At 37.6% G+C, this 57,671-nt stretch carries 55 protein-coding genes, 2 tRNA genes, 1 other RNA gene and 1 pseudogene (1 of these 59 running past the window's edge); 33 read left to right on the top strand and 26 right to left on the bottom strand.

Annotation, left to right across the window (positions count from 1 at the left end):
- The 4 genes from J678_RS19485 to lon form a co-directional block, all read right to left on the bottom strand.
- Nucleotides 1-1,041: the 5' portion of an META and DUF4377 domain-containing protein gene (locus tag J678_RS19485; RefSeq protein WP_025466087.1), read on the bottom strand. It extends 69 nt beyond the left edge of the window; 1,041 of the gene's 1,110 nt are visible here — the first part of the coding sequence; its start codon is at nt 1,039-1,041; its stop codon lies off the left edge, out of view.
- 170 nt (nt 1,042-1,211) lie between these two features.
- Nucleotides 1,212-1,988, bottom strand: coding sequence for a dioxygenase (locus tag J678_RS19480; protein WP_004888192.1), 777 nt, complete (start codon nt 1,986-1,988; stop codon nt 1,212-1,214).
- A gap of 112 nt (nt 1,989-2,100) precedes the next feature.
- A complete protein-coding gene (rlmH, locus tag J678_RS19475; protein WP_002054393.1) occupies nt 2,101-2,580 on the bottom strand; it encodes a 23S rRNA (pseudouridine(1915)-N(3))-methyltransferase RlmH in 480 nt (159 codons plus the stop codon).
- Nucleotides 2,581-2,880: 300 nt separating this feature from the next.
- The gene (gene lon, locus J678_RS19470; RefSeq protein WP_004710036.1) at nt 2,881-5,310 is read right to left on the bottom strand and encodes an endopeptidase La; all 2,430 of its coding nucleotides are present in this window, start codon (nt 5,308-5,310) and stop codon (nt 2,881-2,883) included.
- Between the two features lie 1,181 nt (nt 5,311-6,491).
- Here lon and J678_RS19465 point away from each other — a divergent pair.
- From J678_RS19465 to tpgA, 4 genes and pseudogenes are all read left to right on the top strand, one after another.
- Complete coding sequence (locus J678_RS19465; RefSeq protein WP_017392685.1) at nt 6,492-7,187, top strand: ESPR-type extended signal peptide-containing protein; 696 nt, start codon at nt 6,492-6,494, stop codon at nt 7,185-7,187.
- A gap of 567 nt (nt 7,188-7,754) precedes the next feature.
- Nucleotides 7,755-9,143 carry an ESPR domain-containing protein gene (locus J678_RS19460; protein ID WP_017392684.1) on the top strand — a complete coding sequence of 463 codons (1,389 nt, stop codon included), beginning with the start codon at nt 7,755-7,757 and terminating at the stop codon, nt 9,141-9,143.
- Nucleotides 9,119-9,253 (top strand): annotated as a pseudogene (locus tag J678_RS23715) (YadA-like family protein); the annotation flags it as partial. The gene J678_RS19460 and the pseudogene J678_RS23715, both read left to right, overlap by 25 nt.
- A 57-nt stretch (nt 9,254-9,310) precedes the next feature.
- Entirely contained in the window at nt 9,311-10,093 is a 783-nt protein-coding gene (gene tpgA / locus J678_RS19455; RefSeq protein WP_017392683.1) for a trimeric autotransporter adhesin/peptidogylcan-associated protein TpgA, read from the top strand.
- A 117-nt stretch (nt 10,094-10,210) separates the two neighbouring features.
- Here tpgA and J678_RS19450 read toward each other — a convergent pair whose 3' ends face one another.
- Nucleotides 10,211-10,795 (bottom strand): 5-formyltetrahydrofolate cyclo-ligase, encoded by a 585-nt coding sequence (locus J678_RS19450; protein WP_017392682.1) that lies wholly within the window; start codon nt 10,793-10,795, stop codon nt 10,211-10,213.
- A gap of 233 nt (nt 10,796-11,028) precedes the next feature.
- Between J678_RS19450 and J678_RS19445 the strand changes: the two genes are divergently transcribed.
- The 3 genes from J678_RS19445 to J678_RS19440 all read left to right on the top strand — a co-directional run bounded on the left by J678_RS19445 (nt 11,029) and on the right by J678_RS19440 (nt 11,944).
- Nucleotides 11,029-11,370, top strand: a complete 342-nt coding sequence (locus J678_RS19445; protein ID WP_004710011.1) for a hypothetical protein — start codon at nt 11,029-11,031, stop codon at nt 11,368-11,370.
- A 107-nt stretch (nt 11,371-11,477) separates the two neighbouring features.
- A complete protein-coding gene (locus J678_RS23915; protein ID WP_099143572.1) occupies nt 11,478-11,591 on the top strand; it encodes a hypothetical protein in 114 nt (37 codons plus the stop codon).
- A 32-nt stretch (nt 11,592-11,623) separates the two neighbouring features.
- Nucleotides 11,624-11,944: a hypothetical protein gene (locus J678_RS19440; protein ID WP_004710010.1), complete on the top strand. Its 321-nt coding sequence runs from the start codon at nt 11,624-11,626 to the stop codon at nt 11,942-11,944.
- Nucleotides 11,945-12,054: 110 nt separating this feature from the next.
- Here the strand turns inward: J678_RS19440 and ssrS are convergent.
- The 3 genes from ssrS to J678_RS19430 all read right to left on the bottom strand — a co-directional run bounded on the left by ssrS (nt 12,055) and on the right by J678_RS19430 (nt 13,272).
- A non-coding RNA gene (gene ssrS / locus J678_RS22815) (6S RNA) lies at nt 12,055-12,239 on the bottom strand.
- Between the two features lie 191 nt (nt 12,240-12,430).
- A complete protein-coding gene (locus J678_RS19435) occupies nt 12,431-12,715 on the bottom strand; it encodes a cell division protein ZapA (protein WP_017392681.1) in 285 nt (94 codons plus the stop codon).
- Nucleotides 12,712-13,272 (bottom strand): hypothetical protein, encoded by a 561-nt coding sequence (locus tag J678_RS19430; protein WP_004710008.1) that lies wholly within the window; start codon nt 13,270-13,272, stop codon nt 12,712-12,714. The genes J678_RS19435 and J678_RS19430 overlap by 4 nt, the downstream gene beginning before the upstream one ends.
- A gap of 64 nt (nt 13,273-13,336) precedes the next feature.
- On the opposite strand from J678_RS19430, the gene J678_RS19425 reads away from it, so the two are divergent.
- The 5 genes from J678_RS19425 to J678_RS19405 all read left to right on the top strand — a co-directional run bounded on the left by J678_RS19425 (nt 13,337) and on the right by J678_RS19405 (nt 18,289).
- Complete coding sequence (locus J678_RS19425; RefSeq protein ID WP_002049531.1) at nt 13,337-13,969, top strand: UPF0149 family protein; 633 nt, start codon at nt 13,337-13,339, stop codon at nt 13,967-13,969.
- A 67-nt stretch (nt 13,970-14,036) separates the two neighbouring features.
- Nucleotides 14,037-15,359, top strand: a complete 1,323-nt coding sequence (pepP, locus tag J678_RS19420; protein WP_017392680.1) for a Xaa-Pro aminopeptidase — start codon at nt 14,037-14,039, stop codon at nt 15,357-15,359.
- Nucleotides 15,360-15,390: 31 nt separating this feature from the next.
- A complete protein-coding gene (ubiH, locus tag J678_RS19415) occupies nt 15,391-16,599 on the top strand; it encodes a 2-octaprenyl-6-methoxyphenyl hydroxylase (RefSeq protein WP_017392679.1) in 1,209 nt (402 codons plus the stop codon).
- Entirely contained in the window at nt 16,596-17,828 is a 1,233-nt protein-coding gene (locus tag J678_RS19410) for an FAD-dependent monooxygenase (RefSeq protein WP_017392678.1), read from the top strand. Before ubiH ends, J678_RS19410 begins: the two co-directional genes overlap by 4 nt.
- Nucleotides 17,829-18,037: 209 nt before the next feature.
- On the top strand, nt 18,038-18,289 hold the full coding sequence (locus J678_RS19405; protein WP_002049530.1) for a hypothetical protein: 252 nt from the start codon (nt 18,038-18,040) through the stop codon (nt 18,287-18,289).
- A 52-nt stretch (nt 18,290-18,341) separates the two neighbouring features.
- Here the strand turns inward: J678_RS19405 and J678_RS19400 are convergent, their stop codons facing one another.
- Nucleotides 18,342-18,743, bottom strand: coding sequence for a MerR family transcriptional regulator (locus J678_RS19400; RefSeq protein WP_017392677.1), 402 nt, complete (start codon nt 18,741-18,743; stop codon nt 18,342-18,344).
- 65 nt (nt 18,744-18,808) lie between these two features.
- Between J678_RS19400 and J678_RS19395 the strand changes: the two genes are divergently transcribed.
- Entirely contained in the window at nt 18,809-19,450 is a 642-nt protein-coding gene (locus J678_RS19395) for a cation transporter (RefSeq protein WP_017392676.1), read from the top strand.
- 61 nt (nt 19,451-19,511) lie between these two features.
- Here the strand turns inward: J678_RS19395 and J678_RS19390 are convergent, their stop codons facing one another.
- On the bottom strand, nt 19,512-20,114 hold the full coding sequence (locus J678_RS19390; protein ID WP_004709994.1) for a LysE/ArgO family amino acid transporter: 603 nt from the start codon (nt 20,112-20,114) through the stop codon (nt 19,512-19,514).
- A 107-nt stretch (nt 20,115-20,221) separates the two neighbouring features.
- Between J678_RS19390 and J678_RS19385 the strand changes: the two genes are divergently transcribed.
- Nucleotides 20,222-21,112, top strand: a complete 891-nt coding sequence (locus J678_RS19385) for a LysR family transcriptional regulator ArgP (protein WP_032027453.1) — start codon at nt 20,222-20,224, stop codon at nt 21,110-21,112.
- 2 nt (nt 21,113-21,114) lie between these two features.
- Here J678_RS19385 and J678_RS19380 read toward each other — a convergent pair whose 3' ends face one another.
- Complete coding sequence (locus J678_RS19380) at nt 21,115-21,501, bottom strand: hypothetical protein (RefSeq protein ID WP_017392674.1); 387 nt, start codon at nt 21,499-21,501, stop codon at nt 21,115-21,117.
- A 93-nt stretch (nt 21,502-21,594) separates the two neighbouring features.
- Entirely contained in the window at nt 21,595-22,431 is an 837-nt protein-coding gene (gene rsmI, locus J678_RS19375) for a 16S rRNA (cytidine(1402)-2'-O)-methyltransferase (protein WP_017392673.1), read from the bottom strand.
- A 192-nt stretch (nt 22,432-22,623) separates the two neighbouring features.
- On the opposite strand from rsmI, the gene J678_RS19370 reads away from it, so the two are divergent.
- From J678_RS19370 to J678_RS19360, 3 genes are all read left to right on the top strand, one after another.
- Entirely contained in the window at nt 22,624-23,025 is a 402-nt protein-coding gene (locus tag J678_RS19370; protein WP_000959396.1) for a YraN family protein, read from the top strand.
- Between the two features lie 78 nt (nt 23,026-23,103).
- Nucleotides 23,104-23,814, top strand: a complete 711-nt coding sequence (locus tag J678_RS19365; RefSeq protein WP_004709989.1) for a BON domain-containing protein — start codon at nt 23,104-23,106, stop codon at nt 23,812-23,814.
- A gap of 3 nt (nt 23,815-23,817) precedes the next feature.
- Complete coding sequence (locus J678_RS19360; RefSeq protein ID WP_017392672.1) at nt 23,818-24,681, top strand: alpha/beta hydrolase; 864 nt, start codon at nt 23,818-23,820, stop codon at nt 24,679-24,681.
- A 24-nt stretch (nt 24,682-24,705) separates the two neighbouring features.
- Here the strand turns inward: J678_RS19360 and nudC are convergent, their stop codons facing one another.
- The 3 genes from nudC to dnaQ all read right to left on the bottom strand — a co-directional run bounded on the left by nudC (nt 24,706) and on the right by dnaQ (nt 28,604).
- Nucleotides 24,706-25,449: an NAD(+) diphosphatase gene (nudC, locus tag J678_RS19355; RefSeq protein WP_017392671.1), complete on the bottom strand. Its 744-nt coding sequence runs from the start codon at nt 25,447-25,449 to the stop codon at nt 24,706-24,708.
- Nucleotides 25,449-27,092: a hypothetical protein gene (locus J678_RS19350; RefSeq protein ID WP_017392670.1), complete on the bottom strand. Its 1,644-nt coding sequence runs from the start codon at nt 27,090-27,092 to the stop codon at nt 25,449-25,451. Before J678_RS19350 ends, nudC begins: the two co-directional genes overlap by 1 nt.
- Before the next feature lie 132 nt (nt 27,093-27,224).
- The gene (dnaQ, locus tag J678_RS19345) at nt 27,225-28,604 is read right to left on the bottom strand and encodes a DNA polymerase III subunit epsilon (RefSeq protein ID WP_002049538.1); all 1,380 of its coding nucleotides are present in this window, start codon (nt 28,602-28,604) and stop codon (nt 27,225-27,227) included.
- Between the two features lie 232 nt (nt 28,605-28,836).
- On the opposite strand from dnaQ, the gene J678_RS19340 reads away from it, so the two are divergent.
- The 6 genes from J678_RS19340 (at nt 28,837) to J678_RS19315 (ending at nt 39,002) form a co-directional block, all read left to right on the top strand.
- Nucleotides 28,837-32,061, top strand: coding sequence for a lytic transglycosylase (locus tag J678_RS19340; protein ID WP_017392669.1), 3,225 nt, complete (start codon nt 28,837-28,839; stop codon nt 32,059-32,061).
- A 15-nt stretch (nt 32,062-32,076) separates the two neighbouring features.
- The gene (locus J678_RS19335; RefSeq protein ID WP_017392668.1) at nt 32,077-33,912 is read left to right on the top strand and encodes an extracellular solute-binding protein; all 1,836 of its coding nucleotides are present in this window, start codon (nt 32,077-32,079) and stop codon (nt 33,910-33,912) included.
- Between the two features lie 29 nt (nt 33,913-33,941).
- Nucleotides 33,942-34,994: a microcin C ABC transporter permease YejB gene (locus tag J678_RS19330; RefSeq protein ID WP_017392667.1), complete on the top strand. Its 1,053-nt coding sequence runs from the start codon at nt 33,942-33,944 to the stop codon at nt 34,992-34,994.
- Entirely contained in the window at nt 34,994-36,004 is a 1,011-nt protein-coding gene (locus J678_RS19325; protein ID WP_017392666.1) for an ABC transporter permease, read from the top strand. Before J678_RS19330 ends, J678_RS19325 begins: the two co-directional genes overlap by 1 nt.
- A complete protein-coding gene (locus J678_RS19320; protein ID WP_017392665.1) occupies nt 35,982-37,571 on the top strand; it encodes an ABC transporter ATP-binding protein in 1,590 nt (529 codons plus the stop codon). Before J678_RS19325 ends, J678_RS19320 begins: the two co-directional genes overlap by 23 nt.
- Nucleotides 37,572-37,757: 186 nt before the next feature.
- Complete coding sequence (locus tag J678_RS19315; RefSeq protein WP_017392664.1) at nt 37,758-39,002, top strand: NADH:flavin oxidoreductase/NADH oxidase family protein; 1,245 nt, start codon at nt 37,758-37,760, stop codon at nt 39,000-39,002.
- A gap of 5 nt (nt 39,003-39,007) precedes the next feature.
- Here J678_RS19315 and J678_RS19310 read toward each other — a convergent pair whose 3' ends face one another.
- Complete coding sequence (locus J678_RS19310; protein ID WP_016804589.1) at nt 39,008-39,691, bottom strand: glutathione binding-like protein; 684 nt, start codon at nt 39,689-39,691, stop codon at nt 39,008-39,010.
- Nucleotides 39,692-40,030: 339 nt separating this feature from the next.
- On the opposite strand from J678_RS19310, the gene J678_RS19305 reads away from it, so the two are divergent.
- Nucleotides 40,031-40,618, top strand: a complete 588-nt coding sequence (locus J678_RS19305; RefSeq protein WP_016804588.1) for a DUF2726 domain-containing protein — start codon at nt 40,031-40,033, stop codon at nt 40,616-40,618.
- Nucleotides 40,619-40,702: 84 nt separating this feature from the next.
- Here J678_RS19305 and J678_RS19300 read toward each other — a convergent pair.
- From J678_RS19300 to pyrC, 3 genes are all read right to left on the bottom strand, one after another.
- Nucleotides 40,703-40,778: transfer RNA gene (locus J678_RS19300), tRNA-Glu, on the bottom strand.
- A gap of 18 nt (nt 40,779-40,796) precedes the next feature.
- Nucleotides 40,797-41,459, bottom strand: a complete 663-nt coding sequence (rnt, locus tag J678_RS19295; protein WP_001982681.1) for a ribonuclease T — start codon at nt 41,457-41,459, stop codon at nt 40,797-40,799.
- The gene (gene pyrC / locus J678_RS19290; RefSeq protein WP_001084867.1) at nt 41,444-42,478 is read right to left on the bottom strand and encodes a dihydroorotase; all 1,035 of its coding nucleotides are present in this window, start codon (nt 42,476-42,478) and stop codon (nt 41,444-41,446) included. Before pyrC ends, rnt begins: the two co-directional genes overlap by 16 nt.
- A gap of 149 nt (nt 42,479-42,627) precedes the next feature.
- On the opposite strand from pyrC, the gene J678_RS19285 reads away from it, so the two are divergent.
- Nucleotides 42,628-43,890, top strand: coding sequence for a GGDEF domain-containing protein (locus J678_RS19285; protein WP_002049535.1), 1,263 nt, complete (start codon nt 42,628-42,630; stop codon nt 43,888-43,890).
- Between the two features lie 60 nt (nt 43,891-43,950).
- Here J678_RS19285 and argG read toward each other — a convergent pair whose 3' ends face one another.
- Entirely contained in the window at nt 43,951-45,294 is a 1,344-nt protein-coding gene (gene argG / locus J678_RS19280; RefSeq protein ID WP_002049558.1) for an argininosuccinate synthase, read from the bottom strand.
- 217 nt (nt 45,295-45,511) lie between these two features.
- On the opposite strand from argG, the gene J678_RS19275 reads away from it, so the two are divergent.
- From J678_RS19275 to J678_RS19260, 4 genes are all read left to right on the top strand, one after another.
- Entirely contained in the window at nt 45,512-45,850 is a 339-nt protein-coding gene (locus J678_RS19275) for a hypothetical protein (RefSeq protein WP_025466085.1), read from the top strand.
- A gap of 127 nt (nt 45,851-45,977) precedes the next feature.
- Entirely contained in the window at nt 45,978-48,008 is a 2,031-nt protein-coding gene (locus J678_RS19270; RefSeq protein ID WP_017392662.1) for an NADPH-dependent 2,4-dienoyl-CoA reductase, read from the top strand.
- A gap of 85 nt (nt 48,009-48,093) precedes the next feature.
- Nucleotides 48,094-48,183: transfer RNA gene (locus tag J678_RS19265), tRNA-Ser, on the top strand.
- Nucleotides 48,184-48,351: 168 nt separating this feature from the next.
- Nucleotides 48,352-49,566, top strand: coding sequence for a tyrosine-type recombinase/integrase (locus tag J678_RS19260; protein WP_000235462.1), 1,215 nt, complete (start codon nt 48,352-48,354; stop codon nt 49,564-49,566).
- A 55-nt stretch (nt 49,567-49,621) separates the two neighbouring features.
- Here J678_RS19260 and J678_RS19255 read toward each other — a convergent pair whose 3' ends face one another.
- On the bottom strand, nt 49,622-49,888 hold the full coding sequence (locus J678_RS19255) for a helix-turn-helix transcriptional regulator (RefSeq protein WP_000572501.1): 267 nt from the start codon (nt 49,886-49,888) through the stop codon (nt 49,622-49,624).
- A 177-nt stretch (nt 49,889-50,065) separates the two neighbouring features.
- Here J678_RS19255 and J678_RS19250 point away from each other — a divergent pair, with 177 nt between their 5' ends.
- The gene (locus tag J678_RS19250) at nt 50,066-50,986 is read left to right on the top strand and encodes a hypothetical protein (RefSeq protein WP_000022452.1); all 921 of its coding nucleotides are present in this window, start codon (nt 50,066-50,068) and stop codon (nt 50,984-50,986) included.
- Nucleotides 50,987-51,017: 31 nt separating this feature from the next.
- Here J678_RS19250 and J678_RS0104530 read toward each other — a convergent pair whose 3' ends face one another.
- Nucleotides 51,018-51,755, bottom strand: a complete 738-nt coding sequence (locus tag J678_RS0104530) for a hypothetical protein (protein WP_000101621.1) — start codon at nt 51,753-51,755, stop codon at nt 51,018-51,020.
- Nucleotides 51,756-51,939: 184 nt separating this feature from the next.
- On the opposite strand from J678_RS0104530, the gene J678_RS19245 reads away from it, so the two are divergent.
- Together J678_RS19245 and J678_RS0104525 are read left to right on the top strand one after the other, a co-directional pair.
- A complete protein-coding gene (locus J678_RS19245) occupies nt 51,940-53,667 on the top strand; it encodes a hypothetical protein (RefSeq protein ID WP_000344079.1) in 1,728 nt (575 codons plus the stop codon).
- A 374-nt stretch (nt 53,668-54,041) separates the two neighbouring features.
- Complete coding sequence (locus J678_RS0104525; RefSeq protein WP_000284561.1) at nt 54,042-54,992, top strand: YagK/YfjJ domain-containing protein; 951 nt, start codon at nt 54,042-54,044, stop codon at nt 54,990-54,992.
- A gap of 57 nt (nt 54,993-55,049) precedes the next feature.
- Here J678_RS0104525 and J678_RS19240 read toward each other — a convergent pair whose 3' ends face one another.
- The 4 genes from J678_RS19240 to J678_RS19230 are packed head-to-tail and all read right to left on the bottom strand — an operon-like array spanning nt 55,050 to nt 56,330.
- Nucleotides 55,050-55,703 (bottom strand): hypothetical protein, encoded by a 654-nt coding sequence (locus tag J678_RS19240; RefSeq protein WP_000838342.1) that lies wholly within the window; start codon nt 55,701-55,703, stop codon nt 55,050-55,052.
- A 12-nt stretch (nt 55,704-55,715) separates the two neighbouring features.
- Entirely contained in the window at nt 55,716-55,943 is a 228-nt protein-coding gene (locus tag J678_RS19235) for a hypothetical protein (RefSeq protein ID WP_001087629.1), read from the bottom strand.
- Nucleotides 55,933-56,073 carry a hypothetical protein gene (locus J678_RS23710; protein ID WP_001259410.1) on the bottom strand — a complete coding sequence of 47 codons (141 nt, stop codon included), beginning with the start codon at nt 56,071-56,073 and terminating at the stop codon, nt 55,933-55,935. The genes J678_RS19235 and J678_RS23710 overlap by 11 nt, the downstream gene beginning before the upstream one ends.
- Nucleotides 56,074-56,075: 2 nt before the next feature.
- On the bottom strand, nt 56,076-56,330 hold the full coding sequence (locus J678_RS19230) for a hypothetical protein (RefSeq protein WP_000701730.1): 255 nt from the start codon (nt 56,328-56,330) through the stop codon (nt 56,076-56,078).
- Between the two features lie 604 nt (nt 56,331-56,934).
- Here J678_RS19230 and J678_RS19225 point away from each other — a divergent pair.
- A partial coding sequence (locus J678_RS19225; protein ID WP_032027335.1) for a hypothetical protein occupies nt 56,935-57,671 on the top strand: 737 nt, incomplete at its 3' end.

Below are 57,671 nucleotides of genomic sequence, written 5' to 3'. Positions count from 1 at the left end.
ATCAGCTGCTGGGTTTTTCACTTCAAAACGTTTTACACGTAAGATTACGCGTTGGTTTGGATTGTGTTCAAAACCTTCGATTTGACCATAATATAATGACCAGTTTTTGTCGGCATAAGTTTTTACGCCTTTGTCATCATATTTAACTTCACGAACTTGCAAGCAAGTTTGTGGCGCAACACCCGTACAAGATTTAGTTTCTGGTGCTACTTCAAGGAAAACAGTTTTACCTTCAGACTGGTATTTTGCTTCAGGTGTCATTTTACCTGTGAAAGTATATTTCTGACCTTGAGCATCAAGGATTGTTAATGTTGGTTGATCAGCATTTGTCGTATTAAGTTCAAATGGAATCGCACGTTTTTGGAACAGGCTGCTAGAGAATTGTTCCTGTTTCATTAAAGCAGGTTCACACGCCATCATTGTCGACATGACATCAGCAGTTACGATGGTATTGTTTTCAACTTTCCAAGTTGTACCTTGACGGTTACAACCTGTTGCGATAGACAAACGGTCGTTTGTGAAGTTAAGAACGATCGGCTTTTTAGTATTTTGAGGTTGGTATGACCATGAATAATCAGTTAAAGCTTGAGTATTAGTTGCTTTTACACCTTGGAAAATATGCTTTTGACCTGCTTTATCTGTCACGCTTAAGATTACCTGACCATTGCTATTACTAATTTCGATTGGCAATTTTGCTTCACTAAAGATGCTATTAGACAATTGTTCTTGTTTCATTAAATCGTCTTGGCAAGCCATCATTGTCGATGCGAGAGGAGAGGTTACAAGTTGGTTGCCTTCAACTTTCCAAGTACCACCTTGACCATTACAACCTGTGTTAATTGCTAATTTACCATCTGTATTAAAATTAAGAACAAGTGGCTTAGAAGCTTTTACATTTTGATAAGTCCAAGCATATTCACTTAAAGTTGCTGCAAGATTTTGTTGTTGCTCAGATACAATTGGAGCTTGAGTATTTGAAACTGTTTGACACGCCATCAAAGAAAAAGGTAACAACGCAAGAATTAAATATTTAATTTTCATTTAAAAAACTTCAAGTAAAAAAACAACAGCACTAAGCTTAAAACATTCTTAAAAAAATAAAATGTAAACATATGATTGTTTCGGTTTTTAAAATGTATAAGTTTGTAAATTATTCGAATTTTTAATAAAAATAGTGGTATACCCCGCAAAAACGGGGTATTTCCTAAAAATTAATCAAAACGGTATATATCCATACCTAACGAGCCCATTGTGAAGCTGCTATGAACAATCGTAAAACGATGGCCAGTTCCCATTGCAAAAAATAACGGTGCAAAATGTTCAAGAGTTGGATGATTACGTTTTATATAAGGCAATGATTGCCATTCCAACACGCCATCGTAATCTTGATGAGAAAGTTTATTAACAACAGTATTTCTAAACGTTGAAGCCCATTCAGGAACTTTTGAACTATCACCTTGCCATGACAATTCAGCAAGATTATGGGTAATACTTCCAGAACCAATCAATAAAATTTGCTTTTCACGTAAAGGCGCAAGTGTTTGCCCAATTCTATAAATTTCTTGTGCGCTTAAGCTCATTGGTAAGGAAATCTCAACAACAGGAATGTCTGCATCTGGATACATATGTAAAAGAGGCATCCATACACCATGGTCGCGAGGGCGGGTACTATTGGCATGAGCAACGAAGTGAGCATCTGCCAACAACTTTAAGATTTCTTCGGCAAGTTCTGGTTGACCTGGTGCGCTATAGCGAATCTCATACAACTCTGGCGGGAAACCACGGAAGTCATGCCATGTTTCTGGACGTGTTGAACTACTTACTTCAAGCGCTTTACTTTCCCAATGAGCAGACATCACGATGATTGCCTTTGGGGTAGGTAGATTCACACTAAGGCGATGTAAGGCAGGGCCCACTTGTTCTGGATCAAGTGCAAGCATGGGTGAACCATGTGAAATAAACAGTCCGGGAAGGGTTTGTAGTTCCATTTCATTACACCTGAGTTGAAAAGCAGAATAATAGTCATTATGCCAAAATCAGGACATGTTAAAAGTATCCTGATTTCAACGGATTGTTCTTAAAATGAAACGTTTGTTCTTTTTATGCACGGTGATAAGGATGATTATGATTAATAGACATTGCTCGGTAAAGTTGTTCGATTAATAAAACACGAACTAAAGGATGAGGCATGGTAAGTTTTGAGAGTGACCAATGCCAGGCAGCAGCTTTACGTACCTGATCAGACAAGCCATCTGGGCCACCAATAGCCAGTGCAACATCATTACCTTCAAGCATCCATTGTTTCATGGTGTCAGCTAGTTTTTCTGTACTGAGTTCGCGTCCGCCAACTTCTAAAGCAATAAGTGTCTCGTTGGGTTTTAAAGCATTTAAAATACTTTCACCTTCAATTTGGCAGTATTTTAAAATATCTGCTTCTGAGTCATTTTTGCCGCGTTTTGCCATTGGAAGTTCAATCACTTGAGTCTGAACAAAAGGTTGGATGCGTTTGAAATAATCTTCAAAACCAGTAAGTACCCAAGCAGGCATTTTTTGACCAATGGTCAGAATACGAATTTTCATGTGGTCTATTCAGTCAAAACAGCTGACGTATTATACCTGAGGAGACAATAACTGCGGGGGAGTAAGTGAGCATAAAAAACGCAGTCCAAAAAACAGTGTTGGACTGCGATCAAATGATCATCTGTCTGGAGTTCAGATGATCATAGAGAATAAAAACAAGGCTATCTGTAACATAGGATAGATAAGAGTAAATAATAAAATTAATCACTCTTACTTCTTATTATGAGGATGGTTGGATATTTTTCAATCAAATTGTGTAACAAAAAAAAGAGAGCCGAAGCTCTCTTTTTTATTTTTTAATTAGTGACGTGCTGCTTTTGAGCCTTCCACCGGTTTTACAATCGGTGTTTTTGGTAAAGGCTTTGGCATTGAAGTTAATGCTAAAGGCAAGATCTCATCAATACTTTTCACAGCTTTGATTTCTAATCCTTCTTTCACATTGTCAGGGATCTCTGCCAAATCACGAACGTTATCTTGAGGAATAAAGACAAGCTTAATTCCACCACGATGTGCAGCAAGAAGTTTCTCTTTCAAGCCACCGATACGCATCGCACGACCACCAAGACTTGTTTCACCTGTCATCGCGATGTCTGGACGAATCGCAATACCTGTAAATGCTGATACAAGTGCAGTTGTTAATGCCAAACCAGCAGATGGTCCATCTTTTGGAGTTGCACCTTCAGGTAAGTGAACGTGTACATCAGTTTCTTCAAAACGAGATGCTTCAATACCAAGTTCATCAGCACGTGTACGTACTACAGTCATTGCTGCGGTAATTGATTCTTTCATTACGTCACCGAGTGAACCGGTTGTAATAAATTTACCTTTACCTTTAACAGCTGCAACTTCAATAGTAAGTAACTCGCCGCCTACAGAAGTCCATGCCAAGCCATTTACACGGCCTACTTGTGCTTCATCTTCAGCAATACCAAAGTCAAATTTATGTGGACCTAGGTATTCAGGAAGATTGGCAGAGGTAACATCAAGCTGTAAGTTTTTAGACTTTTTACTTACGGCTTCTTTTACCACTTTACGCGCAATTTTAGAAACTTCACGTTCTAAACTACGAACACCAGCTTCACGTGTATAACGTTGAACAATGTCACGAATCGCTTCTTCATGAATTGTTAACTCTTTTGGACGTAATCCGTTGTTCTTAATTGCTTTAGGAACAAGGTAACGTTCAGCAATGTTTACTTTTTCATCTTCGGTATAACCCGGTAGACGAATGACTTCCATACGGTCAAGTAATGCTTCTGGAATATTCATACTGTTCGCAGTACAAATAAACATTACTTCAGAAAGGTCAAGATCAAGATCTAAATAATGATCGTTGAACTTACTGTTTTGTGATGGATCAAGTACTTCAAGCAATGCAGAAGCTGGATCACCACGGTAATCTTGTGCCATCTTGTCAATTTCGTCGAGTAAGAACAATGGGTTCTTCACGCCAACTTTTGTTAAAGACTGCACAATTTTACCTGGCATCGCACCAATATAAGTACGACGGTGTCCACGAATTTCTGCTTCGTCACGTACGCCACCAAGCGCCATGCGAACAAATTCACGACCTGTTGCTTTAGCTACTGATTCACCGAGTGAAGTTTTACCAACCCCAGGAGGACCTACTAAACAAAGGATAGGACCTTTGAGTTTTTTCACACGTGATTGAACAGCTAAGTATTCAACAATACGGTCTTTAACATCATCAAGACCATAGTGGTCAGCATCAAGAATTTCTTGAGCTTTATTTAAGTTAATACTGACTTTACTTGCTTTGTTCCACGGTGTATCTAAAATCACTTCTAGATAGTTACGTACCACAGCAGCTTCACTAGATGCAGGCTGCATTGCTTTAAGTTTGCGGAACTCAGCTTCAGCTTTTTTACGTACATGTTCAGGTAAATCAGCTTCAGCAAGACGTTTCTCAATTTCAGCAACGTCATCTTCAGCACCGCCATTCATATCGGAAAGCTCACGTTGAATGACTTTCATTTTTTCATTTAGAAAGTATTCACGTTGGTTCTTTTCCATTTGGCGTTTTACGCTGTCATGTAAAGTTTGCTCAATTTGCTGTTCAGCAGATTGATTCATCAAGTAGTTCATCAACTCTTGCAAATGAGCTTCAAACTCATCGTACTCTAAAAATTTCTGTTTAATTTCAATATTTAGAGGTACACGAGTTGCTACGAAGAACATCAATTGCAATAAGTCTTCGATTTTATTGGCAGCAGCTACCAGTTCACGTGCATTACGTAATTTTGCTTCTGCATATTGAGCAAATAGGTTACGTAACTCTTGTAAACGAGTTTCTTGAGTTGCCTTATCTACATTAATAGTCATTGGGCTTAAATCGTGTTCAGCAGTCAAATAACTATCTTCATCGATAATTTTTGTGAGCTTAGAACGATGCAAGCCTTCAATAAGTACTTTAATGCAGTTTTCATCATTTTCATGATTAACTACTTGTACAATCTTAGCGACTGTACCGTACTGGTATAAATTGTCGTGATCAATTTCTTCTGTAAGCGAATCTTTTTGCGCAACTACAAATACTAAATTGTCACTGTTACGAGCCACATCAACTGCATTGATCGATTTTTCACGACCCACGAATAGCGCAATTTGCATGTGTGGATAAACCACCACATCACGTAAGGCTAATAGTGGTAATACACTTGGAACCTGAGGCTCTAAGTCAGTTTTTTCATTCATAATAAGTTCAGACATGGGCACTCCTAATGAGTGACAACGAGGTTGCCATGTTTTTTATAGTGATGTGTATTTTAAAAATTACAAGGGCATGACAATAGAAAATGTTGAAAAAAGGACTAATTTAGTCAACTTTTTTTTTTAAATGTTATGAATCAATAGATTAATTCTTAAGAAGAATGAAATTTTGTAGTGAAGCTGAGCATTTTTACTTAATAATTATTCTTTGCCGTACAAGTAAGGAGACCAGCTTTCAAAAAATACTTTATTTAGTTTTATTTTATAATAGGTATTTTTATTAAGTATATTTAAAATTTCATTTATTTTATAATTTATTATTAGTAGTATAACAGCACTATTATTTATAATATACATATGTATTTTAAATAGGTGTTTATTACAGAATAATTATATTAATAATGGTATTTATTTTAGAGTTAATATTCTATTTTTAATGGAGTGCAAGTGTATTTTAAAGAGTTTATTTATTTATTAATTTTATAAAAAATAACCATATATTTAGAGTTATTATTCTATTTTAAAATAAATTTACAAATTATTAACACAATAGAGATAATATGATTTGCTTTTAAAATATATCAATAAATTCAAATAATTAAAAATTAATCAATATTTTTGTTTTGTGAATTTTGTCTCACTTTTTCATAAATTTAAAGGATCTAATGTTTACCCCTTAAATGAGGCTAAAAAACCAAAAAAGGATATACTTAAATTTTTATATAAAAATCATCTTTCAAAATTATAAAAGTGTGGTGAGGTTAGTAAGTCATTTAATTTTTGAATCTACCCTTCATGTTTCAAAGAATATCTTTACCAATGAGTTATTAAAAAAATTATTTATCGAAATAATTAAAATTTTTTTAATGAAGTAAAACGATAGTTTTTAAATATAAATTTAAACTCAATATTTTATTTTTATTATCTATCTAGCCTAAAAAATACAGAACTTAATTACAAAGTTAAATTTGTAGTAAAAAATCATAATATATTTTTTATATTTATTTGATTATATATTGTTCTTTTTTCTTGTTTTTCATCGCATTACATTAAATTTCTGTGATTTACCTCTCATTTTTTCTTTGATATATTTCGCGAAATTTTTCATACCTTTAGTTTTTTGAAACTTTGTGTAGCTTTAGGTAAGTATTGTTTGTTTTTTGTAAAATGCGAGTAAGTATATGAATAAGATATACAAAGTAATTTGGAATGCTTCATTAGGAATTTGGGTTGCTGTTTCAGAAATTGCAAAGGGTCATTCAAAAACTCGTAGTCAAAGAACAAATAATGCTTTGATGCCTTCTACTGAAGCCACCGATGAAGGACTATTTGGAGTAAAAGTCTGGAATTATGTATTAGATATACGTATACCAAATAGTAATCAATATCAACGCTGTCAGTTACGCATTGATTTTAATAAAAAATATTTGGCAGAAAATTTATTTTGGAAAGGTGAGGCATGCGAAGGTTTGGCTACTTGGGGAGGGTATAATCAGTCGCCAGAGCATACTAATTTAATTTTTGAGCGGGCAGCAAGTGTGTTATTCACCTTTGATAGATTTGATAATAATGCTGTTGAACAAGGTGTTCATAGTGTGCAGGAAATTGCTGAACAGATCAAAAAAAGCCAGACAACAACACCAGTTATTGTTTCAGGTTTTACCGATCGATTGGGTAAATTTAGCTATAATCAAGAATTGTCTTCACAGCGTGCTAATACAGTTGCCAAGTTATTGGTTCAACAAGGTATTGATCCTACACGGATACAGATACAGGCGAATAGCCAAACTGATCTATACAAACAATGTGCAGGAAAAAATAATTCACAGCTTATTGAATGTTTAGCGCCAAATAGACGTGTCAATATAAGCTGGTAAATGATCTACCACATAAAAGTAATCCTATTAAAAAGGATTACTTTTATAGATTATAAAAAACTAAGAAAAATTATAATTAATATTTTTATCTATTTGAATTTTTAAATATTTTTATTTAAATTTTCTTATTTACAACTCTGCCAATATTTATATGAAAGATATTAATGCATTGAAAATATTAGAATTTGATCATAAAAAATTGTCTAAATATATCTTATACCTACGTAAAAGTAGAACAAAAATATAAATATCAATAGTTTAAATTTTTTATGAAATAATTAATGAATTTAAATGACAAAAAACACCTTAATCGTAAAAAAATGTAACAAAAGCGTTTTTAATTTTTAACGTTAAGAAAAATTAAAAAATTGATTAAATTACTATTTTTTTCTAAGTATAAAAAAAGTTAACAAAATTTGACAATTGTTGTGACTTTGTTTGATTTTGATATTTAAAAATGTGATTTACTTCTCAAAATAAAAAAGATATTTTCACAAAAAATAAGCAATTTAACTATTTTGATTGCAAAACTTTACAAATGTAGGCGTCAAGTTTACGGGTGGGAATATGAATAAGATATACAAAGTTGTATGGAATGCTTCTGTTGGTACATGGACTGTTGTATCAGAATTGGCTAAAAGTAAAACGAGAACTGGTTCTGTTTCATCATCTTCTGAAATAACTAGTTCACAAAATGAGATCATTTCTAGAGAAAAGAAATTTAGACCTAAGGCCCTTGTATTATCTATCATCTCCTGTTTAGCCGCTTCACATGTGTGGGCTGACTACACAAATTTGTATGGTTCAATTATTGATACAAGTCCAACCATCAGTAATGGTATTGCCATAGGTGCAAACACCGGTACTCCGGCTACTGCAAATGATTCTAACGGATTAGCCGTTGGTTCAAGAGCAAATGCCAGCGCAGCAGATTCAACTGCATTAGGAAATTATGTAAATGCGACAGGGGTAAACTCAACAGTAGTTGGGGGACAAGCAAGTGCTGCTGGCGCGCAATCAATTGCACTTCAAAATAACAGTGATGCAGATCTTGTTGCAGAAGGCTTGGCAACGGGATCATCTTTTACAGCAGTTGATAGTGCTTCTAGTTACAGTGTCGCAATTGGTGCGATGAGCCAAGTTGTTGGTTCAACAGCAGCAATGGCGATAGGAAAAAATGCTCAAGTTAATAGTGGGGCAAATAATGCTACTGCAATTGGTAATACAGCGACGGTAGATACAAACGCCGTTGATGGTGTTGCTATAGGTACTAATAGCTTAACCTCAGCAGCAAATAGTGTATCCCTTGGGCCTAGATCAACCGCAAGTGTAACGAATTCAGTGGCTTTAGGCGCGGGTTCTACAACTACGGTACAAAGTGGTAATTCATATATAACGAATGTTGCAGCATCTACAACCAATGGTGTTGTTTCGGTGGGCTCAGCAACAAATACTCGACGTATTCAAAACGTAGCCGATGGTGCTGCCGATTCAGATGCGGTTACGGTTGCTCAGTTAAAGGATGTAAATAATCGTGCTGTAGGCAATACGACCGCATTGGGTGGTGGTGCAGCATATAATCCTGCAACAGATGTATATACGGCCCCAAGTTATACGATCACTAAAACAGATGGAACAACTTATACTCCTGTTAATACAGTGTCAGGGGCCTTAACTAATCTAAATAATGAAGTTGTAAAACCTATTACTTTCGCTGGTAATACAGGAACTTCAGCAAATAATTTAGGTACAACACTTAATATCACTGGAGCAGGCTCAACTGCTGGAACCTATTCTGGAAATAACTTAAAAACGGCTGTGACTGGTAACACAGTTAATATTCAGATGGCGGATGCTCCTGTTTTTTCTGGTACTGTCACAGCGGGCAACTTAACGACTGGCGGCTCATTAAATGTTACTGGCGCAAGTAAGGTGGTGAAAATGCTGTCGGTGTGACCTTACGTAAAACTGCCGATAATGGACGTTGGTCACTGACTGGTGGTGTAGCCGCAGCTTCTCAAGGTGATCCAAGTGTTCGTATCGGTATTAGTGGTGTAATTGACTAGTTTCGCTAGGCGAGGAAGGCATAAACCTTCCTCATTCTCCATTTCGAGAGTAAAAATATGAAAAATACAGTTAAAGCGTTATTTATTGCTGTTCTTTCTGGCCTAGCAATGGTTAGTTATGCACAAGAAGAAGCAGTATCTCAAAAAAATGTCACATTTCCTAAAGTATCAGATAGCTATCTTAAGCAAGTAAAACGTTATGAGTATGATGACGTTGCGCGCTTAGATTTAGGGCTAAATAAAGACCAGATTCGAGCTCTACTCGGCAATCCACAATTTAGTGAAGGACTTTTTGCAGTAAAAGTCTGGAACTATGTACTAGATATACGTGTACCAAATAGTAATCAATACCAACGTTGCCAGTTACGCATTGATTTTAATAAAAAATATTTGGCTGAACGTTTATCTTGGAAAGGTGAAGCATGTGAAGGGTTGATGGCTTGGGGCGAAAATAATCAGCCTCCTGCAAGTAGTACTGCGGTTAATGGACGTACAGCGAGCGTTTTATTTGCTTTTGATCGATCTGATGCTAGTGCAATACAGCAAGGTTTAAACAATATAGACAACGTTGTCGATCAGATTAAGCAAATCCCATCAACAACACCTATTATTGTTTCTGGATTCGCAGATCCATTAGGTAAATTTAGTTATAACCAAGAGTTATCATCTAAACGAGCGAATACAGTTGCCAAATTACTTGTAAAACAAGGGATAGACCCAAACCGTATTCAAATACAAGCGAATAGCCAGACTGATTTATATCAGCAATGTTCAGGTGGTCATAATTCTCAAGTTATTCAATGTTTAGCCCCGAATAGACGTGTTAATATAAGTTGGTAAACAGCCTGTCACGAAAAAGTAATCATCCCTAGGATGGTTACTTTTTTCGTTTAAAGGGACTAAAAAATTAAAAGAGTATATTTAAAAATATTATTTTTTATAAATTTTATATAAAAATCATCTTTTAAAATTATAAAAGTGCTGTGGCGTGAGTAAACCATCTAATGGTTGATCCCAGCTTTGACGTTCTAAAGTATGTTCAATAAATTGAAATTGATGAGCCAATCCTAAACGATAAGGTTTATGCTTTGCACTTGCTAATGTACGATCATAATAACCACCACCCATACCAATACGTGTTCCGTAGTGATCACAAGCTAAAAGCGGCATAAGTAGCAAATCAAGCTGTGACACATGTCTTCCTCGCGTTGCCATAGGCTCCTTCATACCTAAGGGATGGTGAGAAAAGCGACGATTTAAATACTGGTTTTTATTTATCTTTATCCACACTAAACGTTGGTTCATCGAGCAAATCATTGGTAAATAAACTTGTTTATTCTTTTTAAAACAGAATTTGATAAGAAGATCAGTATGAATTTCACCAAAAGCGTGCAGATATAAACCAATTTTTTTGGATGAATGAAAAATAGGAAGGTAATTTAGGTAGTGTAAAACATTAAGCTGAGCCTTTTTTTGCTCAAATTGGGTTAAAGAACGTCTTTTAGATCTTAAATTTTTTCTAATAAAGCTGAGTTCATTCATGGATAAATCTAACAAAGACTTGAGATGATTCGTGCAAAATTATATCCATTTTTCTTTAGCTTCACCGAACTTTAAACGTTATAAAAACAGTCTAGTTGAATCGAAAATAAAAATAACTGTGTTCCTAAAAAGCCTCTATATAATATTTTTTAGTTTTTTTACGTATTTACAGTATTTATTTACATTTAATCAGGATAAGTATATTTAAAGATGAATATGAAACTTTAAAGTCTATGAAGTTAAAAATTTTATTGATGATGCTATGTGCTGCTTTGCTCAGTGCGTGCACGAAACAGGCAGAATCTGAGGCTCCTCAAGTTGATTACAAGACTCAATTCGAAGAGTCTGATCGAAAAATTGGCGAGTTTTTAGATCAATTAGATAGTCCAAAGACACCGCAAGAAGTTAAAGTTAAAATTTTGTGCCATGATTATCCTGATCTCTACAAAAAGCAATACATGCCTGCATTAATAAAAATTTCGCCTAAGCCTTATACCGAAGAAAAATTACTATCAGATCTGAAAAGCGCAACAGATTACTATAAGGGAAGTTTAGGAATAAAATGTGATAATTAAAGTTTGTTGTTTATCACGTAAAAATTAATAATTGTGAATTGATTGGCATTATTTAGTTGTGCTAAATTTCTTTCTGCTCCTTATTTAAATTTTTCGCTGGACTTAAGATGCAAATATTAAAATTTTTGCAGAGTTTTAATACGGTCGGTAGCTATTTAACACTTGCCTCTATCTTGCTAGCAAACATGCAGAATTACGAAGGGAAATCGTTTTTTAACTAAGTGAAATTTAATAATTAATGCAAGGTAGAGATATGAAATTTAAAATATTATTACTCAGTTTTATTGCCACAGGTTGTTATGCTAACGATAATATAAATGATCCTGATATTTGTAATATCGTAAAAAAAGTCGCTTATAACGTAATGGAAGCAAGGCAAAAAAAAGTACCTGCACAAGATTTACAACAAATTGCTGATGGCCTTACAGAAGAAAAAGCAAAGCAGCTTTATCAAGACTTAATCAACTCAGCTTATGCTGCTAAAGTATTCAAAACAAGCTTCTTTAAACGTAAAGCCATCGAAGATTTTCAGACAGGGTGGTATCAAGAATGCTTACATCGAAATGAGCAATAAATAGCAACAGAAATATATTTAACTTTTAAGTTTAGCTAATGAGCTAGAAAGGCAAAATACTAAAAATAGACTGACAGGTCTGTCTTTAAATTATAATTATATAATAAAATTAATGCTCCGAAGATGCCGCTGCATGTGTCGTTACCCTGAACCCGACGAGTTCAAGGTGGACGCGACGTATACTTGCTGGGTTTCCTACTCTAAGGTAGGCATACACTCTAAATATACAGAACGCAATCCATAAGTTTAAGTATCGGCAGGGGAATAGACCCGCTGGCGAACATCCCAGAGATAGCTTAAGTATAACCGATCTGGTTCCATTGGCAATCATCTGAGTTTATTGAACTGTAAAGTTAGGCTTCATTTGATGAAGCTTTGTACACTAAAAGTATATATAACAATCATGTGGTACATAAGATAGGTCAATACAAAAATGCCCTGCACTATAAATGAATAGAGCAAGGCATTTTTATTGATACAAGTCGATTAAACAGTTTGTTCAACATCTTCCAAAATAGCCTGTAATAGGCGTTCACAGTGTGTATATTCTTGCAAAGATTTATTTAAACTTAACACTTCTTGGGTAAGCTGTAAGGCAACCATAATAACAAGCTTATTGTGCTCAACACGAGGGGCACTACGGCGCATATTGTTGAATCTCTCATTAAGAAGTTCAGCTGCACGTTCAAGCTCATCTTTTTTATCTGATGTTGTTGCAAGTCTAAATGTTTGCTCAATCAGACGAAGCTCTACCATGACTTGTTCACTCATGATTGGGTCTCCTCACCAGCTTCCGCATTTGGGTGAGCAAGTTGCTGAATTTCTTGCGCGTGTTGATCTTGAGCTGTACCTAAAATTGCTAAACGTTGAATAATTGCTTCAACCTTTGCTTTGGCAAGTTCATTTTTTTGTAACAAACGGTCACGGTCTTGCTGCAAGTCGTGTAACTCTTGTTGAGTTTGACGTTGGTGTGACTGAAGTTTTTCTTTGGTAACGCGTAACTCATTACGCTCAGCCAAAATTTCTTGAAAACGATTTTTTAAATCGGTCGTACTTTTTTCTAGGCGGCTGTAACGCTCGGCAAGTGTGTTAGCATCTTGATTCAATTGTTGAAATTGACCTTGTAGCTGAGTGAGTTGCTCAGTTAGTGTCTCAATTTCCTCTTGTTTTTTAGTGATGATGCTATTTTTTTGCACAACTTGTGCGTGGTGCTCTGTTTCAGCCAGTTCTTTAGCTTCCAAGAGAGTAGAATTTTCACTCTCTAGATGATGTAAGCGTGTTTTTAAAACGCCAATATGCGCTTGTAGCCGCTGTAATTGTTCTAACATAACGAGGTCGCACAGAATTGCAATCAAAGGTAATATATACGAAGTATAGAGATTGGATAAACGAATGCAAGACGATATTTCAGGCTGGACAGAATGGAACGCTCATTTTGAAGGAATTGAAGAAATTTCAAGCCCTAGTGAGTTACATGGTTTACTAACAGGTATTGTTTGTGTGACAGAAGCGCCTACGCGTGAAGAATGGACACAAATTTTAACAACTCTTAATGTTCCTGATTTAAATGAAGAAGCTTTAGCGCTTTTAACCGATGAAACAGAAGATGTAGCACATGCGTTGTCGGAAGATGAATTGGATTATTTGCCAATGCTTCCAGACGATGAACATACGCTTCAAGATCGTGTGCAAGCATTATCAGACTGGTGTGCTGGTGTTGTTCTTGGCTTTGGTTTGGCATCAGGCCATGTTCGTGCTGATGAGCGCGAATTAATTGAACATTTGCAAGATGTGGCAGCAGTAGAGTTTGAAGACTCTGATAACGACGAAGAAGGCGAAAGCAGTTACGAAGAATTGTATGAGTTTGTACGCCTTATTCCAGTGAGCTTATCTATTGGTAGAAAGAAAGTAACAGTGGCTGAAAGTTCATTGTTGAAAAACTTTTATGCAAAAAGTAAAACTTCTACTGTAGGCACTCTAGATCAAAATATTGTAGAAATGTTTACACCACATCGCCCAAGTTAATTGAGGCGATGTGTTATTGGCTGTGTTTAATTTTTTGACTTTAAAATTCTAAATCAAGTAGATCATTATGAAATTGCCTCAAGCTGATTTTCAACATCGCAGAAACCGTCTAGCAGAAAAAATGGGCCCAAACAGCATTGCGATTATTGCGACGCGTGAGGAAATGTACCGTAATCGTGATGCGGATTATAAATTCCGTGCCGATAGTAGTTTTTTCTATTTGACGGGTTTTGCAGAGCCTGAGGCAGTTGCTGTCATTGAAACCTTTGATGACGTTACAGACTATAGCTATAGTCTTTTTTGCCGTGAACGTAATCGCGAGATGGAAATCTGGAATGGATATCGTGCGGGAATTGACGGCGCAATTGAAGAATACGAAGCAGATGAAGCTTATGCAATTGATCTGCTTGATGAAGAAATTATTGAAAAATTATTAAATAAAGAGCGTCTTTATTATCGAATCGGACACAATGCTGCATTTGATGCCAGAGTAAGCCAATGGATCAAAAAAGCGAATGCCGAGCATCGTCATGAAGCCGCTCCAGCCCAGTTAGTTCAATTAGATCGCATTATTGATGAAATGCGGTTAATTAAATCACCCCAAGAAATTGAGCTGATGCAAGTTGCCTCAAAAATTAGTGCTAAAGCACATACCCGCGCGATGCAAACTGTTCGCCCTGGCATGATGGAATATGCACTAGAAGCCGAACTCAATTATATATTTGGGCAAAACGGCTGTGTGCCTTCATATAACAGTATTGTTGGTGGTGGGGCTAATGCCTGCATTTTGCACTATGTTGAAAATAACCAACCACTCAAAGATGGTGATTTAGTTTTAATTGATGCTGCTTGTGAATATGAGTTTTATGCATCGGATATTACCCGTACCTTTCCTGTAAATGGAAAATTTAGTGCTGAACAACAAGCATTATATGAGGTGGTATTGGCCTCTCAATATGCAGCGATTGATGCAGTACGTATTGGTAATTCGTACCGTGAGCCTCATGAGGTTGCGGTCAAAATTTTAACGGAAGGCTTAGTTAGTTTAGGTTTGCTCAAAGGTGATGTGAGTGAGCTGATTGAAACTGAAGCTTATCGTCAATTTTATATGCATGGTACAGGCCATTGGTTAGGTATGGATGTACATGATGTTGGTTCTTATAAAAAAGATGACGACTGGCGCCAATATGAAGAGGGTATGGTTGTTACTGTTGAGCCAGGTTTATATATTGCGCCCGACGATGAAACAGTAGATAAAAAATGGCGTGGTATTGGCATTCGTATTGAAGATGATGTAGTCGCAACCTCAAAAGGCCCACGAGTTTTAACGGCCGACGTGGTTAAAGATATTGCAGATATTGAACATTTAATGGCGCAAGCTAAAGCATAATTAAACGTATTCGCCAAAGGAGCAAAACTCGATGCAACAACAAGTGATTATTGTAGGTGGGGGTATGGTGGGTTTAAGTCTTTCCCTCATGCTGGCGAAGGCTAATATCGCGGTAAAGCTATTAGAAGCTGTGAAATACCCAAACTATGATGATCAAAATGTTGCCCCTTACCATTCCAGTTTTGATGCGCGGAATACGGCTTTATCACGTCGTAGTGTACAGATTTATCAGAAGCTAGGGTTATGGGATGCATTACAACAACATGCTACCCCAATTTTGCAGGTTCACATTACTGAGCAAGGCAGTTTTGGTAAAGCACGTTTAGTTGCAGAACAAGAAAAAGTCGAAAGCTTTGGACAAGTCATTGAGAATGCGTGGCTCGGTCGTGTTTTATTAACTCAAGTACGCCAACAACCTTTGATTGAACTGATTGATGGCGTACAAGTAACCGCTTTAACTCAAGACGCTGAACAGGTACATATTGAAGCTCAGCGTGGTGATGAACTTTTAAAGCTTGAGTCAAAATTATTAATTGCAGCAGATGGTCGTGATTCTTTCTGTCGTCAAGCAATTGGTGTGGGTGTTGAGGTCCACGACTATGATCAGGTTGCGATCGTTACGACTGTTCAAACTTCAAAGCCACATGAGCATGTAGGGTTTGAGCGTTTTAGTGCATTAGGGCCTTTAGCTTTATTGCCGTTACCGGGTGAATATCGTCGCTCAGTGGTATGGCCTGTTAAAAAGGGCACTGAAGATGAGTGGTTAGGCGAAGAAAATGACCAACACTTTTTAGATGCCTTGCAAAAAACGTATGGTGATAGAGCGGGTAAATTTGAAAAAACAGGCAAACGCTTTAGCTATCCGCTTTCACAAGTACTTGCGCATAAACAAGCGGTTGGACGCGTTATTTTAATGGGTAATGCAGCGCACACAATCCATCCGGTTGCAGGGCAAGGTTTTAATTTATGTCTGCGTGATGCAGATGTATTGCTTCGTTATTTAGTAAATCAGTTAAGTACATCTGATGATATTGGTAATCCAGATAATTTACTTGCCTATGAACAAGCCCGTTTATCTGACCAACAGCGCGTGATTAAGTTCTGCGATACGGTCGTTCGGGGCTTTAGTAACCAAAACCCATTATTAAAATTAATCCGTAATACGGGATTAATTGCATTTGATGTCATTCCGGGTGTTAAGCCATTGGTAGCCAACTATGCAATGGGGTTAAAAGCATGAGTGAAGTGTTAGATGTCGTCATTGTTGGTGGTGGACTGGTTGGTGGCTTAACTGCTTTATTACTTGCACAAGGTGGAGTACAGGCTACCGTGCTTGATGCTGCCCCTGTACTTGATGTTGAAAAGACATTGAGCGTAATGAATCCACGTGTTTTAGCGCTCAGCCAAGCGACGATTCATTTACTTAAAACAGTCAATGTTTGGGATGATTTAGCACGTCAAATGCCTTATACCGGCATGCAGGTGTGGAACCTAAATGGCTATGGTGAAATTAATTTTGGTCATGAGTCTGTACAAAGACCAATGCCAGAGCAAGCTTTGGGCTCTATGGTTGAGCCAAGTGTATTGAATGTTGTTATTCAACAAAAAATGCTTGAGCAGCTAACAGATTATCGTACTCAAGTCCGTGTGACACGTATTGAGCAAGGTGTTGGGTGTTGGCATATTCAATTGGCAGATGGCACAACACTTAAAACTAAACTGCTTATTGGCGCAGATGGTGCCAATTCATTTGTACGTGAACAAGCCTTTATCGATCTAGACGTACTAGATTACAAGCAAGCAGCGATTAGTTGTGCAATTAAGACTTCTAAGCCTCATCACTATGTTGCTCGTCAAATCTTTTTACCTACAGGGCCTTTGGCATATTTGCCGATGGCGAGCCTTGAAAAAAGTGAAAACGGCTATTGGCAGTCCATTGTCTGGACACTGCCAGATGATTATGCTGATGAATATTCGGCTTTAAGTGATAGCGAGTTTATGCAGCTTTTAACTCGAGAAAGCCAACATATGTTGGGTGAAGTGTTAGATGTTCGTTCAAGAGCACAATTTCCATTGAAAGCGCGCGCTGCAAAACAATACGTTAAAGCTGGCCTAGCCCTAATCGGTGATGCAGCTCATGTGATTCATCCACTTGCTGGACAAGGGGTGAATATTGGTTGTTTAGATGCAGCGGTACTCTGTGATGCACTATTGCATGATTTAGGCCGTGGCGTATGGGCGCATGAACAAACCTTAATGCGTTATGAACACCGCCGTAAAGGACAAAACGATGCGATGATGCATAGTATGTCGGCTATCGGTTGGTTGGAAAGTTCTGAGCTATTTCCATTGATTTGGGCCAGAAATGCCGGACTCAAGCAGGTTGAACAAATTTCACTCTTAAAAGAGCGTTTTATGCAACAAGCAAATGGTTTAGGGGCTTTACAAAACACCCAGTATAGTCGTTAAAATAATTACGAAGTTTATGCTCTACTGGTCTAAATAAATATCAGTAGATATTTTTTAAACAATCATTTATATATCATTACCAAATCGGTCAGAAAAGATACGGATTTGACCAATTTGGCTCTTTGCTAAATGCAAAGAGATTGCTAAATTTCTGAGGTCTCAAAGACCATAGCGATGATGCAATACAAATCATTGTGGGGAGTGTAAATATGACAGATATCAATGATTATGAAGATGCAGAAGATTCTGCTGTAGATGAAGATGAAGCCAAAGCGGCTGAGAGTGGCGCGGCTGACGAAGAAGCAGGCAACTTAACTGATGCTGATCTTGCTGAAGCAGAAACGCTTACCGTAACTGCGAAACAAAAACAGCGCCAAGCATTGGAAGATGAAGTTGCTGCATTTTTAGCTCGTGGTGGGAGAATTACTGAAGTTCCGCCAGATGAACATAGCGACCTTTAATAATAAAAAAGCATCACATGAGTGATGCTTTTTTATTGGCTTTTAGGTTGAGTTAAAGGTTGTTTTGCAGCTCTTTTAAAATGCCGCATTCGTCTACTGTACGGTCGGTCGAGCAATGTTGTTTTAAATCGATGAGTGTTTCTTTTAAAAGTAAAAGTCGTTCAATTTTTTGCGATACTTCAATCAAATATTTATTCACCAAATTATCAATTTCCGTACATGCCTGCTTTGGCTGAGCTTTCATTTCTTTTAATGTTTTAATATCACTTAGAGAAATATCTAATTCGCGACAATGTTTAATAAATAATAGGTCCGCAAGTGTTTGATCTGTGTAAATACGATAATTATTTTCTGAGCGTTGAATACGGTCGAGTACACCTACTTTTTCGTAATAACGAATAGTGTCGATTGGAACATCTGCTTTTTTTGATAATTGGCCAATAGAAAGACTCATAAGACTTGACTCTGGAGCTACTCAAGGGTTTTTAATGACTATAAAAGAGTTCTTGAGGAAATAAAATGGCCGGATGTGGATGTGCTTCAACATGTTCACCTACAAAGAAAGTCAGCCCACGCTTTAAAAAAGCGCTATGGATTGCACTTGTGATTAATGCACTCATGTTTGTAGTTGAAATTGTAGGTGGCTACAAAGCTCAATCTGTTTCATTATGGGCAGATGCATTAGATTTTGCAGGAGATGCAGCAAATTATGCTTTGTCTTTAGTTGTACTCTCGATGAGCCTTTATTGGCGCGCAACTGCAGCTCTTGTTAAGGGTATTACGATGGCCGCTTTTGGTTTCTTCGTCATTGCAAAAGTGGTATGGTCATTTTTTCATGGTGTTTCACCTGAACCGATGGTTATGGGGGCAATTGGGGTGATGGCTTTAATTGCTAACGTTTCCGTTGCTTTAATGCTTTATGCATTTAGAGATGGGGATGCCAATATGCGTTCTGTCTGGCTGTGTAGTCGAAATGACTCTATTGCCAATATTGCTGTAATTTTAGCGGCGGTTGGCGTATTTGGAACAGGCACTGTATTTCCGGATTTATTAGTAGCCTTTGTGATCGCATATTTAGGTGTTTCTTCAGGTTATGCTGTGATTAAGCAATCATTACAAGAAAGAAAACAATCAAAGATAATGTTGGGTTCAGAAGCTTAATTTTAATCGTATAAACAAAAAAGTACCATTTAAGCATGGTACTTTTTTGTTTTTGAATGCGTTAGATGAGAATTGATATTGCAATACTCCACATAACGCAACCAATAATAAAATCTAAAATTTTCCAAGCTTTGGGATTGATAAATAAAGGTTTTAGGAATCTTGCACCATAACCTAAACTGAAAAAGAAAATCCAAGAAGCAAGTATGCTGCCTAAAGCAAAACTAATTTTATCTTCTAGCTGTGTTGCAACCGAACCAATCAGCACAATAGTATCTAAATAAACATGTGGATTGAGCCAAGTAAAGGCCAGACAAGTTACAAGTGCTTGGGTTAAAGTCTGTTTTTGGCTGCTATCAAGCTCCATGCCTTGATTCGTTTTAAACGCGGCATAGAAGGCTTTTGCACCATAGACAAATAAAAACGTTGCTCCTAAATATTTCGCGACTGTAATTAAGATAGGTGATGCTGTCATAATTTCGGCAAAACCTAATACACCGCAAGCAATTAAAATCGAATCCGACAGTGCGCAGATTAAACATAACCAAAATACATATTGCTGTTTGAGCCCTTGTTTTAGAACAAAAGCATTTTGAGCACCAATCGCTACAATTAGGCCGCTACCAATACCTAAACCTTTAAAAAATACACTCAGAGAAAGCATAACCATTAAGTAGAAAAAAATCAGATGCGGGAATTATCTGTCTTTTTATAAAGAAATAAGTAAAATTAAGAATATTTAGGTTTGGCTAAAAATAATTTAGGTTTTATATGTTGGATAGTAAGCAGTGTGAAGCTTTTCTTGCGGTTGCAGAAGTCGGAAGTTTCGATGCAGCAGGAGAACATTTATGTATCACTCCGTCTGCTGTATCACTACGTGTACAAGCACTAGAAAAATATTTAGGGCAGATTTTAATAATACGTGGCCGTCCATGTGTGCTTACACAAGCAGGGCAAACCTTACTCCAGCATTTACGTCATACAAGGCTAATGGAGCAAAATTTATTACAAGGTTTAATGGGGAAGTCCTCTGAATCGGAATTTTATAAAATTGCGTTGGCTTCAAATGCAGATTCATTAGCAACTTGGCTTTTACCCACTATTCAGCAAACATTGTTCAAAGAAAAAATAGTGTTAGAACTAAAAATTGATGATCAATCTCACACACATACTTTGCTAGAAACAGGGCAGGTCAATGCATGTATTACAGCAGAAGAGCAGGTGATGGCGGGTTGCTTAGCTCAGCCTCTTGGTAAAATGCGCTATAAAATGCTCGCCTCGGCTGACTTTGTAAATCGGTGGTTTCGTGGTGGAGTTAACCGAGAAGTTTTAAGAAAAACGCCGGCAGTTATTTTTAACCATAAAGATTTAATGCATTCGGAAGTTTTATTAAAAGGTTACGGTTTACCGATGCAGAGTTATCCTTATAGTTTTATTCCGGCAACAGATGCCTTTGTCAAAGCAATTCAGCTAGGTTTAGGCTATGGAATGGTGCCTGAACTTCAGGTTCAACCCTTGCTCGAAAATGGGACACTTGTTGATATTATGCCTGAGGCTCAACTCGATATTCCTTTATATTGGCATCACTGGAAAAGACAGTCGAAACAACTTGATGTACTGACCGAGACCATTGTTGAATCAGAAAGACATATCTTGAGATAAACTCAAGAACGAGAACGTGCATAAAAGTTTGAAACGTGTTGAATATAAAACTCTATGTCTTGCGCTGAATAACCTAAAAGTTGTCCGATTCTACGGTCTAGTGCTAAGCGATCTTCAAGTTGAGTTTCCTTTATTGATTTTTCAATACATAACACGAGTTCATTCAAATCTGCTAAAGAGGCATCTTTATAGATCAGCATAATTGAAAAAGGTACAGATAAAGACGTCTCAATATCTTTACTGAGTATAGTTAAAGTACCTTGCTCAAGGTGCTTCACAAATTCAGTAGGTAATAAGTCATAAAATAAAGCAATCGATTTATGACCAGACAATAATAATTCTAGTTCTTGCCCTTCATGAGGCCCAAGTTTTCCAAGCTGTTCAGTCATATCAATACTCTTGTTTTTATGATTAATATTATTATGCAAAATTCATGCGCGGGATGGCTTAAAATATTTGCCATCACCGCATTTATTAAAAAATTAAGATTGGGTTAACTCAAGTGCACGTTGATAAGCGACTTTTTTCTTAATACCCGTTAAATCAGCAGCCAGTTGAGATGCTGCTTTAACCGATAAATCTTGAAGTAAGCGCTTTAAAAGTTCATCTAGTTTTTCTTGTTCCAGATCTGTTTTTTCTGGGGCACCGCCAACCACAAGAACAATTTCACCTTTTTCTTGGTTATGGTCATTTTCAATAAAAATAACCAAATCTTTTAAGGTCATTTTCTTGATCGTTTCAAATGTTTTGGTAATTTCACGTGCGAAACCGACAGGACGATTTTCACCAAATACTTCAGTCATATTTTTTACGCATTCTAAAATACGGTGTGGTGCTTCATAGAAAATTAAGGTCTGAGTTTCATTTTTAAGCTTTTCGAGTTGCGAAATACGTTGAGAAGCTTTTGATGGCAAAAAGCCTTCAAAACTAAAACGGTCACTTGGTAAGCCCACAGCACTTAACGCAGCAATTGCAGCACATGCACCTGGTACAGGTACAACCCTAATACCATTTTCTTGAGCAGCACGAACCAGTTTGAAACCTGGATCACTAATAAGTGGTGTGCCTGCATCACTAATCAAAGCAATATTTTCACCAGCAAGTAGCTTTTGAACTAACTGCTCAATTTTATTACTTTCATTATGGTCGTGGCATGCGGTAAGTGGGGTAGATATATTATAGTGTTTGAATAATTGAGCTGACTGGCGTGTATCTTCGGCAGCAACAACAGAAACTGATTTTAAGATATCAATTGCACGGAAAGTCATATCATCTAAGTGCCCGATTGGGGTGGCTACAACAAATAACTGAGCACTCATTTGGTTTTTACTCCGTACAGATAAACAATTTTAATCGGTTAGTGTACCCGAAATTCTGTTTTTGGCGTGAACAATGTCAGTAGGCTTTTTATTTTTCAAAACATTTGCTTTTGATTTACTCAATTCAAAATATAAAAACGCAGAATCGGTATTAAGAGCATTTACATTTAAAAAAGGGGAAACAAAAAAATCATGTTAGTTGCACAGCAGTTGGGCCAATGGGCTGAACAAACAGCACTAAAACTTTTAAAAGAACAAAATTATGAATGGGTCGCCAGTAATTATCATTCACGTCGTGGAGAGGTAGATTTAATTGTAAAACGCGGTAACGAATTGATTTTTGTTGAGGTAAAAGCGCGAGGGCAGGGAAATTATGGTCAAGCTTGTGAAATGGTGACTTTAAGTAAACAGAAAAAAATAATTAAGACGGCGATGAGGTTTTTACAGCGCTACCCATCTTATCAGGATTTTTATTGTCGTTTTGATGTGATTTGTTTTGATTTTCCACAGAAAATTGCAAAAACAGTACAGCAAGACTTTTCGAAATTCCATTATGATCTGCAATGGATCGAAAATGCATTTACTTTGGATTAAGAGTTCATTACTCTTTTGAGCAAATTAAAACCGATGTTTATGATCAAGCCAAGAAGAGATTGATAGGAGTCTGGTGGAGTGTTGAAACGTATTGCTGTAACAGCGCTTTGTGTCGCAAGTTTGTCAGGTTGCGCAAGTTTTATTTCTGGTGGAACAGGTACAGCTCCAGTTGGAACAGATAGTGGTGTACGTAGCTTAGGCCAAGTATTTATTGATTCTTCAATTAAGCGTACAGCGAATATTAACCTCTATAAGCTTGATCAGCGTTTTAAACAATCTCGTATTAACATCGAAAGCTTCCATAGCACAGTATTGTTAACTGGTCAGGTGCCAGACCCATACTTGAAACAGTTGGCAGAAGATAACGTTAAAGCCATGAGTGATGTGAAAGCTGTACATAACTATATTACAGTGGGTAACAAAGTAAGCTATAACACGATCATGCAAGATGCTGGGGTAACCGCAAATACACGTGCTTTATTAATGAAAGCGCCAGTTGTATCGGACAGTAAAGTACTTGTCCATACCGAGGATGGTGTTTTATATGTAATGGGTCGTTTAAACACAGCTGAAATTAATGACTTAAACAATGTGCTGCAAAATGTCGGTAACGTGACTAAGATTGTAACGCTTATTGATAACATTGATTTAGCGCCTGCTCCGGCAGCATCGACTGGCAACACAACAACTACGCCGGTAATTAATAATGTTCTTGCTCAACCAACAGTTCAAACTCCTGTTGCAATTGATCCGGACCAGACAGATCCAGCATCATCTACTGCACAATAAAATATGAACCTGATTGAACAATTACAAAGTAAAATTGAGCAGGCGAGAACTCTTTATAAAGAGTTCCGCCTGTATGATTTGGGGAGCTTTGCTTTAAACCGTTTTACACCAAAAGATGGTTTTGAGCAGGTTTTAAATGTGCGTTATGGCTTAAAGCCTCGCCATCGTCTAGATATTTATCGTTCTACTAAACGCTTAGCTCATCGACCACTCATTGTTTTTGTACACGGTGGTGCTTGGCAACATGGTAATAAACGAGACTATTTATTTATTGGCGAAGCATTTACAAAAGAAGGTTATGACGTTGCTGTCATTAACTATCAACTTGCGCCAAAAAATATTTTTCCAAGTTATGTAGATGACTTAACGCAAGCGTTAAATTATTTGCATCAAAATCAGGAAAAACACGAAATCTCGACTGAGAATGTTGTGCTTATGGGACATTCGGCAGGTGCATTTAATGTAATGTCGGCTGTTTATCACCCTGACTCACCTAAGATTGAATGTTTAGGGAAAATTAAGGCAATAGTCGGATTAGCTGGTCCGTATCATTTTGATTATAAGGGTGATCCGCTTGCTGAAGATGCTTTTGATCAAGGTGTTTCTTATAAAGAGGTGATGCCTTATTATTTTGTAAATCAAAATAATATTAAGCATTATCTACTCATGGCTGAAAATGATCAGCTCGTAAAGCAACATAATACTTTGGATATGGATCAAGCCCTTAGAGAGAAGGGAAATCATAGCCATATTGCTATTATCCCTAAAACTGGCCATATAACGATTTTGGCCAGTCTATCGAGTTTTGTAAGTCACTACTTCAGAACAAAACGAACCATTTTGCACTTTCTTGATGAAGTATTCTAAAACATCTGTTTGAGAGCGCGCAGATTACTTCGCTTGAGTAATCTGCGTAATCATTGCGTGTGCAATACTGCCTTTAAATGGAATTTCAGGAAGCTGATCAAATTTAAAGAATTGTGCATCGGCAATTTCATCTTCCTGCAAAGAAATCTCGCCTGACTCATATTCAGCTTTAAATGCAATCATAAGATTACTTGGAAATGGCCAAGGCTGGCTTGACATATATTGAATATTTTTAAGTTTAAGGCCCACTTCTTCTAAAGCTTCGCGTTGAACAGCTTCTTCAAGAGTTTCGCCAACTTCGACAAAACCTGCAATCAAACCATACATGTTAGTTTTATTGTGAATTGATTTTGCTAATAAGATTTCATCATCACCTTTAGTAATGATAGTAATGATGCATGGGTTTACGCGAGGGTACTGATGATAACCACAAGCAGGGCATACCATTGCATATTCGGTTGAGTGGACTTCGGTAGCGTGTCCACAGTGGCTACAAAATTTGTGATTACGTCGCCATTCGAGCAACTGTACAGCACGACTTGCCTGTAAAAATTGCTCTTTTGACCAGTTGGAAATAAGTTGACGAATTGGAACGAGTTGCAGACCTTCTGGTATAGCTTCTTCACTCAGCAGGTCACGTGCAATGACCTGTTCGTCATGAGTGAAAAGCAGATCACTTGCTAACTTTTCGACTTTGGGTAATTGGAAGTTTTGGTCAACCAATAATTGTTGGTGATGAAAAATATAAGCAAGTGATAATTCAGACATTAAGCTGCCTTTTTTTGAAGTTGTTGACTACTTAGCAATGCTACATCAAACATGGATTGTAGAACAGGCTGTTTATTTTTTAAATTGTCAACTAACATATCTAGTCCAGCTAATACGTTAAAAATACAATGAATCTGGTCATGACTAAAAGGTTGGTTCTGTTCGATTTGCTGCTGTACAAATTTAGCAGTTTCAAGCAAAGCATTTTGTTGAACCGTACTTCCTAAAAATTCAGCCGCGCCAGCCAATTCTTTTAATGAGCCTGCAATCGCTTCAATATTTTGAGTTTGATCGTTGGCATATAAAGTCAAACTTTGGCATACAAAATCGATTAAATTTTTTGTCTCATTTAATAACATTTCATGTGCTTCATCTAAACGATCTAAAGAAATATTAGTGTTGTTCACACGAATTTGTAGACGGTTCGATGAATAATGGCGTACTAAAATACCAATAGCGTTCATAGCAGATAAAATGCTCTTCATGAGCTGCTGAGCATAGTTTTCATTACTCAATATATTGATTTGACTTAAACTGCTGGCTTGTTGGGAAAGCTCTGAAGCAGCTTCATTTAAGTTAAGTAATTTAAAAGTATGAGCAAGTTGCATAAGGCTGCTTTGAAGTTGCTGAGCCTTTTCTGGCGACATGTTTTGGTAGTTATATTCAATATCATTACGAACTTTATTCATTTCGCTTAAGATTAATTGACTGACCGTTTGCATGGTATCAAAGTCTGGTCCATACAAATGTTGGCTCAGTGCTTTAAGTTGAGTGTCGGTGAGAAACTCATGACCAATGTTTAGTTGCCCACGAATTTGCTTTGCGAGGTGATCTTCTTGTCCAATTACAATACTGATGATATCTGCTAATGCAGTTAATTTTGCTTCAAAGCTTTCTGGCGATGCTAAAAATAGGCCTATAGCATTTTCAAGATTAATCAATACACGTAAGCGAGCATCATTTAAAACAAGTTCATCAATATGATTAAAGGCGGAGTTCACTAATTGCCAATATTGTTGGCTTGGTTGACCATGAGCCATACTGATTAAATAGCTACCAACAAGTTTGAATGCCTGAAAGTCTCGAGCACTTTCAGTTTTATTTAAAAACTGATGCAAAGATAATTTATAAAGCTGATGGATAAATTGAGTTTTTTCATTGATGAGCACATCGGGTAACGGTAACTCAAGTGAAGTTGTTGTAAGGTTTGAAGCAATCTGCTGGCCAGATGAGGTTAATGGCTTGTTTAAGGCTTTTTCTAAATTGTTTAGAGTGTCCAAAAGAAACTGAGGGACTTCAACTTCACGTAAACAAATAAACTCAATATAGCGTTTCACCATAGTCGTGCCTTCACTTAGAGCAACAACCTCATCGGTGTTGATGTGTTCGGGCTTAGCCATAATTTTTTGCATCAACTCGGTTGAATATTGAGTGATTTTTGCTAAATAGGGGATATCAATGAGGCGTAATACTTGAGTGCATTGTTTAAATTGTTCTAATGCATCATCAATACCAAAAGGGAGAGCCTGCTCTTCAATTAATGTACTTACAGCACCTTCCACCAGTTTTATTGAGTTATCAATTTCATTCTTGATAATAAGTAACGCTGTTGGATCAAATTGAATCGAATTATGCTCAGACATAAAAATTCCCCTTTGCAAAAAAATCAATTGTTATATTCGTCATGGCTCAATATTTTGAGCTAAAAATCTATACGACTAATATAACTTAACTTGCAAAAGGGGAAACTAAAAAAACATTAGAGAATCAAAAATTTATTTTGCAAAAAGGCAAGGTTCTCCATGTTTTTTCTCAAATTCTTTGACCCAAGTCTCATGTATGTTCAACTCTTCATCTGAAGGGTAAATAACGGGTAAATCAATTTGAATTCTAGCTTTGGTTGTTTTTTGTTGATCACTTTCGCTTTGAGAGAGCGCATCCATATCAAAGGAAACTTGACCACCAGTCATTGCCAGGTAAACATCAGAAAGAATTTCAGCATCGAGTAACGCACCGTGGAAAGTACGGTCACGCGCTGGAATTTCATAACGTCTAACTAAGGCATCAAGTGAGTTTTTCTGTCCAGGATGCTTATTTTTGGCTAAAGCTAAAGTATCGGTAACTTCACAAACTTCTGAAAGAGCAGGTAACCCAACACGTCTAAACTCCATATCTAGGAAGTTCATATCGAAGGTTGCGTTATGAGCGATAATTTCTGCACCCTTTAGATACTCAAATAAAGTATCTGCAATGTCCGCATAGACAGGTTTATCTTTTAAGAAATCATCACTGATACCGTGAATGTTTTCTGACTCACCCACTGGTTTTTCAGGGTTAATATAAATATGAATCGAACTGCCTGTAAGCTTACGGTTAATCATTTCGATTGCGCCGACTTCAATAATACGGTCGCCATCTTGGAAATAAAAACCAGTCGTTTCAGTATCGAGAATGAGCTGACGAGGGCCTTGTAATTTAAGCTTTGCTTCGGTAACAACAATTTGAGGATGAATATTGCTACTTTGTTGCTTTGTTTCTTGCTCTACAGCTTCAATCTCATTTACTTCTTCGTCTAAAGTATTCATCTCAACTTCTTGTGATGGTTCAAGAGCCACATCTTCATCTTCGCTTGTTTCAACCAGATCAAACCCGAAAGGGTCATCTAGCAACCAGTCCTGTTCAGGCTTTTTTATATCTTGCGGTGCAGCGACAGACTGTGGTTGCTTGAGTTCTTGAGCTGTTTTATCTGCACCTAAATTTGCAAGTTGGTCTGCCATTTCATTGCCAGGATGTCCTGCATGGCCTTTAATCCAGTTCCACTCAATATTTCTACCTGCGCAAACAGCATCAAGTTTTTGCCATAGGTCAGGATTTTTAACATCTTTCCAATTTTTCTTTTTCCAGCCATGAATCCATTCTGTAATGCCTTGCTTTACATAATTCGAGTCTGTCCAGACAATTAATTGTGCATCAGGAGGGCAAAAAGAAATTCCTTCAATAGCCGCAGTAAGTTCCATACGGTTATTGGTTGTGTCGGGTTCGCCGCCAAATAATTTATGTTCACCCTGTTCGGTAATGACATATGCACCCCAACCACCTAAACCGGGATTGCCACGACATGCACCATCAACATACAGTGTGATTGTTTGAGACATAAATCGAAACCTAAACTGAAAGAAAAAGAACTGAATATGGTGTATTGTATACGCAAAAAGTTCGGTTCCATCGTTACAAAGCAAGCTTTTTTTAATTTCTTGTAACATTTCCATGCAAATGACATTAAATTATTGCCTTGTCTATCTTGCATGCTTTACTACAATGGCATCGAAGACCTAGGGTTTGTGGGCAGACCCCAAGAAATATTACGCGAGTTGTTTGGAAGTTTTTATGTATAAACCAACCACATTTGTGTGGCAGCCATCTGCAGCATCATTATTCAAAATTACAGTACTTAGCTCTGCTTTAGCTGCGTTGGGTATTACAACAGGCTGTTCTTCGACTCCGCAATCTGCAAAAACCTCGAAAACAAAACAGGTCAGTGGAGCAGGCTATCTTGATGCAAGCAGTCTGGACTCGTTAGAAGATTTACTTTCAGCAACGGATATGCGTGCTGTAGAAGGCGACCGTTTACTTATTTTAAAACACGGTGACGTCTGGAAGCGTATGGCTGTAGGATTCAAAATGGACCTCAATCATTGGGATCCACGCATTGAAGCGCAGCGTAGTTGGTTTATCTCACGTCAGCCCTACCTTGACCGTTTAAGTGCTCGCGCAAGTCGTTATTTATATCATACTGTGAAAGAAGCAGAACGCCGTGGTCTTCCAACCGAACTTGCATTATTACCCGTGATTGAAAGTTCATATGACCCTGCTGCAACAAGTAGTGCAGCAGCAGCGGGCTTATGGCAGTTTATTCCAAGTACTGGTCGTATTTATGGTTTACAACAAACGGGTATGTACGATGGTCGTCGTGATGTTGTTGAATCTACACGAGCTGCGTATGAGTTTTTAGGAAGCTTATATAACCAGTTTGGTTCATGGGAGTTGGCTTTAGCAGCTTATAACGCTGGTCCAGGACGTATTCAACAAGCGATTAACCGAAATCAGGCTGCTGGTCTACCAACGGACTACTGGTCATTAAAACTTCCGCAAGAAACCATGAACTATGTTCCACGTTTCTTGGCAGTTGCTCAAATTATTAAAAATCCGCGTGCTTATGGGGTTTCATTACCGCCGATTGCAAACAGACCCCATTTCCGTGAAGTCACGTTATCTGCACCATTGTCTTTAAATGAAATTGCATCAGTAACTGGTCTTAGCCGTGCTGAGCTATATGCATTAAACCCAGGCTATCGTGGTGAAACAGTAGACCCTGCAAGCCCAATGCGTATTTTAATTCCAGCTGATGTAAGCCCGTCAGTTGATAACAAATTAAAAGCCATGAAAGCTGGTGGTAGCAGTTCAGGTTGGTGGGCAAATGTCACATCTCCATCTAAACCAACTACAACTACCTCAACTTCAGTTACTGTTAAAACTACACCGGCGACGCAGGTTCAGCCTGTAAGACCAACTACACCTACCAAAACAACCGGTAGCTCTGTAACGGTAAAAACTTCTACACCTCGTGGATCTGATGCTTTAGCGGCTTTTGCTGCCTCAGCTGATGTACCGAGTGCACCGCGTATTCCCGTTGCAGTCACACCTGCGACCAATGTAAAACCTGTAAGAACAGAACCACCAATTTCAGCAGTTGAGCGTGAGAAAATTTTAGCGGCAGTTCGTGCTGAAGGTGAGAAGGAAACAGTTGAGCAAGCTTTACAGCCGCAAGCTACACAAGCTGAAAAAGACCAAGTGGTTGCCGAACTAAAAGCAATTGCACCGCAAGGTACCGAAATTGTTGATCCTTATGACGGTAAAATTAAGCTAACTGCGATTCAAACGAGTTTGTCAGTTGCTGAACAGCAAGGTAAAGAGTTAAGTAAAGGCTTTGCTTACCCAAAAACTTTAGCTGAAGATGCAAGTGTTGCGAACTCTGAAGATGGTCAGCGTAATAAAGATAAGCCTTACATTAAAACGGATACTGATGTTGTTGTTGTACAGCCTAAAGGTAAGCGTAGTACCTATACCGTACAACCGGGTGATACATTAGCAATTATTGCAATGAAAAATGGTGTGAACTGGCGCGATGTCGCTAAGTGGAACCAGATTGATCCTGAAAAGACATTATTTGTAGGAACTAGCCTGTATTTGTATGATGCTAAACCGCAAGAGGTTGAATCTACTGCAAAATCGGCAGCTAAACCTGATGTATATGTTGTTCAAACAAATGACAGCTTAACGGGAGTGGCAAATCAATTTAATTTGTCTGTGAAACAGCTTGCTGAATACAACGATTTATCGGTAAGCGATGGTCTATTTGTTGGCCAAAAGTTGCATTTAAAAGAGCCTAAAGGCAACCGTACTTCTGCTAAAGCAGAACAACCTAAAGCAGTTCAGGCAAGTACACGTCGTATTGCAACAAAAAGCTATACAGTTAAACGCGGCGAATATTTGAAGTTAATTGCAGATCGTTACGCATTATCTAACCAAGAATTAGCAGAGCTAACGCCAGGATTGTCGGCTGGTAGTAACTTAATGGTTGGTCAGAAAATCAATGTACCTGCAAAAGAAGTTACTGTCGATGAAGTTGATGATAACAAAGCTTCTGGTAAATATGAAAAACTTGCAGCAGGACCGTCGTATAAGACTGAAAGCTATAAAGTGCAGCGTGGTGATACATTATCAAGTATCGCGACCAAGTCTAAAATTAGCCTAGCTGAACTTGCTGAACTAAATAACTTAAAAGCCAATAGCCATGTGCAGCTTGGTCAAAACTTAAAAGTACCTGCTGGTGTAAGTGTTCCAGATCACTATGTTGTTCAATCTGGCGATAGCTTGCATGCGATTGCAGCTAAATATAACTTACAAACCAGTTATTTGGCTGATTTAAATGGTTTATCTCGCACAGCAGGTGTTCGTGCTGGTCAGCGTTTAAAATTGACAGGTGAGGTTGAAACGCCGAACAAGGCGACGACTAAAAATACCAAAGAAGAAACGCCAGAGACTTATACGGTCAAATCTGGTGATAGCTTAGGGAATATCGCCAACCGCTATCATTTGCAGTTAGATTACCTTGCCTCATTGAATGGTTTATCTCGTAACAGTAATGTTCGTGTTGGTCAACGTTTAAAATTAACAGGTGATGTGCCACCACTAGAAACAGCAAAAGTTGATACGGCGAAATCAGCAGCTAAACCTGTTGCAGCCGGAAAAAATACTGAAAAGTATACGGTTAAAGCTGGCGAGTCGTTACATACGATTGCAAGCCGTGCAGGTATTTCAGTTCGTGAACTTGCTGAAATGAATGCATTAAAAGCAAATGCAAACTTACAGCGCGGACAAAATATTGTAATTCCAAAAACTGTTGTGGAATACAAAGTTAAACGTGGTGATACTTTAATTGGTCTTGCAAGTAAATATGGTTTAGAAACTACTTTACTGGCGGAACTCAATAACTTAACACCGTCGACTCAATTACGTATTGGCGATATTATTAAAGTGCCTAATTTATAGAATAATTAGAACTTTATGCAAAAGTTATATCCTCAACTGAGCCTGCTAGTCGGGCTCAGTGTCTTTTCACAAGTTGTATTCTCTGCACAGCAAATCACGCCTTATATCGCAATTCACTCTAAGCCTAAATATTTAACAAGGGCTGCAATGCCTTATGCCAATCCGAATGCACCAAAAGGTGGAGTATTGAGTCGGGCTGCGCAAGGGACTTTTGATAATTTAAACAGCATGAACGGTAAGGGGAACGCGACAGAAGGAGTAAATTATCTTTTTGATACTTTAATGACTCAGTCACTCGATGAAGTTGGAGTTTTATACCCACTTTTAGCCGAGAGAGTTTCCTATGATCCAGAAAGAATGCAATCGATTACCTTCTATTTAAATCCAAAAGCACGCTTTAGTAATGGACAAACTTTAACAGCAACGGATGTAAAATTTAGCTTTGATACCTATCAAACCAAATCTAATTTTGGCCTGCAAATGTATCTTGCAGACTTGGGAAAAACAGAAGTTATAAATCCTCATCAAGTTAAATTCACTTTTAAGTCTAGCCATAATCCAAAAATGCCATTTGTTGTGGCGAGCTTACCGATTTACTCAAAAGCAGACTGGCAGAACCGTGACTTTACTCGTATTACTTTGCAACCGATTATAGGTTCAGGGCCTTACGTGGTTGAGAAAATTGATGCAGGTCGAAGTATTAGTTATAAACGTAATCCGAATTATTGGGCAAAAGATTTGCCTATTAATAAAGGGCGCTATAACTTCGACCATTTGAAATATGTTTATTACCGCAATTGGGATATTGCATTCGAAGGTTTTAAATCTGGGCAATATACCTTGCATGAAGAAACTAATCCTAAAAAATGGGTCACTGACTACAAGTTTCCAGCGGTAAAATCAGGTTTAATCACGCTATATAAGTTTAGACACCATAATCCGATTGCAACTGAAAGTTATGTGTTTAACACACGACGAAAACCTTTAAACGATATTCGCTTTAGACAAGCCTTAACCTATGCCTATGACTTTGAATGGCAAAATAAAGCTTTGTTTTATGGACAATATCAAAGACTACAAAGTTATTTTGAAAATAGTGAGTTGGCAGCAACAGGTCGTCCTTCAAACAATGAGTTGGCCATATTAAAGCCTCTTTTGCCAAAGCTTTCTCCAGTCATGCAAAAAGCTGTTTTGACAGACTGGAAATATCCTGTCTCGGATGCCAGTGGTTTTAACCGTCAAAACTTATTAATCGCAAGACAATTACTCATTCAAGCAGGCTATAAAATTAAAGAAGGGCAGTTATATACTCCTGAAGGCCAGCCTGTAAAAATTGAGTTCCTCATTCAGCAAGATGGCAAACAAAGAACACTGATGCCATTTGTAAGAAATTTAAAAAAATTAGGAATTAATATTAATTTACGGCAGGTTGATGCGCCGCAATATTTAGAGCGTACACGCCGTTATGACTTTGACATGACTACGATGAATTTGCCGCAATCTTTAAATCCGGGCAATGAACAGGCTCAGTTCTGGGGAAGTGCCGCAGCAGTTCAAGATGGCAACTATAACTACGCTGGTATTCGTAATCCGGTTATTGATGAAGTCATTTCAAAACTGGTGACTGCCAAAGACCGTGATCAGCAAATCACTTATACTCATGTTCTCGACCGATTGCTTCGCGCAGGATATTACCAGATCCCGACTTATGGGAAAGGGGATTATTGGTATGCGTACTGGAATATGTATCAGCAACCTAAAGTGAAACCCGTACTCTCGGCTGGTATAGAGTATTGGTGGAGTAATCCAAACCAAGCTAAGAAAGTTGCCCAATATTTACATCAACAATAAAAGCACGTATCTAAAGGAAATCCTGTTATATGGGTTCATATATTCTTAAGCGACTTCTTTTAATGATTCCAACGTTGTTCATTATTTTATTGATCAACTTTGTGGTCGTGCAAATTGCGCCGGGTGGACCTGTAGAACAAGCAATCCATGAGGTAGAAAGTGGCGTAGGAGCAGGGCGGATATTAGGTACTGAAATGTACTATCAGGGTGCTAAAGGATTAAGCCCCGAAATGGTAGAGCAAATTAAAGCACAATACGGTTTTGACCATCCTCCAGTAGAACGTTTTTTACTGATGTTAAAGGGCTATTTGACTTTAGACTTTGGACAAAGCTTTTTTAAAGATAAACCAGTAGTTGAGTTGCTTTGGGAAAAAATGCCTGTGTCGATCTCGATTGGGCTATGGAGCACTTTGCTGATTTATCTTATTTCAATTCCACTTGGAATTAAAAAAGCGAAACAACAAGGTTCTTGGTTTGACCGCTCTACTTCATTGTTACTCGTAGTGGGTTATGCAGTGCCAAGTTTTGTATTTGCTATATTACTTATTGTCTTTTTTGCGGGTGGGTCATATTTTCACTGGTTTCCATTGCAAAGCCTGGTATCAGATAACTTTCATCAATTGAGTTTTTTTGGAAAAATTACGGACTATTTATGGCATATGACTTTGCCACTTATTACGATGGTCTTAGGTGGTTTTGCGAGCCTAACTTATTTAACTAAGTATTCATTTTTAGAAGAACTCAATAAACCTTATGTCTTGGCAGCTTATGCAAAAGGTTTAAATAGCCAGCAAGTCTTATATAAACATGTATTCCGTAATGCCATTTTAGTGGTTCTTGCTGGATTGCCTGAGGCTTTAGCAGGCATTTTCTTTGTGGGAAATCTTTTTATTGAAATTATTTTTCACCTAGACGGTGTGGGTTTGTTGGGCTTTGAAGCAATTGTTCAGCGAGACTATCCGGTTATTTTTGGCGTATTGTTTTTCTTCACGCTTTTTAGCCTGCTTTTACGTCTTATTTGCGATGTACTGTATCAATGGATTGATCCACGTATTCACTTTGATGCACAAGGAGGCAAATAATGTCTTTTATTGTGCGATCACGACTACAAAAGTTTAGGCAACATAAATTAGGGTGGGCAAGCTTTATCTTGTTTAGCCTCATTTTAGTGATGTCCTTGGGTGCTGAACTCATTGCTAACGACAAACCATTGTTGGTGAAATATGAGGATGCTTATTATTTGCCTGTCGTTAAAACATATCCCGAAACCACTTTTGGTGGTGTGTTTGAAACAGAAGCAGATTATAAAGACCCTGCTGTACAAAAACTTATTAACCATAAAGGTTGGGCGATTTGGCCGCTCATTCAATTTTCTTATCAGACACCTAATTTAGACTTAGCTGTACCTGTGCCATCGCCACCTTCTAAGCAGAACTGGTTAGGGACAGATGACCAAGGACGAGACGTACTGGCACGTATTCTTTATGGACTTAGAGTTTCATTACTTTTTGGTTTAGTTTTAACAGCTTGTGCAGCACTACTGGGCATTTTTGTGGGTGCTATACAAGGCTACTATGGTGGCTGGGTCGATTTGCTGGGACAACGACTGGTAGAAGTCTGGAATGGTTTACCCATGCTGTTTATGGTCATGATTTTGGTCAGCATGTTTACCCCAAATGTATATTGGCTATTTTTTATTATGCTGTTCTTTAGCTGGACCGTACTTGTGGGAATTGTCCGTGCTGAATTTTTAAAAGCGCGTCAACTTGACTATGTGCGTGCGGCTCAGGCTTTAGGTGTAACTGATAGAGCAATTATCTTTAAGCACATTTTGCCAAATGCCATAAGTTCTAGCCTGTCGCAATTACCTTTTATTTTAACTACTAATATTATTGCTTTAACCGCACTCGATTTCTTGGGCTATGGTTTACCGCCAGATGCTGCCTCTTTAGGTGAGTTGTTGTTGCAAGGTAAAAATAACTTAGATGCACCGTGGTTGGCTTTATCGGGCTTTTTTAGCTTAGCTTTTGTGTTGTCATTATTAATTTATATTGGGGAGGCGGCACGCGATGCATTTGACCCAAGAAAGTAATTTAAGTTCACGTACTACCTTGCTAAAAATAGAAAACCTTTCAATCTTTATGCAAGATCAGCCTTTATTGGAGGGTCTCAATCTACACTTACAAGCTGGAGATACGCTTGCAATTGTAGGTGAGAGCGGTTCAGGTAAAACAATAAGCTGTTTGGCGATGATGGGGTTATTACCAGAAAAATTAAAAACATCTGGTCGTATTATTATTGATTCAAAAAATATTTTAGAAACAGATGAAGAGACAAAAACACATATACGTGGCCGCCAAATTGCCATGATTTTTCAGGAGCCTTCTACGGCTTTAAACCCATTGCATCGTGTTGAAAAAATTGTCGGTGAACATTTCATTTTACAAGGTTGGTCAAAAGCAAAAGCTCAGCAGCAGGTAATTCAATTATTAAAAGACGTAGGAATTACTAATCCAAAGCATATTTTAAAACGCTATTCGCATGAGCTTTCGGGTGGACAAAAACAGCGGATAATGATTGCGGCTGCGCTAGCGCTTCGACCTAAAATTTTAATTGCAGATGAACCAACCACTGCGCTTGATGTGATTTTACAGACGCAAATTTTAGAGTTACTGAGGTCTTTGCAAAGTAAATATGGCATGGCGCTAATTTTGATTAGTCATGATTTAAATTTGGTACGCCGTTATGCTAATGAGCTGATTGTATTACACGGAGGACAAGTTGTAGAGCAAGGTCAGCTTCAACAGATTTTTGAACACCCAACTTCAACTTATACCCAGCAATTATTAGATCATGATCTTGGTTTTGCTGAGCAGCCTTCAATCAGTCATAACATTTTATCTGTTCAACAACTCAATGTTAAATATCCAATACGACGTGGTTTCTTTAACCGCATTCAGGGTTATACCACTGCTATTGAAAATGTAAGCTTTGAGCTTGCCCAAGGCGAAGCATTAGGCGTTGTGGGGGAGAGTGGTTCGGGTAAAACCTCATTGGCTTTGGCTCTGGTTCGATTAATTAAAAGTGAGGGGCAAATTATCTTTTTAGGGCAAGACATAAACCACTTAGAACAAAAAGCTTTGCGTAAGATTAGGTCAGATTTACAGATTGTTTTCCAAGACCCATTTGGTAGTTTAAACCCGCGTATGACGGTAGGGCAGATTATTGCTGAAGGCTTAAAAGTGAAAGCTGTAGCCGATCACGAGATCAAACAGCAAGTTAAATCTGCTTTAGTAAAAGTTGAGTTGGCTGAAGACTTTCAACACCGCTATCCGCACGAGCTTTCGGGTGGACAACGTCAACGCGTTGCTCTAGCACGAGCTTTAGTGGTTCAACCTAAACTTTTAATTTTAGATGAGCCAACGTCCGCCTTAGATCGAACGACTCAAAAAGCCATGATTCAATTATTGCGACGTTTACAACAAACAGAGCACCTAAGCTATATTTTTATTAGTCATGATTTAAATGTGGTCAAAGCACTGTGTCATAAAGTGATGGTATTACGACATGCAAAAGTTGTTGAATATCAGCTAACTGAACAGTTATTTAACACCCCAAAAACTGAATATACCAAGCAATTAATTACAGCAAGCCTTTAAATATTTTTGTAAGACATTGTTTTATAAAAATAAATAATATTTTTTGTTTTTAATGCAAAAAGTTGCATTTTTTTATGTTTTTTAAATTTGACATGTGATATTGTCAGTTATCGATTACCCCCTTGACATGACCTATAACTCATCTAAATTAGAGTAATTACTCTAAAATATTAAAAGAGGTTAACCATGAGCCAGATTGCACAACCAATCACAATTCGAAATACCACATTTAAAAACCGAATTATTAAAGGTGCAATGAGTGAGGCACTCGCAAACTATGAGGGGCAGCCAAATGACTTACATTTAGGTTTGTATGGTGCATGGGCCAAAGGTGGTTTGGGCTGTGCGATTACTGGAAATGTTATGGTCAATGTAGAGGCTAAAAACGAACCAGGCGTGGTGGTGATTGAAACCGAGCGTGACCTAGAGCGTTTAAAAGAATGGGCAGCGGTTGGTAAACAATATGGAATGGTACAGCTCATTCAATTGTCTCATCCAGGCCGTCAGTGCCCTAAAGGCTTAAATAAAGAAACAGTTGCACCTTCGGCAGTTCCTTTTAGCCCAGCTTTAGCGACTATGTTTGGTACGCCACGTGCGCTTACACATGAAGAAATTCTAGATATTATTAAACGCTTTGCAACAGCTGCCCGTATTTGTGAGAAAGCAGGTTTTGAAGGGGTGCAGTTACATGGTGCACATGGATATTTAATTAGCCAGTTTTTATCACCATTAACCAATAAGCGTACAGACCAATGGGGTGGCTCAGTTGAAAACCGTACTCGCTTTTTACTAGAAGTTTATAAAGCGGTACGTGAAGCAACCTCAGAGAATTTTATTATTTCAGTTAAGCTCAACTCTGCCGACTTCCAGCGCGGTGGTATTAGCGAAGAAGATGTAATTTCGGTATTTAAAGCAGTTGATGAAGCTGGGATTGACTTAATTGAAATTTCAGGTGGTACTTATGAAGCACCTGCAATGGCTGGCGCTAAAGCCGATAAACGTAAAGCAAGTACCATTGCACGTGAAGCATACTTCTTAGACTTCGCTGAAAAAATCCGTCAGCATGTAAAATGTAAACTTATGGTGACAGGTGGCTTCCGTACTGTAGAAGGCATGAATGCTGCTCTAGCAAGTGGGGCATGTGACTTTATTGGTATTGCTCGTCCACTTGCTGTTGAAACAGATTTAACTGACCGTTTAATCGCAGGCCAAGACGTTCGCTATGCCGTAAAACCAATTAAAACAGGTTTACCTTTTGTCGATAAAATGGCGATTATGGAAATTATTTGGTACGCAGCACAATTTAAAGCAATTGGGCAGGGTAAAAAACCAAATCCAAAACTATCGCCTTTAATTGTGTTTTTAAATTACGCGAAGGGCAATATTAAGGCCGTTGTTCAGGGACGCGTGAATTCACGTAAGTCTGCATAAATAAATCACCAAGCAATAGCCCAGTAAGTTTGAAAAGTAGAAGCAGACCATTGACCTTTAATTAGAGCATTTTTAAAGGCAGGTCTGTTTTCTATCTGGGTCAGATAACGCTGTATATGTTTAAACTGGCTGTAATTTGGTGAGCAAGCCAATAATGGAAACCACATCAAAATATCAGCAGTAGTAAACTGATCTCCAGCAAACCATAAGTGACGTTCTAAATGTTTATCAATCATGCTCATGTGTCTTTGTAATGATTGATTGAGATAGCCTTGATCAAATCCATATTTTAAAAGCTTAGGAACGAAACGGACCAGAAAAGGCGTGCGTTCTGCAATTTGGTGAAAGATTTGCTTGAGTACCAGATCTGGAATAAATGTCGCCTCACAATAATTCTTCCAATAATAAAAGTTTTGAAGTTGTTGGCTTAGTAAATTGTTCTGGCTCAGTTGTGGGTGTAAATGAGAGAAATAATCTAGAATTGCTGAGGTTTCAGCCAAAATTGAAGTTTGCTCTTGTTCAATAATTTCGAGAGTTGGAAATTTTGATAGTTGATGCGGTGAGTTATTATTTTTGTCTTCGTCCGAATGATATTTAGTGATGAGATCATAGTTGAGCCCTAATTCTTCTAAAAACCAAATAATGCGTTGAGAGCGTGAATTTTGTAAATGAAATAATCGAATTTGCATGTCATGTTCAAATTATAGTTTTGATCTATTTTTAGTATAGGGTAGAACATAGCTTAAGTATAATAAAATATTTATAAATCATAAATTTATAATGTTTTGGGCTGAAACATAGAAATTACTGCTGGTAAAGTTATGGGCCTTAAAACCGATGAGATCTTGATCGTCCAAGTGAGTAACATGTGTTACACCGTTGGCTCTGATATGTACAATTATATTTTGGGTTATCATATTAGCCGACTGAAGGAATAAAATCGTTTCACAGCAGATGGCATAACTAGCCGTTTTTAATAGTATTTCTGAAAATCAAAATAGTTTTTATATTTATTTAGGGGAAATTCGATGTTTGCGATGATTGGCATATTTTTAATAGCCATAATGATATTAGCGATTTTAAGTGTTTTAAAGAAAGGGGAAAGCAAAAATAGAAATGTAAAACGTACCCCAATCAAGGGAAAACCTATCATTACTATGAATGAACAACCCACTTTTATGAAATTAAAGGAAGCTTTGCCTGAACATATTATTTTAGCGCAAGTTGCTTTCAGCGCTTTTATGACAGCGCAAGGATACGCGACGCGTAATTTATTTAATCGAAAAGTTGCTGATTTTGTTGTGTTGGATAAAGCATTTAATATAGTTGCTATTGTTGAGTTAGATGATTCTAGCCATAAGGGGAAGGAAAAGTTTGATGCGGAGCGAGATGCTTTAATTCACGAAGCAGGCTTTAAAGTCATACGTTATAAACGAACACCAGAACTAGTACAAATACATCGTGATTTTAATATTACATCAAGTTCATTAGCTCAAGTTTTAATAGAACCAGATTTAACAAAAACAAAGTTAGTTGCTGATGCAATAATTATTGAGAAAGATGATCCAAGTATACAACCCACTCAACATATTGATGAAGTAAAGTTGAAGTCTTAATTTTGAAAATAAAAATTTATCTCATGGATAAAATGTGAAGTGAGATAAAATAATTTGAAGCGATGATTCTTTATAGAAAGAATATGGCGTCCCTACGGGGATTCGAACCCCGGTTACCGCCGTGAAAGGGCGATGTCCTAGGCCTCTAGACGATAGGGACGTTGAGGATGGCGGTATCTTAAGAAGCCGCCACCAAACTGTCAAGGAGGTAAGGTGACAGTTTGTTCAAAATATAGCAAAACAGTTCAGCAGTCTTTTGAGTATCGTATAAAGCAGAGTGTGCTTCTTTACCATCGAACTCAATTCCAGCTTGAATACATGCTTTTGCAAGCACTGTTTGTCCAAACATTACTGCACTTAAAGTAACTGTATCCATGACTGAAAAACTATGGAACGGGTTTTGGTTTTTTGTACCTGAGCGAGCAATCGCTGCTTGTAAAAAACCAAGGTCAAAATGTGCGTTATGGCCTACGAGTACTGCATGAGTACAATGTTGCTGTTTACGAACTTCATTGACCGATTTAAAAATACGACGTAACGCAGTTCGCTCATCTTCAGCCATTGCAATACGCATTGGGTTGAATGGATCAATACCAATAAAGTCGAGCGAACGACGATCGAGGTTAGCCCCTTCAAAAGGGTTAATATGTGCATGAAATGCAGGACCAGGGACAAATTGTCCCTGAGCATCATACACAATTGGAATGCACGCGATTTCTAGCAATGCATCTGTCTGGGCATTAAACCCTGCCGTTTCAACATCGACAACAACAGGTAAGAAGCCACGAAAACGTTGGCCAATGACCGGGACAGAATTTTCTTGTGTCACACTTTTCTCCATTGCAGCGTTTTCCCGGCATGCAGCGGGATGATTTTTTGATTATCTAAATAATCAAAAGATTCGGGAACGAGATTATCTTCTTTAACCAAAGTAATGGTAGAAGTATTACGTGGTAGACCGTAGAAGTCTGCACCAAAATGGCTAGCAAAACCTTCTAGGCGCTCTAATTTACCGACTTGATCAAACGCTTGTGCATAAAGCTCAATTGCGTTTGGTGCACTATAACAGCCTGCACAGCCACAAGCATTCTCTTTTGCATTTTGTGCATGAGGTGCGCTGTCTGTACCTAAGAAAAACTTAGGATTACCGCTTGTTGCAACTTCAAGTAAAGTTGTTTGATGCGTTTGACGTTTTAAAATTGGTAAACAGTAGAAATGCGGTTTAATACCACCGACCAACATATCATTACGGTTAAATAATAAATGTTGTGGAGTGATTGTTGCCGCCACATTACGGTCTTGTTCTAAAACAAAGTGTGCTGCATCACTAGTCGTGATGTGCTCAAGCACAACCTTAAGTTTAGGGAACTGTTTCAATAAAGGTGATAATACCTCATCTAGGAAGCGTTTTTCACGATCAAAAATATCTACATGATTGTGAGTCACTTCACCATGAAGTAATAACGGAACTTGGTGCTCTTCTAATTGCTCAATAACTGCATAAACTTTGCGAATATCACTCACACCATTGTCAGAGTTGGTGGTTGCACCAGCAGGATAAAGCTTAATCGCATTGACATGTTCTGATTCTTTAATTTTACGAACTTCATCTGGTGAAGTGTGGTCAGTAAAATAAAGCACCATACGAGGGTCAAAATTATTGCCTTCCGGAACATGAGCAAGAATGCGCTCGCGATAAGCTAAAGCTTCTTCTACTGTTTTTACAGGCGGTACAAGGTTAGGCATACAGATCGCGCGGGCGAATTGTTTAGCCAAATCTGGAACAGTACGTTTTAATGCTAAACCATCACGTAAATGTGCATGCCAATCATCTGGCTGGAGCAGGGTAATAGAGTTCAAGGCAGTTCAAACTTCGAAATAAAACAAATGATAATCGATAAAGTGTGAAAATGGTAACGAGAATTACGGACAAATGGCAAAATAAAGCGCAGGGAGCTTTAAAAAATAATGTTATATTTTGTTAACGCGAAATATGTAGGAATCGACTAGTGGCGAATAGGGGAAATGTCCATCAATTACTCAAATCGAAAGAAGAAATCGAGTATTTGGTCACTCTACATACCCATCGTTACGCCAATATGCCTTTACCAAAGCAGCTAGAAAAAAAATTCTGGTGTTTAAACCTTGATCGTACACGGCAAAACATCTCTAAGTTTTTAGCAAGTGGAGTACTTACTTATTTAATTTTTATTTTACTGGCACTTCCAACTGACTACTTAGTAATTGGTGAACCATATATTACTTTAGACTTTATTCATTGTTTGTTGAGTGCAATGAATATTGCGCTTGCACTCTTATTATTTTGGATTTTTGCCAAATTTAAAAAACTCTCTAATCACTTTTATTTTGCTGCTTGTGGCATTGTTTTCTTCTCAATTATTACAAGTGCCATGTTGTTGCTCAGTGTCGAAAATATGGCACTTAAAAATCAGTCGATGTTGCTTCTTTCATTTTTATATATGCTTGGTTTTATTCTAAGTGGCATCAAACCATTACATATGCTGTACGTTGGTTTATCAGCAGCAATATTGGTTTTTGTTTTTCTTAATTTATTGAATGTAAATTGTGATTATATTGCCCTCGGTCGGGCCTTGTTCGGCACTTGTATTTTAGGTTTCTCAATTAGCACTATGCTCATCTCAAGAGAGCGAAGTCTTTTTTTAAATAACCAACTTGCTGAAATTAATGAGCAGATTTTACGGATTGAAGCATCTGAACTTCTGCATTTAAGTCAGCAAGATGCGCTTACTCAAATTTCAAACCGTCGTACCTTTGACGAAATGTTTGACTTCTTCTATTACCGTGCAAATCAAGAGAAACGTCCGTTAGCTGTTTTATTTATTGATATCGATTTTTTTAAAAACTATAACGATTTTTATGGGCATCAGATGGGGGATAAAGTCATCTCTAGTATTGCGGCAGCAATTAAAAACTCGATTCGTCATGTCGATTTTGTTGCGCGTTATGGCGGTGAAGAGTTCGTTGTACTTTTACCTGAAACACCTGCACAGGGTGCATACGCAGTGGCTGCAAATATTTATAAAGCGATTGAACGGCAAGCCATTCCTCATGCTGCTTCGTTAGTGTCAAAGTATGTCACGATCAGTTTAGGATTTACTGTATATACAGGTGGATTAAAGATGGGACAAGATAAACTGATTCATGCCGCAGATCAGGCTTTATATAGAGCAAAGCAGCTTGGCCGTAATCAAATTTATTATCAGCCTTTACAAGTTGCAGAAATTGCTTAGTTTGACATGAGACTTAAAAAAGCCACCTATAGAGGTGGCTTTTTTGACGTTATAAGAAAATTATTTTTTCTTATTGTCTAATTGAGGAATAGCAGAACCTTGACCGATTGAAAGCAAACCAGCATCTGTATAGATACCAAGTTTTGCACGTGTATCGGTAATGTCGAGGTTACGCATAGTCAACTGACCAATACGATCCATTGGCGTAAACATTGAATCGCCTTTTTCCATTGTTAAACGTTCAGCTTCATACGTTAAGTTTGGAGATTCAGTGTTCATAATGGTGTAGTCATTACCACGACGAAGTTCAAGGGTCACTTCACCAGTAATCGCTTTAGCAACCCAACGCTGTGCAGTTTCACGAAGCATAAGCGCTTGAGAGTCGAACCAACGACCTTGGTAAAGTAAACGACCTAAACGTAAACCATTAATGCGGTATTGTTCGATCGTATCTTCGTTATGAATACCAGTAACCAAACGCTCGTAAGCAATATGAAGAAGAGCCATACCCGGTGCTTCATAAATACCGCGAGATTTTGCTTCGATAATACGGTTTTCGATTTGGTCAGACATACCTAAACCATGACGACCACCAATACGGTTTGCTTCAAGAATAAGCTCAACTGGATTGTTAAAAGTTTGACCATTTAACGCAACAGGAACACCTTCTTCAAAACGTACAGTTACTTCTTCAGGTTTGATTTCAACTTCTTCTTTCCAGAAAGCAACGCCCATAATTGGATCAACGATTTTGATACCTGCATTTAGGTATTCAAGATCTTTTGCTTCGTGAGTTGCGCCCAACATGTTTGAGTCAGTTGAGTACGCTTTTTCTTTTGACATTTTGTAGTCAAAACCGTTGTCGATGAGGAACTGTGACATTTCTGCACGGCCACCAAGCTCATCAATAAAGTTTTGATCTAGCCAAGGCTTATAAATTTTAAGATTTGGGTTGGTTAATAAACCATAACGATAGAAACGCTCAATATCGTTACCTTTATAAGTTGAACCGTCACCCCAGATGTTTACGTCATCTTCTTTCATAGCAGTAACGAGCATAGTACCTGTTACTGCACGACCGAGTGGAGTCGTATTGAAATAAGGAACACCACCTGTACTGATATGGAATGCACCACACTGAATTGCAGCAATACCTTCAAGTGCCAATTGTAAGCGGCAGTCAATTAAGCGAGCTTTTACAGCGCCGTATTGTTCTGCTTTCTTTGGAATTGCATCGTAGTCATCTTCATCTGGCTGGCCTAAGTTTGCAGTGTATGCATAAGGCTCAGCGCCTTTTTGTTTCATCCACAATAAAGCAGCTGAAGTGTCTAAGCCTCCGGAGAAGGCAATCCCAACTTTTTTGCCTACTGGTACATGCTGCAAGATCGTTGCATTATCAGTCATTGCTAGTCCTAACTATTTCGAAATAGGCACCCTAATACTTCGGTGACCAAGAGAATTTATTCGCTCAGTACTATATCACTTTTCAAATCGATTTTTTTTCTGTTAGGAAAGGAATTCTTTTTTTTTAATTTGAAAAATAGATTAATATTGGAAAAATATAAAGTTTTACGATAAGTATGACAATTTAAACGAAATGCTAAAAAGAAAAAAACAAAATATGTTGATTCATCACAATCAAATTTTATCGACATTGCATCGTATTACGGGGTTTATTGTAATTTCAGAGCTTATCTATGCGATTTACAATATATTTGTGCATACGCTCAAATACTTTATTGGTAGTCTTTTAGGGCTTATTGCAGCAATCGCTACACAGTTCTTATGCGCTAGAAGTGTTAAGACTGGAACTACAAGCAGCCGTATCGGTTCAATTGTGATATCTATCTTAATGCTTAATATGTTCCCTATAGGAACTGTAATTGCTGTTGTGATGCTATTTTTCTCTTTATTTAAATGGGAAAAAGATTCAACGTTTCAATTACCCATAAAAAATTAAATGAAGGGACACAAGCTCGAATAATTGACAATTTCAACACGTAAAAAAATATGTGTGGTCATCCTAACATTTCAAAAAAGTATTAAAGTACTATGCAACAAGTTGCAAAAAATTATTGGGACGCAGCATGACAAGTTACGCCAATTTATTAAAACCATTACATTTAGGCTTTACCACTATTAAAAATCGTGTGGTGATGGGTTCCATGCATACGGGACTTGAAGATCGTTTTTATAATTACCCAAAACTTGCAGCTTATTTTGAAGAGCGTGCAAAAGGTGGGGTTGGTCTGATCGTGACGGGAGGTATTTCTCCAAACCGTCAAGGCTGGTTGGCTCCAGCTGGCGGAACGATGAATAGCTTATTTGACATTCCGCAGCACCGTTTAGTGACTCATGCTGTCCATAAGCATGGCTCAAAAATCTTAATGCAAATTTTACATGCGGGCAGATATGGTTACCAACCGTTTGTAGTGTCTTCAAGCGCTATAAAGTCACCAATTTCACCCTTTAAGCCACGTCAACTTTCTGAAAAAAATATTCTCAGCACCATTGAAGACTATGCACAGTGCGCTGACATTGCCAAAAAGGCAGGCTACGACGGTGTTGAAATTATGGGGTCGGAAGGATATCTGATTAACCAGTTTTTAAGTCGCCATGTAAACCAGCGTACTGACCGTTGGGGCGGTGAAATTGAAAACCGTATGCGTTTTCCGGTTGAAATTGTTAAAGCGATCCGCGCAAAAGTTGGTGAAAAATTTATTATCTGTTTCCGTTTATCGCTACTCGACCTTGTGCATGACGGTAACACCATGCAAGAAGTAGTCACTGTTGCTAAAGCTTTAGAAAAGGCGGGTGTCACTTTATTAAATACGGGTATTGGTTGGCATGAAGCACGTGTGCCAACTATTGTAACGTCTGTACCTCGTGCAGCGTTTGTCGATTACACGGCTCATGTAAAACAGCATATTTCAATTCCGGTAATTGCATCTAACCGTATTAATATGCCTGAAACTGCCGAAGAAATTTTGGCAAAAGGCAAGGCAGACATGATTCAAATGGCACGCCCATTATTGGCCGATGCTTTTTGGGTAAATAAAACTGCGACCAACCGTGTTGATGAAATTAATACGTGTATTGCCTGTAACCAAGCATGCTTAGATCATGCATTTAAAAATAAACGTGTGTCTTGTTTAGTGAACCCACGTGCAGGCCATGAAACAGAACTGGTTTATTTAAAAACTAAACAGCCTAAGCGTATAGCAGTTGTTGGTGGTGGTGTGGCAGGTATGTCTGCTGCCACTGTTGCTGCAAGCCGTGGTCATGCTGTGACCTTGTTCGAAGCCAATACAGATGTAGGTGGTCAGTTCAACTTTGCCAAGGTTGTACCAGGTAAAGAGGAATTCCACGAGACAATTCGCTACTTTAAAGTACAGCTTCAAAAAACAGGTGTAGATGTACGTTTAAACACTCGTGTAAATCGTGAACAACTTGAGCGTGAAGGTTTTGACGAAGTTATTGTGGCAACGGGTGTAATACCACGTGCTTTAAAAATTGAAGGAAGTAATTCACCACAAGTTCTTTCCTATGCTCAAGTTTTACAGGGTGCAGAAGTAGGACAAAAAGTCGCAGTGATTGGAGCTGGTGGTATTGGTTTTGACGTATCAGAATTTTTACTTAAACCACCACATCAACCACAGCCTCAACCTTTAGCCGAGTGGCAGCGCGAGTGGGGTGTAGACCCAGATCCGAACTACATTTCTGAAGGAGGGATGCAACCTCCTATAGTTGAACCAGCGATACGCGAAATTTATTTACTGCAACGTAAAACAACACCACTCGGTATTGGTCTTGGTAAGACCTCGGGTTGGGTACATCGCGCCCAGCTTAAAAAGCATGGCGTACGTATGCTGCGCGGCGTGCAATATAAAGCAGTTACCGATGAAGGGCTGTGGATTGAACATAACGGTCAAGACCAGCTTTTACGTGTAGACACTGTTGTGGTGTGTGCAGGTCAAGAGTCTGTAAAAGACTTGATGCCAAAAGAAGGCGAGTCGACTATAGCGAACTACCATATTATTGGTGGTGCAAAGCTTGCAGCAGAGCTAGATGCGAAGCGTGCGATCAAAGAAGGAGCAGAATTAGCCGCTCAACTGTAAAATTGATGAAACAATATGCACTTGAACACAAAGCGATGATATTTTTCTTGAATAAAATGAATAAGCTTTGTATTCTTACGCACATGGAAGCGTGGCAGAGCGGTTTAATGCACCGGTCTTGAAAACCGACGAGGGTGTGAGTCCTCCGTGAGTTCGAATCTCACCGCTTCCGCCAAATTCAAGTTTCTGACACTGTTTAACACTATATAAGTTTATGATTTATAAGGTTAAAGTTGGAAATATACGATATGACAAGCCGTGACGCACTACGCCAATCGGTAGTTATAAAGTAGTAAAAAATGCAGTAAGATTATTTCTTACTGCATTTTTTTATGTCTGAATTATGGCGACTCGTGGAATCAATAAGCTTAGTGCTTTACAAGTTAAAAAAGCTAAACCTGATCCTGACAAGATGTATAAGCTGTCTGATGGGGGAAACCTGTACCTGCGTATTGATCAGAGTGGTAGCAAGTACTGGATATTCAATTACACACGTCCATTTTTAGCCAAACGTAATGATTTATCTTTAGGTACTTATCCTGAAGTTTCACTGGATGATGCTCGCACTATTCGTGATGAATATAAGAAGCTCATTAAGCAGGGCATCGATCCAGCAATGGAGCGGATTGAAACCAAGTCCCAGAAACAGAAAGAAGCAGAAAATACCTTTCGTATTGTTGCTGAAGCATGGCTATATAAACGTGAGCTAGAGCAAAAACAGGATGAAGAGACGATCCGTCGTTTAAAGCACGATGTCTATCCCTATATTGGTGATTTAACCTTTCCACAGCTTACCTTGGAAATTCTTGAGATTAAGGTCTTTAAGCGCATTATTGAACGTGGTGCATTGTCAGTTGCCAAACGCCTAAAATCGGACTTGAACCAGATATTTAAGTCAGCACGTAAAAAGAAGCTGATTCAATACAATCCTATTGAGGATATTGAACTGCCCAAACCACAGGGTGGGAACTTTGCAGCCGTGACAGAGGAGCAGGAACTAGCTCCAATGCTCAATAAAATTTGGAACTACTCCAAACTTTATCCACGTTGTTCACATATCACACAAGTGGCGTTAAAAATCTCCGTGTTGACCTTTCAGCGACCTGGGGAGATACGCAAGCTGAAAAAGGAGTATTTCTATTGTGAAGAAAGATGCTTTAAATTTACAGCTAGTAAAACCAAGCAGCTTCATATTGTACCATTGTCAGATCAGGCCTTTGACTTAATTGATTCAATTATTGATCTGCACCCATACAGTGAATACATTTTCGTGGGTCGGGATGGTAAAACTTTTATTTCTGATAATACGATTAACTCAGCGTTAAAACGCTTGGGCTATGCTGGGAAGCAAACGGCACATGGATTACGTGCAACCGCACGAACCATGTTGGATGAAATATTAGAACAACGTGTAGACTTTATTGAGCATCAATTGGCACATAAAGTAAAAGATAATAATGGTACAGCCTACAATCGAACCAAATTTTTAAACAATCGTCGGGAGATGATGCAGGAGTGGGCGAATTACCTAGAATCATTGCTGGATCAGCAACAGTAAAAAGATGAAAATCCAATGATAAAAAAATAGCCTGTCAAACGACAGGCTATTTAATTTATGCTGCTTTAAGCTCTTTGAGTTCAAGCCATTCAATAATCTGGCTTTCAGCCCATGTGGGCATACTTGCTGTTAAATAGGTAGGTTCAGGAAAATCACCCCGACGAATCATTTTCCAGAAGGTGGATTCTGCAATATTCAATATCCCTTTGGTTGCAGGCTTATAAGATAGCTTTCGTCTGCGACCACCACGATCTACATAGTCCTTGGCAGGGCGTTCAGGGTAGTTGACTAAGTCTTTGACACGATAATGCTGTTCTATCATTTTCCACCTCTAGGATTTTATACACATAAATATTAACAGTATGAAAGTATTGATATTGAACATTGCATACTTTCATATGGCTCATGATAGACAGTGGTATACAGTGATAAAAGAACAGTGCATAATTATAAAAAAACATTACTATTATACATTGTTAACATATTGGAATATAAAAATATGTCTATTATAAAATTTGAAGACTTAAATGAATTGGAACAGGAGTTCATTGATTGTCTGTTTACTTATTATGAATCCAGTTTTTTACAAAATGAGGCATGTGGAAATATAAAAACAGCTGATGAGCCAGAAAAAAGAATCATCGTTGCTGAGTTAAGCGATATACAGCGAAAGGTGCTGAACGAGCGACTACACCTCAATGATTTAATTCTGAAAGAAATAAATGAATTTCATCAACTGATTTTAGGTGAGAATACTGTCATTTCACCTATGCAGATAGTAGTACTATTGGAACAGCTAAATGCATTAAAAGACGAGTTTGATACGCTTTCAAATACAATTCAAAAAAAACGTTATAGTGTCATTTTACAGGCTTATCAGGCTCTGGATGAAAATATTTGCACCCAACGCAATTTAAAGATTTTGAAACGAATGAGAGGTATTCGGGCAGTCAAAGTTCGTAATGATAAGAATGTATACCCACGGCATCAAATTCTGTATCGGGTTTTAAGGGATGAAGCTCATAAAAATGGTCGGTGGGAGAATTTATCACAGGCGGTAAAATCAATTTTGCCAATACTTAGACTTGAATATCAAAAAAATAATCTGGTCTGGATTCAGAATGAAATAGATTCTAAGCTGGCATTGATTGAAGAATTGGAAAAGGGACGACTCATTAATTCCCATAATAAACAGAATGAAAATTATCATGGAAAGGTTTATCAGAATCGTAAATATCAGAACAGGATCGACAAACTTCAGTTAGAAATAAACGAATTAATCATTGCTCAGAAGTCAACTGACCCTGCTTTGCTGCTGGGGAAAAAAATACCCTATAACACCATTTATAATGATGAAAGTATTCTTCACCACTTAAGGGATTGTACTGAACTGTTACAGGATATTCTTATTCAAAAGTGATAAGAAGTACTCATAAAAAACAATCATCAGCTTATTCATTACCAAAAGTATCAGAAGCAATTTGATCAACGGATAGGTGCCTGATTTGCTCTAGCTGAATATTTTTCTGTATTTCCTTTAAAAACTGGAGTTTTAATTTCTGAATTTCACTGGCGTCCTGAAGGGGGCTATTGGTTAATTCATTAATGGTAATTTTACTGTTGATTAATTCATTAATGAGATACTTCTGGATGACTTCATCCTGTTTGCGTACCTGAAGCTGTTTAATATAAAGCATTTTATCAAGGGCTTTGATGCGTTGGTTCAATTCCTCAATAATCATGTCTTTTTCATTTAATTTTTGCTTATAGGGTGGAGGGAGCGTTTGCTTTGCCTCATACGTATTCATCAGGAATTCTAGACACTCTGCCTCAGTTTTAAGTTTGAGCTTTTCAGTCAATGCCTCCATTTTTTTGGCTGTATGTGAGGTTAGATAAAATTGCTTTCTCACATTCGCATGATTTTTCTTGGAATATTTGAAATTTCTGAATCTATTTTTTAGATCGGAAAAATATTTTTCATTGAGTAAAAGTACCCATTGATTCGTTATTTCTGCTACGAGTAATGGGTGGATCATGGTTTCGATGGGCTGAATTTGCAATCGTCCATCAGGAAGCTGAACTATCTGCAGTAGTGCCTGCTCTTTGTTACATTCGTGCTCTAAAAACAAGGATTTTAATGTCTGATCTTTATCAAGCCATTGTTGCAATGTCAGTTGTTTTCTTGCCATTTTGATGTTCTATGATGTTTGAAATTCTAATATGATTATAGATTTTAATTAAGGTGGAATAAACATTTCTAAATACGTTTAGTAAATGTTTATTTGTTTTAAATTTATTTTATAGTAAATATTTGTGCCTATCTAAAAATAATTCTAAAATTTACTAATAGCAATGTTGAATGAATAAAAATGTATGGATGAAATGACAGAAGAGCATAAGCAGCTCATTTTTAATTTTAATGAGTTATCACCACATAGATTAAGTTCCTACGCTAGACTGGTGCTGATTAAATTTATTAGTCTCTTTGGTACACAAAAAACCAACGATTCATTGTTGGAATTGTCTGAAAAGATAGGTGTGCAACATAAAAAATTAAAACTGGTATTGGAGGAGTTATCAGGCTTTGAGATATTGGAGTTTTCATATCCAGAAACAGGTCGGCGGGCAAGAGTTAGAACAATACAGCTGAATTTAGATTATTTAAATCTGCTATTGAGTAAAGTTAATCAACATGAAACATCCCATCATAGGTATGTCCGCCTTAAGAGAGCGATTAAGCAGTTTGACCTTTTAATGCTTATTTTAATCAAATTATCTCAAGTCAGAGTGACCACTAAAAAGTTTGATTTACTACCCGAACAAAAACTGGATTTTAGGGTATTGTTGACATTATCAAACTTGACTCGCTCATGTGATGCTTATGGGGTGATACGTAATATAGGTACAACACAACTGGTTGCTAAAACAGGGTTAAATAAGCAAGCAATATTTGATTCGATCTACTTTTTGAAAAAGATAGGTCTGCTTCGGGTACATGTGCATGGGACGATCAATAACAAATTTATAAAAAATATAACGCCAACCTACGTGTTGAATTTATCTCATACCTTTTGGGGTAATCATGCTCGGTATGGTCGGTTTTATATATTGGAAGCGAGTGAAAGACATCATTTTGAAATAAAAATGATTGCTGATATTTTTACGGTAATTTCTGAGCAGGTGCAGCCGTTGGATTCTGACAACTCACGCGATCTCAATCACCTTACGACATTGGTTCTTAAGGGGCTTGATTCAGATAAAATCAACATTATTTCTGGAACAATGATTGAGCGTATCCAGTCTTCATCACAAGTTCAGGAGACGATTTCTAGTTTCATTAAAGAATGTCTAATTCATTATTTGCAATTACAACAATGCCATCAGGAACAAGGAGATTTGACAGTATTTGCAAAAGTGTTCAAACAAGCATTAATCAATAAAAAGAAGCAACATATCAAGTTGAATGATTTGGATTCAAATTTGACAATGATGCAATGCTATTTTGAATCATGGTGTTGCAGACTGCTTGATCAGCGGGGTTTACGTCAGCATATCTTACAAGGTTCACTGTTATATGGTGTAGATATTTTAAATCGGACTACAATTGAAAAAGATATTTATCCTTTTGTCTTTCAAGAAAAATACCGTTTGGAATTGATTACAAATCCTGACTTAATCAGAAACAGCGATCCAGATGCGGACATCCAAATACAGATTCAGAAGCTAGAGAAACAGGAGCAACGGTTCATCCTAGAATTCTTATTATTTTGTTTGAATTTGATTGCCAAAAATCAGATTTTACCATTTTTAAAAAGTACGCGAAGACTCAGTCATGTAGCAGGCAAGTTTTTTCAAATTATACCAAAAGTCGAGTCGCAGAAAATGTATAGTTGTATCTATGTGCCCGATTCAACACTCACTAAAGATGAGTTTTTTCTGATCGATATCCCTCATCCAATTCGTGGGAAAGAGGAGGAATATTCGAACGAAGACTATTTGCTGAAATTCATTGAACCTAGTGTTGATGACATGAAAAAATATGGATTGCTGGATCAGTTTTATACAGGAGGAACTGAATTGCTGAATAAAAAAGTAGCGTAAGTTTAGCTTCTGTAATATTCCCATAATTTGGTTATTCTCGCTGTATGGCGCAGTGGTGTAATGGTCAGTCTAGACAGGTTTGCTTAACAGGTAATATATATTATTATCTATTAATAATATAAACAATAACTTATATCGTTGATTAAATACAGTGAGTTATTTAGTTAAGTATAGCCCATACTCAAATGGGTTATAGACAATGTATCAATATCAAATCACTAAAAGCATTCTAAATTAACCCTATAGTATGTTCCAAAGTCTCTAAGCATGTTCAGCTAAGCAGGATGACCACAACATCCTGCTTTAGAATCATGATCAGTAAAATTTTACATCTCTCACTTAGATATGAACCTTATGTTTCAGTGAGAACCTAAATGTACCAGAATAATCCATTAGAAAGTGAATCATCCATTCTTATCTCAATCGAAGATTTTATGGTTAGTACATGCCATGAGCAATTTGTTGATGATCATGAAGAATTCAAGCGAGAGCTGTTGGATGCTGTGTGTGCTTTTAAGGTGATTTACAGAGAAGATTTTACTTATTCCAGAATCATTAATGTTTTCAAAAGAGTGATTAATCTCGTAGATTACATTATGGATAAATTGGACTCCCATCTTTATGAAGATATTTTACGATTTGAACTAAACCACATCTTCCATATTCAAGGCATAATTCAACATGAGATGAAAAATACAATACGAGAACAATTCGATTTTCAGCGTCAAGAACAACGTAATCGCTTTAAACTGGAATGCTACCTAAATAAACTGCTTACACACTATGCTAGATTACAGTTTGTTCGAGTAGATATCTCTATTCTTAAAGAATATCAAATCCATTGGGGTATTCAAGACTTTAAGTATGCATTGGATATTCTATGTAATCGTATGTCAAATAAAGATACCTGTTTTAAGCACTTACAAGGTTATGTATGGGCATTAGAGCAGGGTGTAGAAAAAGGCTATCACTGCCATTTATTACTCATCTATGATGGGAATAGTCGTATAGAGGATTCAGGTTTAGCAAAACTGGTGGCTGAGTATTGGAAGCACATCACCAATCAACAGGGTACTCACTACAACTGTAATACCAAAGACAACAAGGAAAAATTTGATAAAAATGGATTGCTTGGGGTTGGAATGATTCATCGTGATCAACCAATACAAGTTACAAATGCGATTCGTGCAGCGATGTACTTGGTCAATCCTGAAAAAGAAGATCAGCGCTTACGGGCTAAAACCTCTCCACAGATGCGGACTTTTGGTACAGGTCAGTTTGAAGTAAAATGGCGCAGAGATATTGAACAAAATGAGTCATTATGATATTAAAAATAGAGAACACGACTATCAGATGTATTCTCTATCTTGTACAGTTTGACATCAAAAAGACAAACTTACATTTCCTTGATCGGTGATTAATTCAGCTTCAAGCACCTGATCACCACGGCATTTCAATAAGTACGATACTGTAGAGCTATAGCTCATTTGCACAGGCATCTTGCTATGAAAGTCAGCGGTGTAATAACCACAACGACCACGATTAATTTTCATGCCTTGTAGAACAAAAGGCTGATTGCTGGTCGATTGAATTTCAAGAATATATTCAATTGCCCCTTGTACATTAAAAGCAGATTGAGATTCTCTAGCACTAATGCGAGCCTTAACATTTAGATCGCTAACTTGTGCAGATTCATTCTCAAGCGGAATGTCAGCAGCTTCCTGAGTGTTGTTTGGATTAAGGTCAGTTTCCATCATGGCTTTCAGCACATCAGGATACTTATTCCATCCACTGATATAAGACTCCGCTTCCTTGACCTCAGCAGGTAAATAGACATGACCATTGTCAATAATCATCTGCATTTCATTGAGTTTAGCTTTAACTGCTTCCTCGGTATAAGGAGCATAGATTGATTGAGTATGCTGAGCAGCATTATTGGTAGGCTCACCTGAAGTATCAGTTTTTGGTGGTTGATTGTTCTGGCTACATGCCATTAACAGGGAACACAAGGCAATGGTGGAAAATAATGATTTCATGATTGCACTCCCTTATAATTTAGGACGAATAACAACAAACCAGACGAATAGTAGAATCAAAATTCCACCAACAATTTTACCGATTACAGGAAACATCACCGCAGGCCACACTAAGCCTTGCCCTAAATTGTAGGTAAATGGCTTATAGTTATACTGCCCCCAGAAATGTTGATAGATGGCAAAAAAGAATCCAATGACCAGATAAGTGCTGATCAGTCCAGCTTTAAGATTAGAATTCATTTACTTCCCCCCCAGTTGCAAATTTTGCCAATGCAATAAAAATTCCCATCACGATCATGAAGCTAATGAAGGGTAGACCCAGTACACAAATCACAGCGATGACGCAGATAATGCCTGCAAGTGTTCTCATGGCTACTCCTTCATACACTGATAGGACACATTGACCATATCCATCTGGAAGGATTCAGTTTGTTGTAAGGTGTAGATATTTTCTTTCAGTCCACCCTCACCATATTTCTTTTCAAGTTTGTCGTAGATGCATGAACAAGTGCTGTCATTAATGCCGCCTGTTTTACAACCACTGATAAACTGGCGTTCGGTTTTGCTGGCACAGCCTGATGCTAGAAGTGCAACTGAGACAACAATGAGTGAAGTTTGAATTTTCATCATTTCCCCTAATTTTTATTGTGTTATTTGATGTGTAATATATTTTGCTGAATTGACTAAAGTGTAGATCTGAAAAAGCTTTCCAAGGCTAGATAGCGTTTAGATCAGTCAAATAAGCAAAAAATTTTGAAAGTTGCTATTGCAACAGAGGAATAGAAAATCGTTTTAGGGAAAATAATATAGATAGAAAGTGCTGAGTCATGGTGACTACTCCTTTTGTATGAAAGAGAGTCTTACCAAATTACTGTCAAATAATGGTGGCAAGACTGGGCGGGTTGACAGACTGATACAAAAGGAAATCAGCGCACGCAAGCGTGCCCCTCCCAGTCTCACCGTAAAGGCGTGACTTAAGAGAACGCACAAAACCATCACAGCGTTGTTGTGCGCCTTTTGTAAACGGTCTGTCAAAACCGACTGACGATGTAGGTCAGCAGTCGAATGATAAAATTAAGGGTGAGTTTAGTCAATCGAGGTTATGAAAATATATAAATAAATCAATAATTTTATTATTTTTAATACACTAGTACTTTTTCAATTTTAAGTAATATAATTCTGGTGTCTAAAATAGTAAATTATCTGAAAATTCAAAAAATTAGGGGGATATATGAATTTTAAATTACTTAAAGTACGACTAGATAGAATTAAAACTCAAAAACATACACTTACTCCAGAAGATATGTTGATGTTAGTTACTCAAGAAAAAGCTGATCTTAATTCGGGGTTTTTCTCTCGCTTATTTAGTGTGACTATTCCACAAAAATGGGAATTTTCTATCAATTCATCTGAGGAAATTGGCGTTGCTTTAGAATTGGTTGAATTGATTGAAACAGTATTTATCCCTCACTATCAGGGGCATGCAAAAAATTATGCTTGGTTAGAGCAATGTATTTTATTCAAACTCAAGCATCAAGCGTCGATGAATATTTCTGAATTAGTCAGTCGGTATTTATCGAAGATTGAAAAAAGTGAACATTTACAGATTAGTCGAGAGATCTTAAAAATTTTATTTGAGCGTGAGCCTAGCAATGCTGTCATTAAAGCACAGGCGATAGTGTACAAACGTAGTCAAATCTATACCAGCGCTATAGAAAAGTTTGAGTACTATTTTGAGCATTGTTCTTATCAAGAAACATTATATTTTGATTATCTTGAATGTTTAATAATGCGGAAGAATGTTATCTATAATCAGGAAAAAGGAGAGTTTGGTGATTTGCAATATGCTGTATATTTACTTTGCTCTATAGACGATGCGAAAGATAGAGCATTACAAGGGAATCTACTCAATCGTGCTATAACAGCCCTTTTACCAGAAGACGTTATTGCAACTCGTCCTGAAGATAC

The organism is Acinetobacter sp. 1424608, from assembly GCF_000588255.1.
Classification (GTDB): domain Bacteria; phylum Pseudomonadota; class Gammaproteobacteria; order Pseudomonadales; family Moraxellaceae; genus Acinetobacter; species Acinetobacter nosocomialis.
Note: the sequence above shows the minus strand (reverse complement) of the source record. Positions and strands in the feature narration are given on the sequence as shown.

Excerpts from the sequence above, each read along its gene's own strand:
- J678_RS19480 (WP_004888192.1), bottom strand. The coding sequence starts at position 1,988 with ATGGAACTACAAACCCTTCCCGGACTGTTTATTTCACATGGTTCACCC.
- rlmH (WP_002054393.1), bottom strand. The coding sequence starts at position 2,580 with ATGAAAATTCGTATTCTGACCATTGGTCAAAAAATGCCTGCTTGGGTA.
- lon (WP_004710036.1), bottom strand. The coding sequence starts at position 5,310 with ATGTCTGAACTTATTATGAATGAAAAAACTGACTTAGAGCCTCAGGTT.
- J678_RS19465 (WP_017392685.1), top strand. The coding sequence starts at position 6,492 with ATGAATAAGATATACAAAGTAATTTGGAATGCTTCATTAGGAATTTGG.
- J678_RS19460 (WP_017392684.1), top strand. The coding sequence starts at position 7,755 with ATGAATAAGATATACAAAGTTGTATGGAATGCTTCTGTTGGTACATGG.
- tpgA (WP_017392683.1), top strand. The coding sequence starts at position 9,311 with ATGAAAAATACAGTTAAAGCGTTATTTATTGCTGTTCTTTCTGGCCTA.
- J678_RS19450 (WP_017392682.1), bottom strand. The coding sequence starts at position 10,795 with ATGAATGAACTCAGCTTTATTAGAAAAAATTTAAGATCTAAAAGACGT.
- J678_RS19445 (WP_004710011.1), top strand. The coding sequence starts at position 11,029 with ATGAAGTTAAAAATTTTATTGATGATGCTATGTGCTGCTTTGCTCAGT.
- J678_RS23915 (WP_099143572.1), top strand. The coding sequence starts at position 11,478 with ATGCAAATATTAAAATTTTTGCAGAGTTTTAATACGGTCGGTAGCTAT.
- J678_RS19440 (WP_004710010.1), top strand. The coding sequence starts at position 11,624 with ATGAAATTTAAAATATTATTACTCAGTTTTATTGCCACAGGTTGTTAT.
- J678_RS19435 (WP_017392681.1), bottom strand. The coding sequence starts at position 12,715 with ATGAGTGAACAAGTCATGGTAGAGCTTCGTCTGATTGAGCAAACATTT.
- J678_RS19430 (WP_004710008.1), bottom strand. The coding sequence starts at position 13,272 with ATGTTAGAACAATTACAGCGGCTACAAGCGCATATTGGCGTTTTAAAA.
- J678_RS19425 (WP_002049531.1), top strand. The coding sequence starts at position 13,337 with ATGCAAGACGATATTTCAGGCTGGACAGAATGGAACGCTCATTTTGAA.
- pepP (WP_017392680.1), top strand. The coding sequence starts at position 14,037 with ATGAAATTGCCTCAAGCTGATTTTCAACATCGCAGAAACCGTCTAGCA.
- ubiH (WP_017392679.1), top strand. The coding sequence starts at position 15,391 with ATGCAACAACAAGTGATTATTGTAGGTGGGGGTATGGTGGGTTTAAGT.
- J678_RS19410 (WP_017392678.1), top strand. The coding sequence starts at position 16,596 with ATGAGTGAAGTGTTAGATGTCGTCATTGTTGGTGGTGGACTGGTTGGT.
- J678_RS19405 (WP_002049530.1), top strand. The coding sequence starts at position 18,038 with ATGACAGATATCAATGATTATGAAGATGCAGAAGATTCTGCTGTAGAT.
- J678_RS19400 (WP_017392677.1), bottom strand. The coding sequence starts at position 18,743 with ATGAGTCTTTCTATTGGCCAATTATCAAAAAAAGCAGATGTTCCAATC.
- J678_RS19395 (WP_017392676.1), top strand. The coding sequence starts at position 18,809 with ATGGCCGGATGTGGATGTGCTTCAACATGTTCACCTACAAAGAAAGTC.
- J678_RS19390 (WP_004709994.1), bottom strand. The coding sequence starts at position 20,114 with ATGCTTTCTCTGAGTGTATTTTTTAAAGGTTTAGGTATTGGTAGCGGC.
- J678_RS19385 (WP_032027453.1), top strand. The coding sequence starts at position 20,222 with ATGTTGGATAGTAAGCAGTGTGAAGCTTTTCTTGCGGTTGCAGAAGTC.
- J678_RS19380 (WP_017392674.1), bottom strand. The coding sequence starts at position 21,501 with ATGACTGAACAGCTTGGAAAACTTGGGCCTCATGAAGGGCAAGAACTA.
- rsmI (WP_017392673.1), bottom strand. The coding sequence starts at position 22,431 with ATGAGTGCTCAGTTATTTGTTGTAGCCACCCCAATCGGGCACTTAGAT.
- J678_RS19370 (WP_000959396.1), top strand. The coding sequence starts at position 22,624 with ATGTTAGTTGCACAGCAGTTGGGCCAATGGGCTGAACAAACAGCACTA.
- J678_RS19360 (WP_017392672.1), top strand. The coding sequence starts at position 23,818 with ATGAACCTGATTGAACAATTACAAAGTAAAATTGAGCAGGCGAGAACT.
- nudC (WP_017392671.1), bottom strand. The coding sequence starts at position 25,449 with ATGTCTGAATTATCACTTGCTTATATTTTTCATCACCAACAATTATTG.
- J678_RS19350 (WP_017392670.1), bottom strand. The coding sequence starts at position 27,092 with ATGTCTGAGCATAATTCGATTCAATTTGATCCAACAGCGTTACTTATT.
- dnaQ (WP_002049538.1), bottom strand. The coding sequence starts at position 28,604 with ATGTCTCAAACAATCACACTGTATGTTGATGGTGCATGTCGTGGCAAT.
- J678_RS19340 (WP_017392669.1), top strand. The coding sequence starts at position 28,837 with ATGTATAAACCAACCACATTTGTGTGGCAGCCATCTGCAGCATCATTA.
- J678_RS19335 (WP_017392668.1), top strand. The coding sequence starts at position 32,077 with ATGCAAAAGTTATATCCTCAACTGAGCCTGCTAGTCGGGCTCAGTGTC.
- J678_RS19330 (WP_017392667.1), top strand. The coding sequence starts at position 33,942 with ATGGGTTCATATATTCTTAAGCGACTTCTTTTAATGATTCCAACGTTG.
- J678_RS19325 (WP_017392666.1), top strand. The coding sequence starts at position 34,994 with ATGTCTTTTATTGTGCGATCACGACTACAAAAGTTTAGGCAACATAAA.
- J678_RS19320 (WP_017392665.1), top strand. The coding sequence starts at position 35,982 with ATGCATTTGACCCAAGAAAGTAATTTAAGTTCACGTACTACCTTGCTA.
- J678_RS19315 (WP_017392664.1), top strand. The coding sequence starts at position 37,758 with ATGAGCCAGATTGCACAACCAATCACAATTCGAAATACCACATTTAAA.
- J678_RS19310 (WP_016804589.1), bottom strand. The coding sequence starts at position 39,691 with ATGCAAATTCGATTATTTCATTTACAAAATTCACGCTCTCAACGCATT.
- J678_RS19305 (WP_016804588.1), top strand. The coding sequence starts at position 40,031 with ATGTTTGCGATGATTGGCATATTTTTAATAGCCATAATGATATTAGCG.
- rnt (WP_001982681.1), bottom strand. The coding sequence starts at position 41,459 with ATGGAGAAAAGTGTGACACAAGAAAATTCTGTCCCGGTCATTGGCCAA.
- argG (WP_002049558.1), bottom strand. The coding sequence starts at position 45,294 with ATGACTGATAATGCAACGATCTTGCAGCATGTACCAGTAGGCAAAAAA.
- J678_RS19275 (WP_025466085.1), top strand. The coding sequence starts at position 45,512 with ATGTTGATTCATCACAATCAAATTTTATCGACATTGCATCGTATTACG.
- J678_RS19270 (WP_017392662.1), top strand. The coding sequence starts at position 45,978 with ATGACAAGTTACGCCAATTTATTAAAACCATTACATTTAGGCTTTACC.
- J678_RS19260 (WP_000235462.1), top strand. The coding sequence starts at position 48,352 with ATGGCGACTCGTGGAATCAATAAGCTTAGTGCTTTACAAGTTAAAAAA.
- J678_RS19255 (WP_000572501.1), bottom strand. The coding sequence starts at position 49,888 with ATGATAGAACAGCATTATCGTGTCAAAGACTTAGTCAACTACCCTGAA.
- J678_RS19250 (WP_000022452.1), top strand. The coding sequence starts at position 50,066 with ATGTCTATTATAAAATTTGAAGACTTAAATGAATTGGAACAGGAGTTC.
- J678_RS0104530 (WP_000101621.1), bottom strand. The coding sequence starts at position 51,755 with ATGGCAAGAAAACAACTGACATTGCAACAATGGCTTGATAAAGATCAG.
- J678_RS19245 (WP_000344079.1), top strand. The coding sequence starts at position 51,940 with ATGGATGAAATGACAGAAGAGCATAAGCAGCTCATTTTTAATTTTAAT.
- J678_RS0104525 (WP_000284561.1), top strand. The coding sequence starts at position 54,042 with ATGTACCAGAATAATCCATTAGAAAGTGAATCATCCATTCTTATCTCA.
- J678_RS19240 (WP_000838342.1), bottom strand. The coding sequence starts at position 55,703 with ATGAAATCATTATTTTCCACCATTGCCTTGTGTTCCCTGTTAATGGCA.
- J678_RS19235 (WP_001087629.1), bottom strand. The coding sequence starts at position 55,943 with ATGAATTCTAATCTTAAAGCTGGACTGATCAGCACTTATCTGGTCATT.
- J678_RS23710 (WP_001259410.1), bottom strand. The coding sequence starts at position 56,073 with ATGAGAACACTTGCAGGCATTATCTGCGTCATCGCTGTGATTTGTGTA.
- J678_RS19230 (WP_000701730.1), bottom strand. The coding sequence starts at position 56,330 with ATGAAAATTCAAACTTCACTCATTGTTGTCTCAGTTGCACTTCTAGCA.